Consider the following 57,671-nt stretch of genomic DNA (forward strand, 5'->3'; position numbering starts at 1 on the left):
GTCACCGAAACCGGGTAGCATCGACGTGTACGACTGGCCTGGGCGCTTTGTGGAGACCGGGCATGCGGAGTTCTACGCCCGCATTCGCCAGGAGCGCTGGCAGGTGGAACATCAGCAGATTCAGGCCACCGCCACGGCAGCGGGTATTGCGCCGGGTCACACCTTCACCCTGACCAACGCACCGTTCTTCAGCGATAACGGTGACTATCTGGTGACGGCGGCCGGGTATCATCTGGAAGAGAACCGCTATGCCAGCGGCGAAGGTGAAACCATCCACCGCATCGATTTCACGGTTATCCCGGCGTCGGTGTCGTTCCGTCCGGCGCAGAGCACGGCATGGCCGCGCACCTACGGCCCGCAGACGGCGAAGGTTGTCGGGCCGCAGGGAGAGAGCATCTGGACGGACAAATATGGCCGCGTGAAGGTGAAATTCCACTGGGACCGTCTGGCAAAAGGGGACGACACCAGCTCCTGCTGGGTGCGTGTGTCGAGCGCATGGGCGGGCCAGGGCTACGGCGGGGTGCAGATCCCGCGCGTGGGCGATGAGGTGGTGGTGGACTTTATCAACGGTGACCCGGACCGTCCGATTATTACCGGGCGCGTGTACAACGATGCCAGCATGCCACCGTGGGCGCTGCCGGCAGCGGCGACGCAGATGGGCTTTATGAGCCGCACGAAAGACGGTTCCGTGGATAACGCCAACGCCCTGCGGTTTGAGGACAAGGCGGGTGCGGAGCAGGTGTGGATCCAGGCCGAGCGAAATATGGATACCAGCATCAAGAATGACGAAACGCACAGCGTCGGCGGCGAGCGTAGCCATTACGTAAAGAAAAACGAACTGCATCGCGTGGAAGCGAATCAGATCCAGGCGGTAAAAGGCGGAACCGAGATCCTGACCGGCAAAGGAAAACTGGATGCGGCGGTGGAGCAGTATGTCCTTGCCTCCGGCACCAAACTGCGGCTGGTGTCTGGTGAAAGTGCGATTGAACTTAACGCTAACGGCAAAATTAGCCTGATCGGTAAAGAGTTTAACTTCTACGTTGAAGGGGATGGTCATATCACCACGGGCGGTAAGCTGCATCTCAATACGTCAGGCGCTAAACCAGGCACAACGGCGCCGGGCGCGGGGCACAAAGGAGACATTGATGCGGCGGTTCAGGCGAAATTCACTACCAAGGGTGATTAAGGCTGGAGCAGTGCTTGTCGCGTTATTAGCGATGGGCATGCCATAAGGACACGCAACGAAAAAAGATTTCTGGATGTTCATTGCAGAGATGAGTGCTTCACTTAGAACGCTATCCAACACCAGTGTCAATCATCTGCCGTTGCAGTTTACGCTGATGAAAGATAATGAATACATTCACTTCTATCATGCCGATGATGTCAGGCTGGCGGACGATATGCGCATTACCGGGATTGATTTACGGGTAAGCAAAGAGCGCGACGGCATGGCACCGTTACTGAGTTTTTCCCCGTCAGGTCAGTGCATCACACTCGTTGCCGTTAAAACGCATTATCCGGAGCTGGTGTTAACGGATTACCCCCGGGGCCGCTCCGGGAATGAAGTGACCAGCTATACCGCGCCAGAAGATATGAATGGACAAAAGGTTAGTTTCAGTTTCTCCGTAAATAAACCTGATTGTCTGGACTCGGTTGTCATTAGCGCAGGCAATGATTAACGTGAAAAATCACATTTTAACATTTCTCCGTTTTACCGCGATATTTTCCTCTCTGAACTGCTATGTGGTGTATGCACATGATATGCCGCCGGTTTTAGTAAACCAGGATTTTACTGTGCAGATGGAAGATGAGACTGTCACATTGGGCGAAAGATGGACAGATGACGTTGCGCGTAAAATCGAGGTGCCGATAGAAGGTTATTTTGTCGGTGAGGTTCCTTTTGACGGAACCCACTATAGATTCTACCAGCATCAAAAGGCGGGGTTTGACATTTATGTTTCCAATCTCTGGTGGGATAAGGTCGAACGCAATGTTGACGATTATATCGTATCGCAAATTATCCTTACCGCCGGGGAGGGCAAAACACCGCGCGGTATTCATGTAGGGTCAACAGCCAGGGAACTCAGTAATGCATATGGCAAGGGTCAGATGGAAAATGATGCCGGGGAACAATGGTGTTTTTATCAATTGGGTAACAAGCTTCTCTCGTTCAGGATTAAAGACAGCAAGATTGTGACAATAACAATGAATTACGATAATGGCGCCCAAGAGTAATTTATGATCAGGAAAAATTTGGCATGCGCATTGTTCACCGTGCTATTACTGGGCTCAGTTGAAACTTCAGCCGCGCTTGAGCTATCGCAATACAATAGGCTCGATACCGTAGGCCACATCGTAAACGACAGCGAAGTGAATGAGATACTCAGGAAGACGCTGGGCCGCGATTACGAGACGTTTATTAGCAATTTTGATGTCTTTGGCGAACCCCATTCAACCTCAGGCGGAGGCCTGTTTGTTGAAGGCTGGCTTAACGATCTTTATCTGGAGAATGCGTCAGCTTTGGTCATCGAACCTGACGGCACAATCTATACGGCCTGGGTCGTTCCTGAGTCAGACGTTATTCATTATCAGTCATCTGATCATAGTCAGGTGGTGAATGCTGATATTCAGCAATGGGCTGCCAGATTCAAAGCGATGCATTTTGCAACGAACAGCCAGGCAAAATTAACGTTTGACGGGGTGTGGGCAGGCACGTTCGGCACTGATTCGACGCTAACCCTGCGTTTAACGGAATCAGGCGACCGTATCTCCGGGTCATATTGCTATATCTCTCAGAGAGGAAACCGCATCGATTGTCCCGCAGAGGATGAACACAATCTAAGCGGTGCTATCACGGGCAATCGTGCGAACGTTAAGTTCGACTCTTCGTTTGGCGGTGTGGATGGACGAGCAGTTCTGGAAATTAACGGAAGCAAAATGGCGTGGCGTTTAGTCACGCCTCCTCAAAAAGGCCGTTATTATGCTCCGCTGCGTTATACGTTAAATAAAGCGGCTCCCGTTCATCACGTTGAAACCAGAAAGCTGGATACCGATAAGTTCACTCTTTCTCTGGTAAATAACTGCGGGCGTTTCGAGAGTGAGTGTGGCCAGATGTATTATCTTGGCGTTCGCAAAAGTGATAACAGTACGATCTCCTTAAAGGGGAAAACGCTTCAGGATCCCACAGGTAAAATAACCGGCTCAACCTATAAGAATGGGGACGTTACCTATACCGTGACCTATGCACCACTGAAACTGGTTGTCAGCAAAGGCAGCCATATTTTAGTTGAGCAGTCGGGCCACTGGCTTGAATAACGAAACAGCCGGTCAAAAGGCCAAATCAAACCGGTCACTTTATTTCTTTCAATATTAATCATTCCGAGTCCACCTATGAAATACACCCTCCAGGAAGGTTCGTTTTCCCTTTTTCCTGCTGCCTGGCAGGATAACACGATGAACATCATTCGCGATGACGAAAGCGGGCTGTCCGTGGTTGTCAGTCGCGGGGTTATCCCGGATGGCAGCGATCATGAGAAAGAGTTTCACCGCCAGTGGGAGCTGCTGCGCCCACAGATGGGTGAGATCGTCCAGAGTGAATTTCAGCGCGTAAAAGCCGGTCCTGACGGCAAAATCAACGGTCTGGAAGTTGAAACCTCGTTTGACCGTAACGGCCAGCGCTTGTGGCAAAAACAGCTGGCTGTGCAGACCCCGTGTAAACCGGTCCTGATGATTTTTACCCTCTCGGCACTCAGAACATTCAATGAAGAAGACGAGGCGCGCTGGAGCGCGCTTAAGCAAAGTTTGACGCTTAACGACAACCGGAATGTGTAAGGCATGAGCGATAACAACGCGGCCCGCAAGGGTGACGAGATTATTCACTCCAGCATTTTCGCGGATATCACCAGCATTGTGGCGGAAGGTGCCGCCTATGCGGTGATCGGCGCGGCGGTAGGGCTGGCAGCAACTGCCGCCGCACCTCTGCTGGGGGCGGGGGCAGCCGCTGCGGGCGTGGCGGCGATTGGCTCCAGCTGCCTGTTAAGCGGGATCGTCGGTGGCGTACTGGCTAACCTGGCGGGTGTTACTGACGATATCAGTAATATCGCGGAGGGGCTGGGGGATGCGCTGTTCCCGCCGTCACCCGCAGGTAAAATCACCACCGGCTCCAGCAATGTGCTCACCAACAGCCTTCCCGCTGCACGCGCGGCCGGAACGCTGACCCCCGCAGATACTCCACCCCCGGAGCCACAGTCACCGGGTAGTTTTGCCGATTACGCGGGCATGTTGCTCTCCGCTGCCGGACAGTTCGGCAGTGAAATGTGGCAGCCGAGCGTGGCCTCCGCTGCGGCGGGTACATCGCCGCTGGAAGAGGATAAGGTCGCGTGTGAAAAACACTCCGGACCGCAGTATCTGGCGGAAGGCTCTAAAAGCGTCTTTATCAATGGACAACCGGCAGTACGTGCCAAAGATCGCACCACCTGCGAAGGGACCGTTTCCGACGACGTTTCCCCGAATGTGATCATCGGCGGCGAGACGCTGACGGTTCGCGATATCAAGAGCGGCAAAACGCCGGGGCTGGCACTGGGGATGATTGCGCTCTCCCTGCTGCGCGGCCGTCCGGGCAAGATTTTGAAGAACATGCCCTGCGCGCTGGCGGCCGCGGGTGGCGGGATGCTGGCCGATATGGCCGTCAATGCCGTATTTGGCTCCTCGCACCCGGTTCATGCCGCCACCGGCGTGAAGGTGCTGAATGACGATGATGAGCTCGATTTCTCGCTGCCCGGGCGTTTTCCGCTTCGCTGGCAGCGCAGCTATAACAGCCTGACCTCCCGCGAAGGGTTGTTTGGCCTGGGCTGGGCAACAACCTTTGACAGTTATCTGACGCTTGAAGAGAGCAATGCCACCTGGTTCGACGAAACCGGGCGTGAGCTGAGCTTTGAACTGCCACCCGTCGACCGCGCGTTCTACAGCATCAGCGAGGGTATCATCATCCGCCGCAACGAGAGCGGTGATGTGGCGATTGCCGACGATGACGGCGCGGTGTGGCGCCTGTATAAACCGACACGCGTGAATCCATCCGTTCTGCGTCTGGCCTCCCTTAGCGACGAATACGGCAACGCACTGCTGACGGAGTGGGATGAGCACGGCAGGCTGGTCGGTCTGCACGATGAGCCGCGGGCAATAGACGTCACCCTGCGCTATGAGGACGAACGGTTCCCGCAGCGCGTAACCGCTGCCAGCCATTTTGACGGCAGCCGTAGCTGGCCGCTGATGCAATGGGGTTACGATGCGCGTGGCCAGCTGGCGAGCGCGACGGATGCCTCTGGCGTCGTCACCCGCGAATACCGTTATAACGACCATGGTCTGATGGTCTGGCATCGTCTGCCGGGCGGGCTGGAAAGTGAATACCGCTGGAAAAAATTAGACCACTGGCGCGTGGTTGAAAACCGCACCAGCACCGGGGATGGCTGTCGTTTCACCTACGATCTGGACGCCGGGTTGACCACCGTCGAACACTACGATGGTCAGAAACGTCAGCACTACTGGAACGCGCAAAATCTGATCGTCCGCTACGTTGACGAGCGCGGCGAGAACTGGCGCTACGCGTGGGATGACAACGAGCTCCTCACGCAACGCATCGATCCGCTCGGGAACGCCGTCACCTTCGTTTACGACGAGATGGGCAACCGGGTGCAGGAGATCGACCCTGACGGCAATGCCCGCACCACGACCTGGCTTGAACACCGCGGGCTACCGACGGCCATCATTGAAGCCGACGGCAGCGCTACCCGGTTCTGGTACGACGAACATCACGGCCTGAAGCGCGTGGTGGACCCAATGGGGCAGACCACGCTGCTGCGCCGGGACGAGTTTGGTCTGGTCGTTGAAGAGGTGGATGCCGCCGGAAACAGCCGCCATCAGGAGTACAACGAAGCGGGACAAGTGGTGCGTGCGACAGACTGCTCTGGCCGCACCACCCGCTATCACTATCATCCGCTGGGCTGGTTGATGATCGAGACGGGCGCCGACGGCGAAGAGACGCGTTATCGCTACGACGCTGCCGGGCGGCCGGTGCAGCTCGATCGCCCGGAAGGCTGGACAGAGTCGCTTACATGGAACAAACGTGGCCTGCCAGTGAAGCATGCTGGCGCTGACGGTAAAGAAAGTGAGTTCAGATACGATGAGGCCGGACGCTTAACCGCCACGCGTAATACGCAGGGTGAGGAAGTTCGTCGCCGCTGGGACAGCAGAGGGCGTCTGATTGCCCTTGAAAATGAAAACGGCGAAGCGTATCAGTTCCGCTGGGGGCCTGACTCGCACTTGCTGGAGGAGGTGGGGCTTGATGGTGTGGCCTCGCAGTATCGCTACGACGCCTGTGGGCGCACGATAGCGCGCACCTTTGCTGCCGGTCATCCGGAGGCCATCACCCACGCCTTTGCCTGGAGCGCGAGCGGGCAACTGGTCGCCCGCACTACGCCGGAAGGGCAGACCCGCTACCACTATACCCCGTCAGGGCTGCTGACCCGGATTGGGCTGCACCCGGCGCTTTCAGCCGACGCGTGGAGTACCGAGGCCGAGCAGGAGCTTTCCTTTGAGTATGACGCACTTGGTCGCGTGACCCGCGAAGCGGGCGAGCACGGTGAGCTGGCGTGGCAGTATGATGCCCTTGGCAACCGCACCTCCGTTACGCTGCCGGATGGCCGCGAACTCAAACAGTTCTACTACGGCAGCGGGCATCTGCTCAGCATTGCCCTTGATAAGCTGTCGGTATCCGACTTTACCCGCGACGAACTCCACCGGGAGACCAGCCGCACGCAGGGCCTGCTCACCACCCGCAGCGAATACGACCGTTTAGGTCGCCTTCATCGCCGGGATGTCTTCACCGGCAACGCACAGCGCCCGTCACCACGCCGCTGGACCCGCCGCTGGGATTATGACTACCGCAATAATCTGGTGCGGGAAGAACGGGACGATAACCCGTTCAGCTGGTACCGCTGGCAGTACGACAGCGCCGGGCGCCTGCTGGTTCAGGACGGCACGCTGCCCGGGCAGGAGCAGTGGCGCTGGGATGCGGCCGGTAACCCGCTCGACGGCTCTGCTGAGAAGGTCACGCACAACCGCCTGACGCAGCTGAATGGCATTCGCTGGCGTTATGACATCCACGGCCGCACCGTGGAGAAGGATAACGGCCAGACCCGCTGGCACTACCGGTACGACGGTGAACACCGCCTGACGGAAGTGATCAGCCAGCCGCGGGATCGCAACAGGCCACAGACGCAGGTCAGCTTCCGCTACGATCCGCTCGGGCGACGCATCAGCAAAACGCGCCAGCAGATGCTGGGCGGACAGCCAACCGGTAAGCCCGTCACCACCCGGTTTGTCTGGGAAGGGTTCCGCCTGCTGCAGGAGCTGCACGGAGATGTACCGCTGACCTATGTCTACAGCAATCAGGACAGCTATGATCCGCTGGCACGTATTGACGGCGTTGATGCTCCGGAGATTTTCTGGTTCCACTGCCAGCCGAACGGCACGCCGGAACGGATGACGGATATTGAAGGGCAGGTGCGCTGGGAAGGCGTTAACAGCGCCTGGGGCAAGCTGCTACGGGAAAGCGAGACGCAGCTATCAGGATATTCCCAGAACCTGCGGATGCAGGGGCAATACCTGGATCGTGAGACAGGGCTGCACTACAATCTGTTCCGGTATTACGACCCGGACTGCGGGCGGTTTACGCAGCAGGACCCGATAGGGTTGGCGGGAGGGATAAATCTTTACCAGTATGCACCGAATGCGCTGGGGTGGGTGGATCCATTTGGTTTAAGTAACTTAGCATTACCTGCTCCCACCTCCCTTGATCCATGGGGAAGCGATGCTATTTTACACTCTATGCCAGTTCCTAAAGGTGGAATTACTGTTGAAATGGCAATGTCTCCAGGCCAAACTCAACCTGGAGGATGGGCTACCGTTGATCACATCCCAGATGTCGACTATGTCAGAATGAAATTAGCTGTTATACCTGAGTTTAAATCAGATATATCTCATGTCCAAAGATTCCATATACCTGAGGGCGTGCAAATTCAGGTCGGCCCGGTTGGGCCGCAGACTTCTGGAGGAAAAATATATCCAGGAGGGGGATCTCAAATTCAAATCCTTAACTATTTGGATCGAGCTAAACTTGTGCCAGTCGGCCCACCCAGAAAAATCTCATCAAGAACATGTGGTAAATAATATGGATTCTATTTATAATTTTAAACTATTAACTAATCTTGACGGTTATGATGCTATAATGAACCCTAAAGGGTTGAGTGTTTATGAATTACTTCCTTATGGAGTTGAGTGGGAATGCAACGGTGTTGCTTATAGAATTAAAAATGAAAATAAAATAATCCCGTTGCTTTTAAAGAGTAATGATAAAATTGCTCTAATAAAGTCGCCCTTTGATAAAAAAGAAAATCAGGCGTTAATCATAACTTCTTTTAATGAGGTGAATTGGAATGTGAGCGCGATGATAAGGGAAAAAAATAAAAACGCTATCTTTACAGATGTATATTATGTTTTTGATGAACTGTTCTTCTTTGTGAATATAAATAATTGCGACTATCGATTTTCATTTGACACTAAAAATGGTCGTGCCGGAGATTTGATTGTTTCATACTAGGGGTTATTAAAAAATAAAATAATCCCAAGATCAAGCAAGGCCTTATAATATTTACAGAAAGCAGGGTTAGTTAATATATTTACCAAGATTGGAGCTATTTTCTGGCCCTTTAGTTTTTTGGATGTGAGTGATGGCGTTTTTATTTTGTTGCAGCTAGTGATAATTCGCCTATTATATAATGCTCTTAGACAATCTGGGCATCGGATGGTGATTTTCATTGTGCCCATTATTAAATTAACACTTTCTTTTATTATGCAATGACAAAAATTTTAAACATACAAACAAATACTGCAGCATTAGTTATTTATGATTTGATATCATTAAAACATAGAATTAATGATGATGCAGATTGGTGGAGTCTTCCAGAAGATGAAGTTGAAGAAATAAATAAAGGGAATGTATTATTTCTCAATCTTGGAGATGATGGTGTCTATAAAATACTTATTAAGCATGATGTTGATGAATATACCGGGTCGCTATTTTTAAAAGCACCTTCTGGAAAGGTTTTCGTTGGGGCTGGAGAGGATGTCACGGGCGGAGATCTTGAGCCTGATGATTCAGATGTTATATCAGGTGAGTTTATAACTTTAGAACCTGGTAGTTACGAAGTTAAATATAAAAAGCAAGGTTCAGATGTTATAATTTCCTTTACAAAAGCAACGTTTACTGAAAACTCATTAGAAGAAGGAGTTTATCTCTGAGTTACATCCACGCCCTGGCGTGGATTTTTTCATTCAAAACAAATCAAACGTAAAACAAGAAGTTCATCACATCGCCATCATTAACGATGTAATCTTTACCTTCAGTACACATTCTGGCTGCCTCTTACGCTCCTTGCTGAATCTTACCCTCAATAAGCTGTCCTTATACCCGCGACTAACTCCACCGTGAAACAAGCAGCACGCAGGGGCTGCTTACCACACGAAGCAAATATGATATTGCAGGTTATGGTAGTGATTGGGGTGGGGAAGTATTGAAAGATGCGTTATCAATTCGGAAAGGGAATGGCTTATGAAAGTAAAATATAAAGAGGGTGACATCTTTGTCATTCCAATGAGTAATGGGAAGTATGCGCTTTGCCAGGTTGTTTTTGCTCCAAAGCAAAAGTTTAAGCAAGCAATAGGTTTCTGCATTTTATCAATACAGGATACGGAGGAGTTTGAAGAGAAAAGTTCACTAACATCTCTATCTTTTGAAAAATTTGGCATAGTGATGAAGGTTATTTTCACTGGCAACCAAAATATTAGCAAAGGCATTTGGAAAATTATTGGTCATACTAATCTCACAGAAGAAAAAAAACAATTAAAAATATTTAATTATGCTGGTGGTTTATATGATGGGGAGGAGGAAATCAGGCGTTTGTCTGTTGCTGAATATCCTAATTACACAACTATGGGGGTTTCAGGCTTTGAGCTTGTCGACAATGTTCTGATAAATATTTGATCATCAGGGGAAGGGAGTTTCCCCAGCTAGTTTTCATACAACAGCAACTCATTAACACCTTTAAAAATTCACAAGTTTTTATGATCGTCTGGCCAAATAGTGTTGCAACAATGCATGCTGGAGAAGAATAGCCACAAGTTTGTCGCCACAGATCTGGATATCAATACTCATACCTTCACCCCGAGCGGGAGATAACAGTCGGTCGTCTGCACTACGGTGGAATGGCTGACCAGCTACCACGACATCCCGTCAGGTCTGCACTACAACTTTTTCCGGTATTATGACCCGACAGCGGGCGGTTTACGCAGCAGGATCCGATAGGGCTGGCGGGCAGGGATAAATTTTTACCAGTATGCGCCGAATGCGCTAGGGTGGGTGGATCCGTGGGGGTTGAGCCGTAAATGTAAGGATCCATCTAAAGAAGCTACGAGATGGCAAGGTCAAGGTGATTACAAAGGTATAGATGTCTACAAAAACAGGAAACTGAAAAAAGGCACGATTCTGCATGCATTATATCCAAACGGTGATACTCCTCCATCATATGCAGTGACTTATCCAACCGTTAGGCAAAATAAAGGAAATGCTATAGGCTACCATGAAGCACTTCAGGTTAAAATAGATCCTCATCGTACCTTAAGAACGCAAGTAAGAGCTTATTATGTCAGCGAGGATATTGATGTCGCATATGGAAGAGCATTGGCTAATAACATTTATGGCCGAGGGGGAGGGATGTAGTTCTTTATCCCGGAGGAATTTAGAAATCTACTGATACCGGGGAAGGTTATATGCATATGATTGATTTTGAAATTAACATTGCAGATGGCAAAGTTAAGTTAGATAATAAAGATCTTTTGATACAAAGGGAGGATGAATTTATAGTTTCAGAACCATACAAATATCTTGAGTCAATAAACAAAGTGCAAAGACTAATTCCTTATCATTATACCGTTAATGCCGTTCTTTGGTTTAGTAAAGAATTTGAGCTTATAGTACGCCCATTATGCTTTAGTAACTTACCATTTATGATGCAATTAATTTATAAAGAAGGTGAATATTATAAATCAATAAATGATTGGAATAAAGTTTCTAACATTGATATGTTAAACAAAGAAGTAGATTTCCTATATCGCTGGGTATCGGAGGTATATGATCTTGGCAAACCAGATGAAAAAGAAAAACATAGTGTAACATGGCGTATGGAATGGGGTGATATAACTATTTGCTATGATATTGAATCCTTTAATTGCGGTGTGTATTTAACATGGAGTTAACAATCTAAAATATCCCTCTTGACTAGAAATATAGGTTGCGAAAAGTTTGCGAGTTCCTGATGAATAGATTAAATAATTTAGCATATGCACTTCAACAAATGATTTTAGAACTATCCGTAAATGGAAATAATGAATCTGCCGCATTTTTTCAAACTCACTATGATATGATAATAAAGCCAGGATATACAATTTCTGTTGAAGTGCTTGAAAAACTATCAAATTGCATGTCAATGTCTCAATACGCTAACTTCTCCCTCAGGGAAACCCAACTATTAGGTAATATTGTAAATAATGCAATTGCAGTTAAAAGTAGAATGCACAATAATAGCTAAATTCTTTCATAAGAACCGACTTAATTTAAAAATGGAATCGGGCATGATTTTTCAGCCAATTAAAATATCTTTTCTTTATCTAGTGTATTAGTCTTTAATATTGGGAGAAAATTGGAGATGTCAATGTATGTGGATAATATTACTGGCGATTTTTTCTTTCACAAAAATCTGGCGCTTACACCCTTTATAACAAAAAAAGAAATAATGGAGAGTAATTGTTTAAATTGGGAGCCTTGGCCAGACAAGGGGGATAAAACTGTCTCTTATAGGACTATCTTTGACATAAAAGGAAACAAACAGGGTGATATCTATTTAATTGTTAATTTTGTTCAATGTAATGATATAAATGCTATTATTGGTAGTTGGAGTTTTGCTCCTGCAAAGTTAATCGATGGGGAGCAAAAGAAACCAGAGGGAAAGGTTACAAAAAGGCTAAGGGATTGGTTTAAAGAAAAAACTAATATCAACCTTCCGATTTATGGTTCATGGGGGCATATTGATGCGTCATATGACTATTGGAATTGTTCAGGCACTATTTTTTGCAATTATCGTTCCAGTTTCAGAGATGATAAATCCTGGAAGGCTTACTGTAAATGGAATAGCATTAAACTTTGATTTGGGGATGGGGGCCGTATTGGGGGGCGTTGAACTTAGTGGAGAAAAACTGTAGACAGATTATGAGCCCAAAAAGAACTAAATATTATTCTATCTGGTTTGTTGGTATATAACACCTTAAATAAATTCGCAAGTTTTTTGAACGTCTGGCCAAATAATATATGAATCATTTCAGTAACTGTGAAAAAAAGATTGGACGTGCAGATATTGCTAAAAATGAAGAGGAATTATCTATTATTCTTCCGGATGATTTCATTTCACATTATCTGCAATTTAATGGTGGCACTCCTGAGAAAAGTTGGTGGGCCGATGATGAAGATTTTGAACCAGTAGAGGTGGCTGGGTTTAAACCGTTTATTTATAATAGTCATACAAATGATGACCCAAGATCTTTAATTGATGGTTGCTATATCAGCATGTTGGATAGGCAAGTGATCCCTGAAAACCTTTTTCCCTTCGCAAATGATTGGGGAGGAAATTTCTTCTGTCTGGATTTAGATAATTACTCAATTGTATACTTTGCTACAGATTCTTTTGATGAGTATTTGACTATGCAAGAGAATCACATAAAACTTCAAAGATATCTGACAAACTCATTTTCCAACTTTGTTAATGGATTAGTAACAGAAGAAGATCTTTCTTAAGAAACCATTAAATGTAAGAAATCTATTCACTGCAATTTATAAGGGTAAATGTAAATTGAATAAGATGCCAGATAATTCGATTATTGTTATTGATGTGGCTGGGACTAGTATAAAAATACGTGTTTTGGGAAGTGGTTTAATTATGAAAATGCAGATGATAGGTTTTTCATTAAAAGATGAATTAATGGTTATACCTGTAATCGACGAACAGGATAAGCAAAGAATAATAAGACTGTTAGTTGACGAAGGTGCTCTTTTTTTATTTGGATATGGTTGGTATCCATCAGAATTAATAGAGTATTATCAAGAACAAAACATCAAATTTGGTAAATATAAAATTATATACTGGAGTGATAGAGATACATACCATATAGAGGAAAGATAACCCTCATAAAATAAATCCTGGAGAGCACTTATCAACCATTTTGATAATCTTCAAAGTACAGGATGAAAAAATACTTTTGTTTTACTGGCTCAAGGTTTTTTTACCTAAAATTCAATAAGTCAAAGGAAGTAAATGTTGTCTGTAGTTTCACAGTTCAACAACATGGCTTGTATGATTGGTTTTAGTCCTATGATATGGAGCATAACGTGTTGTCTTGATGAGAACCTGCGCACTGCGAATTCCGAGATTGTTCGGCGATAGACCTGGAACGCTACTTGAACCGTTTACTAAAGCATACCCTGAAAAAGACCAGGGTAATGTTCAACAGCTGCATGCTGAAAAAAGAGTTATTAATTACGACAAAATTGATATTTTCCCAGAGGAGCCATGATAAATTTGCAATCTTATAATGAAGTGTTGGGCTTTCTGGAGTTATTTTTTCAAAAATATATTCTTGATTATAATTGCCTCCTGGATATGCAATCTATTTTAGAGGGTTGTCGAAAAGAAAAAACGGTGGCTATTCGAGCTATAGACTCATGCTTTATGGTATATAGACGGAAGACTCAAGATTATAGAGTCCTTACTCATGAGGAACAGGAGATATGGCGGCAGTTGTTCAATGTATGGCAATAAACTTTTATAAGCAAAACTGGCAAGATTGTTATTTCAATTAATATCCTGTATTGTTTTACTAAGGTTATGCTATTACCATCGACATCAGGAGGTAATCTCTTTTTTTGTATGATAGTATAAATCCGGAGTAAAAGCGATGACAGAAAAAGAGTTACGAGAGAATCTTGTTTATTTAATGAAAAAATATGTTCGGGAAAGCCAGCAGGAAGCTTTTTATGAAGACATATCAATGCATGAAGTGCCAGTAAAAGGTATTTTAGCTGAATTTAATAAAGTCAAAACAAGAACTGTTGATGAAGTGGATGGAGATTTGATACGTGATATTTATTTTTATTTTTGCTGACTAACATTTAAATGGAAAATTACTTTACTTAGGTGGTTTGTGACATTTTTTTGGACGATGAACAGGTTGATGCCTCTGACAGGATAAATGACTCTTGACTCGTCCCAATCCTTATCTGTGAAAAATAGTAAAAAGATTAATTACAGCTTTTAATTTATATATCACGCATTACGCTTGATGTCTTTCTTTTAATTTTATTCACTAACTGTTCGCCGCTGATGATAATCCACTCTAAGGGGCGATTGAGAAAATAACCCATTACCGTCTGCTGCACGGATGCACGGGAACGTGCCGATGGTTTGAGTCTACAGCGACCAGGACAGCTACGATCCGCTGGCGCGTATTGACGGCGATGATGCATCGGCGATCTTCTGGTTCCATTGCCAGCCCAACGGCATGCCGGAGCGGATAGTGGATATCGAAGGGCAGGTGCGCTGGGAAGGGGGGAACAGTACCTGGGGCAAGCTACTGCGCGAGAGCGAGACGCAGGGATCAAGATATTCCCAGAACATGCGGATGCAGGGGGAACTCCTGTATCGTGAGACAGGGTTGCACGACAATCAGTTTCGGTATTTTTTGACCTGGCCGATTACTCTGAGGTACAGAAATAAAGAGAGATGACAGCGCGGTTGCATGGATCGGATATAGACACTGCACTTTCAATAGACTCCTTCACAAGGTGATTCGTGGTGGTTTGATGCATGAAGGAACGTGAAATCTTTCTGAAAGGACTTTTAAGAGGCTACATTGAGGTGATGTTACCATGATAAATGATAATAAGCTTATTGATTATGCGCGAGAAAAAATACCGAATGAATATAGTTCTTCTTTAAATAAAAATAATAATCTTCAATGTGCATCATTTATAAACAATACTCAAGATGAGTTGCGAATAATGAAAGCGCATAAAAATAATACAAAACTTACAGGGTTGGAGGTAGAAGGTCTTGATGAATTAATTATTGCTCTTGAAAATTTTGATGAAGAAACTGTCTTAGTAATTAATATCCGAACTAAGTTATTTTCCTTTAAAATTTATTCAGATAAAAATAATGCTCTACTGGGTGTTGTAATCCTTAAGTTAAAAAAGAAAACCGACGAAGATATTCGATTTGGGCGAGATGTTCTTGGCATTACGACTCCTCTTCCTGACATAGAAAATGATTAGTCTTTATTGCTTAAACTGGTGTACAGACCAACCAGAATCTCCATGCGTAGCGTTCCGGTATGAATTTACGCCTTGCATACATGGCTCCTTTGGAAAATGGAAACACAGTTTTAGGCGCATACCAGAAATTGGATATGCTAAAATAAATCGGAATAAGAAATCAGAGAAGCCGGTCATGAATTACGATTCATATAATGAAGTACTAGATTACCTCAATGTTTTTTTCAACGAAAGAGTGAATTCATCAATTTATTTAGAAAAACTAATGACGTTGATTGAAGGATCTCGCTCTGAAAAAACGGTGATGATAAGAGCTATTTATGAAACATACATGCAGTATGTAAAACAAAATAGAGATGGCATAAAAGTTTGCGCAGGGGAAAAAGAAATGTGGATTGACTTATTGCACCATTGGCAATAAGACTTTATTGTTATGCGCATGTAATTGTAAATGTTATAACAAATGTAATTTGTACACGGAAAATACTCGTCATATGGTTGTTATCATGTTAAGTAGAATATATCATAAGATCTTGTTAGACAGTCAAAAGTAAAGCAGGGGAACATGATTGCATTAAATTTAAATCCGATTACCGGTGATCTGAAATTTGATGATCTGCCTTTGGGAATGGATACTGAAGAAGGCTTTTGTAAGAGTGGTTTATACCACGAATTAATCAAGCGAAAAGCTGTAAATAAAACCATGCCGAATCACTACCTTGTTGACTCAGTAGCGTTTTTCGACAAAGAATTTCAAGTTACTATACGTCCAGTGTGCTATGGATTTCCTTTTATGCTTCATCTTGTTGATAAAAATAGTCAATACTATAACGCATTAAATGACTGGAATGCGCGAACTAATATTCATATGCTTAATGACTCAGTGAAAAGCTTGTCTGATTGGCTGAAAGAATCATTAAACCTGGAAACGCCTGATACCACGGAAACAGACATGATGAGATGGCGCTTTGAATGGGGACGGGTTTCCGTCTCATATGAGATAAAATCATTTAATCATGGGGTATATATAGTTTGGAATATAACATAGTCACTTTCAGATAAGGTGGTTTAGATATGTTAGAAATGCATTTTGATGTTAATAGTGGCTTAGTGGCCATTGATAACCACCCCCTTGAATTAAAGAATTTAGAGACGTTTAAAAATTCGGAGTTTTACAAGTTATTCTCGCCATTTACGACAATAGGCCATTATTACTTCTCTATTGATAATATAGACTGGAAAGATCAAACTTTCATTTTGGAACTGAGGCCTTCAGTGTTTTCTTTTTCCCCTTCAATATTCCTTACAAGTAAGAATGGAAATTTTTATAAAACTTTAGGAGATTGGAATAAAAGAGCCAATTTGAGTAATTTATCTGAAGAAGAACAACGCTTGACAGCATGGATTGAGAGTGAAATAACCTCACATCCCAAACTTAAAATTATCACTCCCCCATATGGAATTCAATGGGATCATGAATGGGGAAGAATTATTGTACAGTCAAATGAAAAAAGCTTCGATTGTGGTATTTATATCGAATGGAATGTTTGATTAAATAATGTTAGTGATTAATAAATCGCCCCGTCTTCTTCTCACTTTACTTGTCTATTAATAAATTCAAAACTTTAAAAGAAATGAAAATAACTAATCGACTGAAGAAGAAAATATTAGTCCTGGATGGCATAGATAATGACTTTATAGATTATGGCACAGAAATAGCATGCCCTGAATGCGAGGGTGTAATAATCTATTCCATCGTGAACTCATATGAGTTCGACTTGCTTTCTGAAGAGGTAAAATACTTCCTGGTTAAGAAAATGAGAGGTGTGAAGTTCGTCAGTGATAATAATATATATATTTACGATGACAGCCAACTAAATGTTTCGCAAAACACATGTTCAAAGTGTTTAAAAGAGTTTTCTACTGTATTAACGTATAAAGAAGTGCAGCCAGCCCGATACCGGGTTTATCTTGTGGGGCTTTTTGAAGGTGATTTGAAACAGCTCAAACTTTAAAATTTGAGGTTTGCCAATGATTGAAAATCTCATTTGTAGTAAAGAGAATGACCTGCTTCAATGGGCATGTGGTGAAAGTAACATACTGGTTAATATGCCATTTTTAGACTATGCAATGGTCGACTCAACACGCCAGTTAGTCTTTGCGTTAAGCGAGCCAAAGCCATTATAAACCGTTTTGACCATCTTCAATGCTCAGGGCGACAAACTATTTTGGTCTGCACCTCCTGAAGGCGCGACTTTCTATTACTTAACATTCAACCTGTCAAAGGAAGTGGTCGTTGTCTGTAGCTATCCAGCAAAAAAAAACGGCTGGCATGATTGGTTTTACTCCTGGGATATGACGCGTAACGCGTTGTCTTGCTCAGGCCCTGCATATTAAGATCAAATGCGCCCAAAATGATAACAATAACCGGGTGGCAAAAGAGGGACTGCATAATCAATTCCAACAAGCGGCTTAAAACACAGCTGAGAGGCAAAGCATGAGCACAGTTTATATTGTCATTTTAACCTATATCAAACCACTCGAAGAGATTGATGCAGCGATACCAGCGCATGTTGAGTGGCTAAAAAAAGGGTATGCAGAGGGGATTTTCCTCGCATCCGGAAGACGGGTCCCGAGAAACGGTGGTGTCATTCTCGCTAAATGTGAGAGTCTTGCCTCACTTGAAGAGCGACTACGCGAGGATCCGTTTCAGAGGTTAAAGCTTGCGACTGCTGACATTATTCCTTTTGAACCCAGCATGAAAACAGAACGCCTAGCCAATGTGTTCTGACCCCGCAATAAAAAAATCCACGCCGAAGCGTGGATTTTTTTCATTCATACCGACTCAGACGTTAAACAGGAAGTTCATCACATCGCCATCTTTAACGATGTAGTCTTTCCCTTCAGCACGCATCTTGCCGGCTTCTTTCGCGCCTTGCTCACCCTTGTAGGTAATGAAGTCTTCGAACGCGATAGTCTGCGCACGGATAAAGCCTTTCTCGAAATCGGTGTGGATCTTGCCCGCAGCCTGTGGAGCCGTTGCGCCAACAGGGATAGTCCATGCACGCACTTCTTTCACGCCAGCGGTGAAGTAGGTCTGCAGGTTGAGCAGGGCATAACCTGCACGGATAACGCGGTTCAGACCTGGCTCTTCCAGACCCAGCTCGGCCATGAACTCGTCACGCTCTTCGTCATCCAGCTCGGCGATATCGGCTTCTACAGCGGCACAAACCGGAACAACGACAGAACCTTCTTTCTCGGCGATAGCACGCACCTGATCGAGGTACGGGTTATTTTCAAAACCGTCTTCGTTCACGTTGGCAATGTACATGGTTGGCTTCAGCGTCAGGAAGCTCAGGTAGCGGATAAGCTCTTTCTCGTCTTTGCTCAGGTCCAGTGAGCGCAGCATACCTGCGTTTTCCAGCTGTGGCAGACATTTTTCCAGCACCGCTAATTCGGCTTTGGCGTCTTTATCGCCACCTTTGGCTTTTTTGGAGATACGGTGGATCGCACGTTCGCAGGTATCCAGATCCGACAGCGCCAGCTCGGTGTTGATGACATCAATATCTTCCGCCGGGTTTACTTTGCCCGCTACGTGGATAATGTTGTCGTTCTCGAAGCAACGCACCACGTGACCGATCGCTTCGGTTTCACGGATGTTGGTCAGGAACTGGTTACCCAGACCTTCACCTTTGGATGCACCCTTCACCAGGCCCGCGATGTCCACGAACTCCATGGTGGTTGGCAGAATGCGCTGCGGCTTCACGATTTCCGCGAGCTGGTCCAGACGCGGGTCAGGCATTGGCACAACGCCAGTGTTAGGTTCGATGGTACAGAACGGGAAGTTCGCCGCTTCGATACCCGCTTTGGTAAGCGCGTTAAACAGGGTGGATTTGCCCACGTTTGGCAGACCGACGATACCGCATTTGAATCCCATTTCTAAATCACCTTAATATCTTGATAATCAATCCGTTAACGATAACCGACTGATGAAAAGTAAATAACTACGCCTATTATACACGTAACCCGCCTACCGCGCGGTAAAAATGCCGTATCGGGCAGATTATTGCGCTTTGAAAGCGTGCAGGCGGTTTGTCGCTTTGGTTAACCCATCTTTGAGCCAGATTTCAGTGCAGCGCGCCGCTTCGTCTACCGCCTCATCAATCAGTTTCTGCTCAGAAACCGGGGGTTTACCCAGCACAAAACCAACAACTTTGTTTTTATCGCCCGGATGGCCGATTCCTACGCGCAAACGGTGAAAATTCGGGTTATTACCCAGCTTGCTGATGATATCTTTCAGACCGTTGTGTCCGCCATGGCCGCCGCCCAGTTTAAACTTTGCCACGCCTGGCGGCAGGTCCAGCTCATCGTGAGCAACCAGAATCTCATCCGGATTGATGCGATAAAACGTCGCCATTGCCGCCACGGCCTTGCCGCTCAGATTCATAAAGGTGGTAGGCACCAGCAGGCGCACATCCGCACCGGCGAGATTGATACGTGAGGTATACCCGTAGAATTTTGGTTCTTCACGCAGGGGAGCACGTAACCGTTCGGCCAGCAGATCAACGTACCAGGCCCCGGCATTGTGGCGGGTTGCAGCGTACTCTGCGCCTGGGTTGGCGAGGCCGACAATCAGTTTAATCGTCACGATTCAATTCCTAATGGGTTCCAGATCTGGCGCGTAGTTTACTGTCTGGCGCGCCGCTTGACAAAATTCTGCGACCTTAACAGCGAAATACGAATAATTACTTATTTGAACAATTAGAATTTCAAGCTGTTCAATGCGTTATTTGTAAATTTTTGTTTGGGAGTAATCTGTAATTGTGATCATTCACGCAACTCATAAAAGTGGCGTTGTCTATACTTTACACACAAGGAATAGGGATTTATTCCCTACAACCCAAGGTTCCGGAGGTGACATATGAAACGCAAAAACGCTTCGTTACTCGGTAACGTGCTGATGGGGTTGGGGCTGTTTGTGATGGTAGCCGGTGTGGGTTATTCAATTTTAAACCAATTGCCGCAGCTTGATCTCCCACAATACTTCGCGCATGGCGCGGTATTAAGCATCTTCCTGGGGGCGGTACTGTGGCTCGCCGGGGCGCGTGTGAGCGGTCATGAAGAGGTGTGTGATAAATACTGGTGGGTGCGCCATTACGACAAACGCTGCCGCCGCGACCAGCATAAGCACAGCTAGTGCGCAGACAATAAAGAACACTGAAACGACTCCTGATGGAGTCGTTTTTTTTTGCCTCAGGGGTTGACCCTCACGTAACGTAAGGCACCAGAGTGGCGGCACTGGCAAAGTAAAAGGAGCAGTTATGTTGATTCAGGTGGGTGAACTGGCGAAACGGGCCGGGATCACCGTGCGAACATTGCATCACTATGAGCAAACAGGGTTATTGCTGCCTTCTGCCAGAAGCGCGGCAGGTTACCGGCTTTATAATCTGGCGGATGTACAGCGCTTGCATATGATTCAGGCACTGGCAAAAGCGGGGCTGGAGCTTGCTGAAATCAGGGATTTTCTGGAGCAGGAGTCGCTTTCGTTAACGGAACTCCTCGATGCGCAAATCACTCTTCTGGATAAACAGCTGCGCAGCATTAACACGCTGCGCGACAGGCTGGTGGACTTGCGCACCGGGCTTACCGGCGATGAAACGCCCGATCTGGAATCCTGGCTACAGACTCTGGAGTTAATGAATATGTACGATCGCTGGTTTAGCAAAGAAGAGTTACAGCAACTGCCGTTTGCGGTGCAGAAAGATGCGCTTGCGGCTGTCTGGTCAGGGCTGGTTACCGAGGCCAACACGCTGCTGGAACAGCACATACCCGTTTCTGACCCGCGGGCGATGGATCTCGCGACGCGCTGGATGGAGCGCCTGGAGCAGGACACTGCCGGCAAGCCGGAGTTTCTCACCCGGCTGAACGAGATGCACAGCGTCGAGCCGCAAATGCGTGAGCAAACGGGCATCACCGCAGAGATGACCGACTACATCACGCGGGCGTTTGCCGAATCGAAGCTGGTCATCTGGGAGAAATATCTCTCTGCCGATGAGATGGCTTTTACCCGGAAACATTACTTTGACCGCATGATGGAGTGGCCGCCGCTGGTGGCGAAGCTGCACCAGGCGCAGCGGGAAAATCTCGACCCCGCCTCTGACGAGGCGCAAAAGCTGGCTGAAACCTGGCTGGCGTTGTTTCAGTCATACGCAGGAACAAACCCTGAGACGCAGCAAAAGTTTCGTGCTGCTATGCAGCAGGAGCCGCATCTGATGAAAGGGACGTGGATGACGCCTGCTGTGCTTGAATGGCTCCAGCAGGCGATAGGGATAATGATGCAGAGACGTTTCTCCGCATCAGATGAATCACAGATCCGCTAACGCGGCGTCGCGGTTGGGATAGAAGGCAAGGCGGCCAGGGATCGGCTGCACGCCAGCGCGCGCCATGGTGCGCAGCGGCTGAAATTCCAGATTACTCACCCGCAGCTCACAGCCTTCCGGCAGACGTTTTACAAAGCGCTGGAAGGCGTCCAGTCCACCGGCATCCAGCACCGGTACGGCATCCCATTTCAGCACCACAATCCGTTTGCCCGCAATGCGGGATTCCAGATCGCTGAACAGGCCTTCCGCCGCAGCGAAGAACAGCGGACCGATCACCCGCAGCACCAGCACATCATCAGGCACCTCCACGTTTACCGGGGAAAGGCGCGTCATCTGCGCGATCCGGCGCATAAACAGCAGGGAGGCCAGCACGATGCCGACGCTGATGGCGATCACCATATCGAACAGCACGGTCAGCGACATACAGATCAGCATGACGATGATGTCGTCTTTCGGTGCGCGACGCAGCAGGTTCACCACCTTATGCGCTTCGCTCATGTTCCAGGCCACCATCAGCAGCAGGGCGGCCATGGCGGAGAGCGGCAGCCAGGAGAGCAGCGGCGCGAGGATCAGCAATGCGAGGATCACCAGCACGGAGTGGATAACCGCTGAAACCGGTGAGGTTGCGCCCGCGCGCACGTTGGCTGCAGAACGGGCGATAGCCGCGGTGGCCGTAATACCGCCAAAGAACGGGGCAATGAGGTTACCTAAGCCCTGGCCGACCAGCTCGCTGTTGGCTTTGTGCTTGGTACCGGTCATGCCATCGAGCACCACGGCGCAGAGCAGAGATTCAATCGCCCCCAGCATCGCCATGGAAAAGGCGGCGGGCAGCAGTGCACGCAGCGAATCCCAGCTTAAGGTAAAGCTGGAGCCGGGCAGTTCCCACGGCAGCACCAGCTGCGGTAACAGCTGCGGAATGCCGCTGCCCTGTGAACCATCCGCCAGAACATAGTGGAACTGCGAGCCGATGGTGGCAACGTGTCCGCCGAGCATATTCACGATAGCCATCACCGCGCAGCCCAGCAGCAGGGCGGGCAGATGGCCCGGGAGACGGATCCCCAGACGAGGCCAGACGATCAGCGTGCCCAGCGTCACAATCCCGATGGCGGCGTCGCCCAGATTCGCAGTCGGCAGCGCCATAAACAGCGCGCCCACTTTTTGCAGGTAGTGTTCAGGAACGTGAGCCATTTGCAGGCCGAGGAAATCCTTGATTTGCATCGTCCCGATGGTGATGCCGATCCCGGAGGTGAACCCCAGCGTGACGGAAAGGGGAATATATTCAATCAACCGGCCAAAGCGGGCCAGGCCAAAGAGAATCAAAAAGAGGCCAGACATGAGCGTGGCAACCAGCAGGCCTGCCAGACCAAACTGCTGTGATACCGGATAGAGGATCACCACAAAAGCAGCGGTTGGGCCGGACACGCTGAAACGCGAACCGCCCGTGAGAGCAATCACGATCCCGGCGACGGCCGAGGTATACAGGCCATACTGTGGAGCCACGCCGCTGCCAATCGCCAGCGCCATGGCCAGCGGAATGGCAATAATACCAACGGTGATCCCGGCAATCAGGTCACGGATAAAGCGTGACGAGGTGTATTTCTCTTTCCAGCATGCGTCGATGAGGGCGCGAAAGGGCAGAACATGTGAGGAAGTGATGTTTTTCACAATTATCTATCATCCGTATGCGCATCATCTGTCATATCAATGGCAGGTGAAGGAGGCATTAATCATACAAATAAAACCCAGAGACAAAAAAACCCGCCGCAGCGGGTTTTTCGGCCGTGTTCGATTAGTGTTCGAACATTGCAGAGATGGATTCTTCGTTGCTGATACGACGAATCGCTTCGGCCAGCATCCCGGACAGGGTCAGGGTACGCACGTTTGGCAGTGCCTTGATCTCGTCACTCAGTGGGATGGTATCGCATACCACAACTTCGTCAATGACGGAGTTACGGAGGTTGTTTACCGCGTTACCGGAGAAGATCGGGTGAGTCGCGTACGCGAACACGCGCTTGGCACCACGCTCTTTCAGCGCTTCAGCGGCTTTACACAGCGTACCGCCGGTATCGATCATGTCGTCAACCAGCACGCAGTCACGGCCAGCGACGTCACCGATGATGTGCATCACCTGAGAAACGTTAGCGCGCGGACGGCGTTTGTCGATGATTGCCATGTCGGTATCGTTCAGCAGCTTAGCGATAGCACGGGCACGGACCACACCGCCGATGTCCGGAGACACCACAATCGGGTTGTCCAGGTTCAGCTGCAGCATATCTTCCAGCAGGATTGGGCTGCCGAATACGTTATCAACCGGGACGTCGAAGAAGCCCTGGATCTGCTCTGCGTGGAGATCAACGGTCAGTACGCGGTCAACGCCAACGCTGGACAGGAAGTCCGCGACAACTTTAGCGGTGATTGGCACACGCGCGGAACGGACGCGACGGTCCTGGCGGGCATAGCCAAAGTAAGGGATTACAGCAGTGATACGGCCTGCAGAAGCGCGGCGCAGGGCATCGACCATAACAACCAATTCCATCAGGTTGTCGTTCGTTGGAGCACAGGTGGACTGGATGATGAAAATATCACCACCGCGTACATTTTCGTTAATTTGTACGCTGACTTCGCCGTCGCTAAAGCGACCTACAGCGGCGTCGCCGAGGGAAGTGTACAGGCGGTTGGCAATACGTTGTGCTAGTTCCGGGGTGGCGTTACCAGCAAAAAGCTTCATATCAGGCACGAGAAGAACCTCAGGCATGCGTCCAGTGGTGGATAGCACTCGCCGCAAACTGTGCGGGGCCAGGCGAAATGCTATCCAGGCGGTGTATTAAAGAGCGCGATGCAACGTCTGGAACAGGGTGACGTTGTCACCGAAACTCAGTCTGCGCCAGAATGGTCTGCTGTAGAGGGGAGATGTTCATCCCGCGGGCTACAAAACCATGCAGCCAAACCGGCGCTTGCTCAAGCACCTGACGAGCGGCGGATTCGGTGTCAAATTCAGCAAAGACACAGGCCCCTGTACCAGTCAGGCGCGACGGCGCGTATTCTAACAGCCAGGAAAGCGCCGCATCAACCTCGCGAAAACGTTTTCTTGCGATAACCTCGCAATCGTTGCTGAATTCACAATTTAATAACGTTTCTATTGACCGCACCGGGGTATTGCGTGGCAGGTCAGGATCCTTAAAGATAACCGGGGTCGGAATGCTGACGCCCGGATGGGCTACGAGGTACCATTTTTCCGGCGGTTCAACCGGGGAGAGGATTTCACCCACCCCTTCAGCAAATGCAGCATGACCGCGAACAAACACCGGAACATCCGCCCCGAGGGTTAACCCTAACGCGGCCAGTTCATCCGTCGACAACCCGCAGCCCCAGAGATGATTCAGGGCGACCAGGACGGTCGCGGCATTGGATGAACCGCCACCCAGCCCACCGCCCATCGGCAGACGCTTCTCAACGCGAATATCCGCACCGCTCCCGACGGGCAAGCGCCCGGCGTCAGCCGCTGCGCTCATCAGCAGACGCGCGGCGCGCACGATCAGGTTATCCTCATGCTCCACGCCTTCCACCGGCGTCAACAGACAAATCTGCCCGTCCTGACGCAGCTCAATAGAGAGCGTGTCGCCATAATCGATAAACTGAAACAGCGTCTGCAGGGTGTGATACCCGTCAGCACGTTGGCCGGTGATGTACAAAAAAAGGTTAAGTTTTGCCGGAGAGGGCCAGTGGGTCATCATTTAACGATCCAGTTGTCCATTTTCAGCTTGATGCGCTGGCTACCCTGCGTCAGCTCCATATTCGATGGCAGCGATGGTTTACTGTTGCTGTCATAGGCGCTGTACACCACTTTCCAGGTTTTACCGTTCTGCGTGTAGTTCACCTGGCTCAGACGGTACTGATCGTCCAGGGTGTAGTCGGTGGCGTCACCCGGCAGGCCCAGGATCCACTGGCGCAGGCTGTTCAGCGGGATAGGCATTCCGGTCAGTTTGCCAATCATCTCTTCCGCGTCGGTGGCGGTGTAGTGCTGGCCTTTGTTATCGGTGATCTGCGCTTCACCCGGCTTAGCGTTGAGTTCCAGCTCGGTGCTGCCCAACGGGTTCAGCAGCAGCAGGCGGTAGTTATCCTGCCCCGTTTGTTGCCAGAAGAAGCGGGCATACACTTTTTGTTCATCGGAGAGATAAGCAAACGCGCCGCGGGTCTGGTACTGGCTTAAATTACGTACGTCCTGCTGGTGCTGACGCCACTGTGGTGAGTCAGGGCTTTTGCCCGGGCCTTTTGGTTGAGTGACGGAACATGCGGTCAGAACCAGTGCTGCCAGCGGCAGCAGGCGAATCAGTCGGGTCATAATGAGGACAAATCCTTGAGATACGTTGCAGTTATAACTGTTAATGCTAGCGTCGAAGGGTGTCACCGTCTACGTTCAAATTATCTCAAAGCGTTGAGTAACCTATTACTCCGAAAGGGGGCAGTCTCTTTTATTGATCTCGCGCATCCTGTATGATGCGTCTTGCTAACCTTATTAACGCTGGTACTACTCCCGCTCAACATGACCCTATTAGCACTCGGCATTAACCACAAAACCGCCCCGGTTTCGCTGCGAGAACGCGTCACGTTTTCGCCGGATACGCTCGACCTGGCGCTGGATAGTCTGCTTGCACAACCGATGGTGCAGGGCGGCGTGGTGCTCTCGACGTGCAACCGTACCGAGCTTTACTTAAGCGTGGAAGAGCAGGATAACCTGCATGAAGCGCTGATCCGCTGGTTATGCGACTACCACAATCTCAACGAAGACGAGCTGCGTAAGAGTCTTTACTGGCATCAGGATAACGATGCGGTGAGCCATCTTATGCGCGTGGCCAGCGGTCTGGATTCGCTGGTACTGGGAGAGCCGCAAATTCTCGGTCAGGTTAAAAAAGCGTTTGCCGATTCGCAAAAAGGGCATCTGAAAGCCAGCGAGCTGGAGCGTATGTTCCAGAAGTCTTTCTCCGTGGCGAAGCGTGTGCGAACCGAAACCGACATTGGTGCCAGTGCGGTTTCTGTTGCGTTCGCGGCCTGTACCCTTGCACGTCAAATCTTCGAATCCCTGTCGACCGTCACCGTGATGCTGGTCGGCGCGGGCGAAACCATTGAGCTTGTGGCGCGCCATCTGCGCGAGCATAAAGTGAAAAAGATGGTTATCGCCAACCGTACCCGCGAACGTGCGCAGGTACTGGCAGACGAAGTCGGGGCCGAGGTGATTGCGCTGAGCGAGATCGACGAACGCCTGAAAGAGGCGGACATCATCATTAGTTCGACGGCCAGCCCGCTGCCGATTATCGGTAAAGGGATGGTAGAGCGCGCGCTGAAATCCCGTCGTAATCAGCCAATGCTGCTGGTGGATATCGCCGTTCCGCGTGATGTCGAGCCGGAGGTTGGCAAACTGGCTAACGCCTATCTCTACAGCGTGGATGACCTGCAAAGCATCATTTCGCACAACCTTGCCCAGCGTAAAGCGGCAGCGGTGCAGGCGGAAACCATCGTCGAGCAGGAAACCAGTGAGTTTATGGCCTGGCTGCGCGCGCAAAGCGTCAGCGAGACCATCCGCGAATATCGCGGTCAGGCGGAGCAGGTGCGTGATGACCTGACTGCCAAAGCGTTAGCGGCTCTGGATCAGGGCGGCGACGCGCACGCTATTATGCAGGATCTGGCCTGGAAACTGACCAATCGCCTGATCCATGCACCAACCAAATCACTTCAGCAGGCTGCCCGTGACGGGGACGATGAACGCCTGACTATTCTGCGCAACAGCCTCGGGCTGGAATAGCGCCCTATACCCATTTTCTATTACAAGGTGCACTTACGCCTATGAAGCCTTCTATCGTCGCTAAACTGGAAGCTCTGCACGAGCGCCATGAAGAAGTTCAGGCGCTGCTCGGCGATGCCGGGACCATTGCGGACCAGGAACGTTTTCGCGCACTGTCGCGTGAATATGCGCAGTTAAGTGATGTTTCAAAATGCTTTACCGACTGGCAACAGGTTCAGGAAGATATCGAAACCGCGCAGATGATGCTCGACGACCCTGAAATGCGTGAAATGGCGCAGGAAGAGCTGCAGGATGCCAAAGCGCGTTCAGAAGAGATGGAGCAACAGCTGCAGGTGCTCCTGCTGCCGAAAGATCCGGATGATGAGCGTAACGCGTTTGTGGAAGTCCGCGCCGGAACGGGCGGTGATGAGGCGGCACTGTTCGCCGGAGACCTGTTCCGCATGTACAGCCGTTACGCCGAATCGCGTCGCTGGCGCGTGGAGATCATGAGCGCCAACGAAGGCGAGCACGGTGGTTTTAAAGAGGTGATCGCCAAAATCAGCGGTGACGGCGTGTACGGCCGTCTCAAGTTTGAGTCCGGCGGCCATCGCGTGCAGCGTGTACCGGCGACCGAGTCGCAGGGCCGTATTCACACTTCAGCCTGTACGGTTGCGGTGATGCCAGAGCTGCCGGAGGCGGAACTGCCGGACATTAACCCGGCGGATCTGCGTATCGATACCTTCCGTTCTTCCGGGGCGGGTGGTCAGCACGTTAACACCACCGACTCCGCCATCCGTATTACCCACCTGCCAACCGGCATTGTGGTGGAGTGTCAGGACGAACGTTCTCAGCACAAAAACAAAGCCAAAGCGCTGTCCGTGCTGGGCGCGCGTATCCACGCGGCGGAAATGGCCAAACGCCAGCAGGCAGAAGCGTCAACCCGTCGTAACCTGCTGGGCAGCGGCGATCGTAGCGATCGTAACCGCACCTACAACTTCCCGCAGGGCCGCGTGACCGACCACCGCATCAACCTGACGTTATACCGTCTGGATGAGGTGATGGAAGGCAAGCTCGATATGCTGATTGAGCCTATCGTGCAGGAATACCAGGCCGACCAGCTGGCGGCGCTGTCCGAGCAGGAATAATGGATTTTCAGAGCTGGTTACGCCAGGCCACCGGCGCGCTCTCTGACAGTGAAAGCCCGAAGCGCGACGCCGAAATTTTGCTGGAATATGTGACGGGTAAAGCCCGCACGTATCTGCTGGCCTTCGGTGAAACCGAACTGACCGCAGAGCAGGAGGCGCAGCTGGCCGCGCTGCTTGCCCGACGTCAAGCCGGCGAGCCGGTGGCGCATCTGGTCGGGGAGCGTGAATTCTGGTCATTACCGCTTTACGTCTCCGCGGCCACTCTGATCCCGCGTCCGGACACCGAATGTCTGGTCGAACAGGCGCTGGAACGGTTACCGGCGGAACCCTGCGAGATCCTCGATCTTGGTACCGGCACTGGCGCGATTGCGCTTGCGCTAGCCAGCGAACGTCCGGACTGTGACGTCACGGCCGTTGATGTGATGCCCGATGCCGTGGCGCTGGCGAAGCGTAACGTGGCACGTCTCGAACGTCATAACGTGACGGTGCTGCAGAGCAGCTGGTTTAGCGCGCTGGCAGGCCGCTCCTTCGGGATGATTGTCAGTAATCCTCCTTATATCGACGAACACGACCCGCACCTGGCGCAGGGCGATGTTCGCTTTGAACCGTTGACGGCGCTGGTCGCGGGCAATGCTGGACTGGCCGATCTGGAACACATTGTGACAACGTCACGACAACACCTCCTGCCCGGCGGATGGCTGCTGGTGGAGCATGGCTGGACGCAAGGGGAAGCCGTGCGTGCGTTATTCACTGACGCGGGCTTCCACGCCGTCGAAACCTGTCGCGACTACGGCGGCAACGACCGTCTGACGCTGGGACAGTGGTCATGAATTCGGGCTATCTGCCATTTACGGATAAAGGCACATGGCTGACTGAGAGGCCGTTTGGCGTTATCATCTACATCGTTTTGGGTTTTATCGCGTCTGGACGTCGTTGTACGCGCAGTCGTTACTGGGGTAAGTCATGAGGTCCTTAGCCGATTTCGAATTTAATAAAGTGCCGCTCTGCGATGGCATGATCCTGATTTCGGAGATGATTCGCGACGATTTTACGTCGCAGTATGTCTACGATGAGCTGGAGAATCTGGTCAGCCTGGCGCGCGAAGAGATCAATCAGGCGCGTCCGCAGGACTGGCAACTGGAGAAGCTGCTTGAGCTTTTCTACGGCGAGTGGGGTTTCTGCGACACGCGTGGCGTGTATCGCCTGTCTGACGCATTATGGCTGGACCAGGTCTTAAAAAATCGTCAGGGCAGCGCCGTTGCGCTGGGCTCTATTTTGCTGTGGATCGCGCACCGTCTGGATATTCCACTGGTGCCGGTCATTTTCCCGACGCAGATGATCCTGCGTGCCGAGTGGCTGGACGGGGAGATGTGGTTAATCAATCCGTTTAACGGCGATACGCTGGATGAACATACGCTGGATGTCTGGCTGAAAGGTAATATCAGCCCGGTGGCCGAGCTCTTTAACGAAGATCTCGACGAGGCCGATAACGCCGAGGTTATTCGCAAGCTGCTGGATACGCTGAAATCTGCGCTGATGGAAGAGCGGCAGATGGAGCTGGCCTTGCGCGCCAGCGAAGTGCTGCTGCAGTTTAATCCGGAAGATCCGTACGAAATTCGCGACCGCGGGCTGATTTATGCCCAGCTCGACTGTGAGCATGTGGCGCTGAACGATTTAAGCTATTTCGTCGAGCAGTGTCCGGAAGATCCGATCAGCGAAATGATCCGCGCGCAGATCAACGCGATCTCGCACAAACAAATTACACTGCATTAATCTTAATTCCGATTCACACCTGAATAAGGCGATCCTATGAAACAAAAAGTGGTTAGCATTGGTGATATCAACGTGGCAAACGACCTGCCGTTCGTGCTGTTTGGCGGTATGAACGTGCTGGAATCCCGCGATCTCGCCATGCGTATCTGCGAGCACTACGTGACCGTGACCCAGAAGCTGGGCATCCCGTACGTGTTTAAGGCCTCTTTTGACAAAGCCAACCGCTCCTCTATTCACTCTTACCGTGGCCCGGGCCTGGAAGAGGGGATGAAAATTTTCCAGGAGCTGAAGCAGACCTTTGGCGTGAAAGTGATCACCGACGTTCACGAGGCGTCTCAGGCGCAGCCTGTGGCTGACGTGGTTGACGTTATTCAGCTGCCAGCGTTCCTGGCTCGTCAGACTGACCTGGTGGAAGCGATGGCGAAAACGGGTGCCGTCATCAACGTGAAGAAGCCGCAGTTCGTGAGCCCAGGCCAGATGGGGAACATCGTCGATAAGTTTATCGAAGGCGGCAACGACAAGGTTATCCTGTGCGACCGTGGTTCCAACTTCGGTTACGACAACCTGGTTGTCGATATGCTGGGCTTCACCGTGATGAAAAACGTCTCTAACCAGTCTCCGGTGATCTTCGACGTGACCCACTCTCTGCAGTGCCGCGACCCGTTTGGCGCCGCGTCTGGCGGCCGTCGTGCGCAGGTGACCGAACTGGCGCGCGCCGGTATGGCGACCGGCCTGGCGGGTCTGTTCATTGAAGCACACCCGGATCCGGCGAATGCGAAATGCGACGGTCCATCCGCGCTGCCGCTGGACAAACTGGAGCCGTTCCTGAAACAGATCAAAGCGATTGACGATCTGGTGAAGAGCTTCGACGAGCTGGATACCAGCAACTAATAAAAAACCCGCTTCGGCGGGTTTTTTGTTTTATCCCTCAAGGAAGAGGGTTGGGGTGAGGGCATCAGCCCGCACCAGATAAAATTACGCAAATATCGTCATCAGATACGCCACAAACAGCGCCATATGCGCCGCGCCGTTGAGTACATTGGTGCGCCCGGTTGAGAACGAAATCTGACACAGCAGCAGTGATGCAACCATCACAATCATCTCCGGCGCGCCCAGCGCAAACTGCAGTTCGTTACCGGTCATAAAGGCAATCAGCGTCACCACCGGAACGGTAAGCGAAATGGTCGCCAGTACCGAGCCGAAGAACAGGTTCATGGCACGCTGTACCTGATTGTTCAGCACCGCTTTCAACGCGCCCAGCCCTTCAGGCGACAGGATCAGCAGCGCTACCAGGAAGCCGGTAAATGCCACCGGGGCATTCAGCTCGGTTAACAGCGTCTCCAGCGGATTGGCGTTCATCTTGGTGACGGCGATAACCGCAATCAGATGTACGATCAGCCAAACCGTGTGCCAGGCGCTGCTGTGGGCGGACGGTTTGCCGTGGTGCGGGTCATCGTCGTCGCTGTCATCTTCATGCTCGTACACAAACAGGCTTTGGTGCGTTTTGGTCTGAATCAACAGGAACACGCCGTACATGGCGGCGGAAATCAATGCGACCAGCAGCGCCTGACCGGTGGAGAAGTTCGCGCCCGGCAGTGCCATCGGGAAGACCAGCACAATAATCGCCAGCGGGAACAGGGCGATCAGATACTGTTTGATGCCAAACAGATTCATATACTGTGTGGCGAATTTACGGCCGCCCAGCAACAATGAGAAGCCCACCAGACCGCCCGTCACAATCATAATGATGGAATAGAGCGTATCGCGCATCAGCGTGGGTGCGGCATCGCCGGTCGCCATGAGCGCGGAAATGAGGCTGACCTCAAGAATCACAACGGAAAGGCTGAGAATTAATGAGCCGTATGGCTCGCCAAGGCGGTGGGCTAAAACGTCTGCATGGCGAACCACACTAAAGGCGCTGGTTAAAATCCCCACCAGCGCAAGAATATTGATACCAACCACCACTGGCAGTGACTGACTGCTTCCCCAGAAGAGCAGCACAGCCAGTGCCAGAACCGGGAAAATGAGTGACGTCTCCTTGTGGCGGGTCTTTACCGCCTCGTGTGCTGCTGTCATGTGCTTCTCCATCAATGCAGGTGCTTGTAATTATAGATAGAATTTTGAGGTCATTACATTAACAGATCTCTGTTAAATACCCCTTATCTTTTACTTAATTTTACCCTAATTATGTTTTTATTCTCCTGATGCTCATAATGTCACGTTTGTGGTAATTACATGTTAAATAACATGCAATTAACTTTTATCGCTATTCAGAATTTATCATTGACTGGCAGCCTGCGGCATCGTCGTCCACACTTATCTCTTTAAGCAAAAGAGAGGTTAGTGATGCCATATAAAACGAAACGCGAATTACCCGATAACGTGCAAAACGTACTGCCTGCGCATGCGCAGGATATCTATAAAGAGGCGTTTAACAGCGCCTGGGATCAATACAAAGATAAAGACGATCGCCGGGACGATGCCAGCCGGGAAGAGACGGCGCATAAAGTGGCCTGGGCGGCAGTAAAACATGACTACGAGAAAGGAGACGATGATAAATGGCATAAAAAGAAATAGCCGTAAAATAATAAGCTGCCTTCATTTTGACTTTTCAGGCGGTTGAACTGCCGTTGTATTGCAACTGGCCCGCGAATTGCTTATCGTTATTCAACTGCTGGCAAAATGACCAGTAGATAATGCCGGGAAGGTGAACTACAGATGTCGCAAGGAAGCATGCAGTGGCGGAGGTGTAAAGTGTTAACGCGTGATTTCTTAATGAAGGCAGATTGTAAGACGGCATTTGGTGCTATTGAGGAATCGCTTCTCTGGTCAGCTGAACAACGTGCGGCGTCGCTCGCTGCCACGCTTGCCTGCCGCCCGGATGATGGCCCGGTATGGATTTTTGGCTACGGTTCGCTGATGTGGAACCCGGCTCTGGAATTTGTCGAATCGGCGACAGGTACGCTCCCGGGGTGGCATCGCGCGTTTTGCTTGCGATTAACCGCCGGACGCGGAAGTGCCTGTCAGCCGGGACGTATGCTTGCACTGAAAGAGGGCGGACGCACCACGGGGGTGGCGTATCGCCTGCCGGATGCCACGCTCGAAGAGGAGCTGACGCTGCTCTGGAAGCGCGAGATGATCACCGGCTGCTATATGCCAAGCTGGTGCAAGCTGGAACTTGATGACGGACGCACCGTCAACGCGCTGGTGTTTATTATGGATCCGCGCCATCCGCTGTATGAAGCGGATACCCGTACGCAGGTGATCGCGCCGTTGATTGCGGCAGCCAGCGGACCGCTCGGCACAAATGCGCAGTATCTGTTTTCTCTCGATCAGGAACTGACGCGCCTCGGCATGCAGGACGAGTGTCTGAATGAGCTGGTGGCGAAGGTAAAAGCGTTGCTGGAAGGAAATCCGCTGAATAACCCGCTGCGTCCGGGTTTTGCCTGATAATACGCCCGGCTGCGAGAGTGCAGACCGGGCGTTTGTTTTTAAGCGGCCACGTAGCTGACAGAGTGTTCGAGTGACTGACTATGGCTGTCAATCAGGACATCCCAGGTGCCGGTATAAGGGACGGTAAGCCATGCTTTGTCGTCCTGCACGGTCAGGATATCCGCCTGCGATTGTTTTTGTGCTTTCGCACTCATCAGATGAATACGGCATTGCTCAGAGCAACGCACCACAACCGTATCCCCGCCAAACAGTTTCAAACTTGTTTTTACCAGTGCCATTTTTTACCCCGTAGTCTTAAACAACGCTCTCCCTGCTGCCATTTCCGAGCGTGATGTTGTTCACAATTCACTCATTGCATAACACCAAAGGGGGAGAGTCGGGATGCTGATTTTGATCAAAAAATGGCATAACGTTTAAACAAAAATGACAAAATCCCTGAAAGCATTCAGCTGGCGCGCATTTACACGGTGAAGGCGCGCCAGAATAACATTAAATGCGGAAATGTCCGGCTGTTTCAGCAAGGTCGCCCGCCTGGCTCTGCAGGGCACTGGCGGCTGCGGCGGATTGCACCACCAGTTCAGCGTTCTGCTGCACCATTCTGTCGAGGTGCGTGACAGCATGGTTGATCTCATGGATGCCTTTCATCTGCTCGCTGGTGGCGATGGAGATTTCACGCATGATACCCGAGACGCTGCCGATGCTGGCGCGGATCTCATCCATGCTTTCCCCGGCCAGGTGTACATAGCGGGAGCCGGTTGCCACGCTGTCGGTGGTGGAGTCGATAAGTGATTTGATCTCCTTCGCCGCCTGGGCGCTGCGGCTCGCCAGGTTACGCACTTCGCCTGCCACCACGGCAAATCCGCGGCCCTGCTCACCGGCGCGCGCCGCTTCCACCGAGGCGTTCAGCGCCAGGATATTGGTCTGGAAGGCGATGCCGTCAATCACGCTGGTGATATCGCCAATTTTTGCCGAAGCCACTTCAATGGACTGCATGGTGCTGATGGCCTGAGAGACGACCTCACCGCCGCGTGAGGCCGCAGCGGAGGCTTTACTCGCCTGTTCATTCGCTTCTGCCGCGGACTCATTTGACTGGGTCACCGACGCGGTGATCTCCTCTACGGCACTGGCGGTTTCACGCAGGCTGGAGGCCGCCTGCTCGGTACGCCCGGAGAGATCCTGGTTGCCAGCCGCAATCTCCTGAGCCGCATTTTTCACCGAGGCACTGGCATCGCGCAGCTGGACCATCACCACCGAGAGCTTATCGCTGAAGGCGTTAAACGCCTGGGCGATTTGCGCCACTTCATCGTTACCGCTGTCCGGCAGGCGCTGGGAGAGATCGTTGGTGCCGTTGGCAATGTTATGCATCGCGTCGCGGATATCGGATAACCGCTTGAGCAGGCGGGCAATCAGGATATGGACAATCGCACCGCTCAGCAGGGCGAGGATCACCAGCGATAACGCCGAGGCTTTCAGCAGAGAGCGCATGCCGGAGGTGGCGTCGTTATTGTCGAGCGCGACTACCAGCATCCAGTTTGTCCCCGGAACGGCAGTGGCGACGAAGGTTTTTTCGCCACCGTCAAATGCACCCTCAACCAGGTTACCGCTTTTCAGCGTCGCTAAATCGGTCCCGGTAATGATCTCAGCAAACGGTTTAAGCGTCAGGGCTGGATCGCTGGCGGCGATAACGCTGCCGTCGCTGTTCAGAAGCAAACCGCTGCTCGCCGGTGTCGGATGGATGCCGCGTACGTTAGCCACCACGCTATCCATAGCCACGTCACCTGCCACCACCGCTTGCAGGGTGCCGTTTTCTTTTACCGGCACCGCAAATGTCACTACCAGTTTCCCGGTCCCGGCGTCCACGTAAGGGGCGGTCACCACCGGACCGTCCTGACTGATCACCTGCTGATACCACGGGCGAATGGTCGGATCATAATCCGCAGGCACGCCCGCCGGGTCGGAGAATTTCGCCGTTTTGCTGGCATAGCCGACATAAACGTTGGTGAATCCACCCGCCTGGGCGAGTTGTTTAAAGACCGGAACTGGATCGTCACTCAGCGCCACGCTCTGAGCGGAGGCAATCACCGTCATTTTGCTTTTCACCCAGTCAGCAATCGCCATGTTATGACTGGCACTGGTGCTGGTCAGAATGTCACGCTGCGACTGCTGGTTATCCTGGCGCGTGACCTGGAAATTAATGACGGTATTGAGAACAAGGGCGACGACCAGGCAACCTGTCGTCACGGCAATGATGCGAGCACGAATCGATCTGAACATAAGTGAAATACCTGCTGTGTTGTTTCCATGCCTATCGGCAACCCAGCAGGTAAACTTGATGCTGAAACCGCGTCCATAAGAAAATAATATTTTTGCGGGTTAATTATTAAAAAGTTAATACTTTATCGGCGGTCAATGTCCATTCGGCCAGTTCGACAAGCGTGCCGATTTCCACGCCATCAATCAGCGGCAGCCCGGTGATACCACGCCCGTCGGTGCAGGTTTTGCACAGTTTTACCGGCACGTTTTGCGCCGTCAGGATCTCCAGCATCTGCTGAATGTTGTAGCCCTCCGCCGGTTTTTGGCCTTTCAGGCCAGCGGTGACCGCGTCAGACATCAAAAAGATCCGCAGCTCCAGTTCGCTCGCGTTATCGCGCAGCGCTATGGCCAGACGCAGGCTGTTAAAAAGGGATTCGCTGCCGTAGGCCGCCCCGTTGGCGACGATCACTATCTTCTGCATGTTGACTCCTGTTTATATTAAGGCACGAATATTGCTTCATTCTCCCAGGTATGGTTATCCGGGAGAGTAAGCATGACATTAATGGCTGGCAATTCGTCGGGTGCCACCGAATGGCTCCAGCGCGCAAAGGCGTTGCGCCAGGAGCAGCTCAGCAAGCTGGCACAGCTGGGTGTACTGGTGAATGGCATTAGCCAGCTGGTGCATATGCTACAGTGCGAGCGCGGTGCCTCAAACGTCTGGCTCTGCTCACAGGGTAAGCTCTATGCCCCCGAATGCAAAGCCAGCCGGGCGCTGGTGGATGAAAACCTCGCCATCCTGTATGGCATTCTGGATAAACACTCCCCAGTGCCGGGCAGCGCCGTGTGTGAGCGCATCGCCGCTGCGTTGCAGAGCCTTGAATCACTCCCCGCCCTGCGAGAAGGGGTTAATCAACAAACCGTTACCGCCCCGCAGGCGATGGAGCATTACTGTCGCATGCTTCGCCATCTGCTCAGTATCGTGCCGCAGCTCAACGACAGCATTGACGATCCGCAACTTGCGGGACGTTTTGTCGCCCTGTATAGCCTGATGCAGGGCAAAGAGCTGGCGGGACAAGAGCGGGCGCTGGGGGCTGTAGGCTTCACGCAGGGCTTTTTTGATGATGTTACCCGTCAGAGGCTGGTTGACCGTATCGATGGCCAGCAGGCCTGTTTTGAGATCTTTTTAAGCCACAGCCCGGCGGATGTGCAGAATACGTTTTCCCTCAATTGTCAGCCCGACCGTGAGACGGAGCAGCTCAGGCGCGTGGCCTGCACGCGCCAGCCCGCTGCGGATAATGGCGACACGGCGCTGAACTGGTTTGCCCTGCAAACGTCACGCCTTGAGCACCTGCGCACCCTGGAGGAGATGGTTATCGCCGACCTGATGCTGGCGGTTGATGAGCGTATCCATCATGACCATCAACATCCGGTAAGTGCCGATGAGAATGACGATCCGCTCGCGCTTTATCCGGACAAACCCCTGCTGCCGCTGGTTCGCCAGCAGGCTCGTGAAATAGAACAGCTCTCACGTCAGCTCGCGACGCTGCGCGATACGCTGGAAGAGCGCAAGACCATCGATAAAGCCAAAAGTGTACTGATGACCCACCACAATATGAGCGAAGAACAGGCGTGGACGGCGCTGCGCAAAATGGCGATGGACAAGAATCAGCGCATGGTGGATATCGCCCGTGCGCTGCTCACCGTGAAGCGGTTATGGCAGCTAACTCCTAAGGAGTAGCTGCACAATCAGTGGGCACGTTGTGCCTGATTGAGGTGCGTTTTTGCAGAGCCAGTGGGGCAAGAGCCACAAAAACAAGGCATTAAAACCTGGCATTACCTTTGCATTATTTCAGTAACCAATTTTGACGGTGCGCCAACGGCGGTGCATCAGTCTTCGGGATAAAGGCGTCCAGCGGTGCTTCGGTACTGTCGGGCGCTTTTTTTTGTCTTTTTTTCAGGAGTGGTCATGGCGGATTTGTCGAGACGGCGGTTTTTGCAGGCCAGCGTGCTGGCGAGCAGTGCAATGTTGTTACCGGGTGTCATGCAGGCCGCGTGGGCGGCAGGCTCGGATAAACCCGAGCAGGAGACGGTGCGCATCGGGTTTATCCCGCTGACCGACTGCGCTCCGGTGGTCATCGCGGCGCTGAAAGGGTTCGATAAAAAGCATGGCATTACCATCGTGCCCACCAAAGAGGCGAGCTGGGCGGCCGTACGCGACAAGTTAGTCGCGGGAGAGCTGGACGCGGCGCACATTCTTTACGGTCTGCTGTACGGACTGGAACTGGGGATCGCCGGTAAGCCACAGCAGATGGCGAACCTGATGACCCTCAACCAGAACGGCCAGGCGATTACGCTCTCTGCCGATCTGGCAGAGAAGGGCGTTCGCGATCTCGACGGTCTGCAGAAACTGATTGGTCAGCAGGCACCGGGCACGTACACCTTCGCGAATACCTTCCCGACGGGCACGCACGCCATGTGGCTCTATTACTGGCTGGCCAGTGCGGGCATTAACCCGTTCGACGATGTTCGCACCGTGGTGGTACCGCCGCCGCAGATGGTGATGAACATGCGCATTGGCAATATGGTCGGCTTTTGCGTCGGCGAGCCGTGGAATGCGCGGGCCATTAACGACCGTATCGGTTTTACCGCCGCTACGTCACAGTCCATTTGGGCTGACCACCCGGAAAAAATCCTCGGTACCCGTCGAGACTGGGTGGAGAAAAATCCGCACACCGCGCGGGCGCTGGTGAGTGCTGTACTGGAAGCCGCGCGCTGGATCGACGCGTCCCCGGAAAACAAACGTGAAACGGCGCAGATCCTCGCGCGTCGCGCATGGCTGAACACCAAAGAGCAATACCTCACCGGACGGATGCTGGGTGAGTACGACAACGGGGTGGGCACGCGCTGGCAGGACGCGCATCCCATTCGGTTCTTCAATGACGGCGCCGTCAGCTACCCCTGGCTCTCTGACGGCATGTGGTTCTTAACCCAGTTCCGCCGCTGGGGCTTGCTTAAATCTGCACCGGACTATGTCGACATTGCCCGGCGCATCAACCAGACGGCGGTCTGGCAGGATGCCGCCACCGCGGTGGGGGGCATTACCACACCGACGTCACCACTACGCAGTAGCACCCTGATGGACGGCACCGTCTGGAACGGCACCGATCCTGAAGGCTATGCCAACCGCTTCGCTATTCACCGTAAAGGGGCCTGATTATGCAGCATCTGCACAGCACGAAATCAAAACACGAGACGCCGGTGAGTGGCGAGGTGATTACCCTGCCACCGGTTCAGGTTCGCCGTCGTCCTCCGGCGATTGCCCGCCGGATTAACGATGTGCTCCAGCGTATCATTCCGGCGCTGCTGGGGCTGGGGCTGCTGGTGGTGCTCTGGCAACTGGCGGCAATCAACAGCAAAGGCTTTCCGACGCCTCTGAGCACGCTGGATTCTGCCATCACCCTGTTCGCCGATCCGTTTTATCGCGACGGGCCAAACGACATGGGGATCGGCTGGAACGTGCTCGCCTCCCTGCAGCGCGTGGCGGTGGGCTTTGGCCTGGCCGCGTTAGTCGGTATCCCGCTCGGTTTTCTGATTGGCCGCTTCACCTTTTTCTCTCGCATGTTCAGCCCGCTGATTGCGCTGCTGCGTCCGGTCAGCCCATTGGCCTGGCTGCCTATTGGTTTATTGCTGTTCCAGAAAGCAGAGCCCGCGTCGAGCTGGACCATTTTTATCTGCTCCATCTGGCCGATGGTGATCAACACCGCCGAGGGCGTGCGCCGCATTCCGCAGGATTACCTCAACGTGGCCCGCGTGCTGCAGCTCTCCGAGTGGACGATCATGCGCCGCATCCTCTTCCCGGCCGTGCTGCCTGCGGTACTGACCGGGGTGCGTCTCTCGATCGGCATCGCCTGGCTGGTGATTGTCGCCGCCGAGATGCTGACAGGCGGCTTAGGGATTGGTTTCTGGATCTGGAATGAGTGGAACAACCTCAACGTCGAAAACATTCTCATCGCCATCGTCATCATTGGCGTGGTCGGGTTACTGCTGGAGCAGGGGCTGATGCTGATCGCCCGTCGCTTCAGCTGGCAGGAAAAATAAGGAGCGAACATGAAACCGATCATTCAGGTCCAGGCCGTAAGCCAGCGTTTTTCTACCGCCAGCGGTGAATTTCTGGCGCTGCAGAACGTCTCGTTTGATATCCACGAAGGGGAAACCGTGAGCCTGATTGGCCACTCCGGTTGCGGCAAATCAACGCTGCTGAACTTAATCGCCGGGATCACGCTGCCAACGGAAGGGGGATTGATTTGCGACAACCGTGAAATTGCGGGTCCGGGACCGGAGCGTGCGGTGGTCTTTCAGAACCACTCCCTGCTGCCGTGGCTGACCTGTTTCGACAACGTTGCGCTGGCGGTCGATCAGGTGTTCCGCCACACCATGAGCAAGGCGGAGCGTCGGGAGTGGATTGAACACAACCTCGATCGCGTGCAGATGGGGCACGCCCTGCATAAACGCCCGGGGGAGATCTCAGGCGGCATGAAGCAGCGCGTGGGCATTGCCCGTGCGCTGGCGATGAAGCCGAAAGTGTTGCTGATGGATGAACCGTTTGGCGCGCTGGATGCGCTGACGCGCGCCCATCTTCAGGACTCGGTGATGCAAATTCAGCAGGCGCTCAACACCACCATTGTGCTCATCACCCACGACGTGGACGAAGCGGTGCTGCTCTCTGACCGCGTGCTGATGATGACCAACGGCCCGGCGGCGACTGTCGGCGAAATTCTGGAGGTTGACCTGCCGCGTCCGCGTAACCGGGTGCAGCTGGCGGACGACAGCCGCTACCACCACATGCGCCAGCAGATCCTCCATTTCCTCTATGAAAAACAGCCCAAAGCGGCGTAGTGGGGGCACCACGATGCGACTGGTCATTATCGGCAATGGAATGGCAGCGACACGGCTGATTGCCTCGCTGACCGGGCGTGCGCCTGGCCGCTTCGCGATCACCGTGTTGGGTGAGGAGCCTGAGCATGCGTACAACCGCATCCAGCTTTCGCCGGTGCTGGGTGGGGAAAAACGCCCGGAACAGATCCGCCTGCAGGACGATGCCTGGTACCGCGAGCGCGGCGTCACGGTTCTCAGGGGGCGAAAGGTGCTCGCCGTGGACGTGGTGAAACGGGAAATCCGTACCGCGCAGACCACGCTGGCGTGGGATGAACTGGTCTTCGCCACCGGGTCGATACCGTTCGTGCCACCGATCCCCGGGTGCGATGCGCCACACGTCTTTACCTTCCGCCGCCTTGAGGATACGCGAGCCATTGCGCAGATCCCGGGGCCAGCGGTGGTGTTGGGTGGTGGCGTGCTGGGTGTTGAGACGGCAGCGGCGCTGGCACAGACTTGTGACAACGTCACGCTGGTGCATCGCGGACCGTGGTTGATGGAACAACAGCTGGATCGGCAGGCGGGGCTGTTGCTGGAGGCGGCGCTGGCGGAGCGCGGTGTGCGCTGCGAACTGTCGTCCGGGATCGCGGCAATCGCGCCAGATTCAGTAACGCTGCTCAACGGACGCCAGGTTAGCGCCGCGCGCGTGGTGCTGGCTACCGGCGTACAGCCCAACATCGCCCTGGCAAGCGCCAGCGGTATTCACTGCGCCCGCGGCATTGTGGTCAACCCGCAGATGCAGACCTCCGTTCCGGCTATCAGCGCCATCGGGGAGTGCTGCGAAATCGACGGTCAGACGTTTGGCCTGGTTGCCCCCTGTCTGGCACAGGCGGACATTCTCGCCGCCCGACTGGCAGGGGACGCCCCCGCGCCATTTGCCCTTACCGACGGTGGGATGCGCCTTAAGGTCACCGGCGTGGAGCTCTTCAGCGTCGGGCGCGTAACGGCGCAACCGGAGGATACGGTCTGGGACGCGTGGGATCCGCTGACCCGTCACTACCGTCGCTTACTGATCCATCGCGGTGCGCTGGCGGGCGTACTGCTGATGGGCGATTGCCGCAGCGCGGCAACATTTACCGATTTACTGGCAACGGCTGCGCCCGCACACGTGGACTGGCTGTTCGATCGATTCTCTACGACGCAACCGCAGGTTGCAGGACAGAACGCTATGACAAAACCTACTCTGGTGGTGGTTGGGCACGGTATGGTCGGCCACCATTTTCTTGAAGACTGCGTAAACCGCAATCTGCATCAGCAATACCAGATTGTCGTCTTTGGCGAAGAGCGTTATGCCGCTTACGACCGCGTACATCTCTCAGAGTATTTTGGCGGCCGCAGCGCGGAGTCCCTCTCGCTGGTGGAGGGCGATTTCTTTGCCAGACACGGCATAGAGTTGCGTCTGTCGCAGCAGATCGTCGCCATCGATCGCGATGCGCACGTGGTGCGTACCGCCAGCGGCCACGAAACTCACTGGGACAAACTGGTGCTGGCGACCGGCTCGTATCCGTTTGTTCCGCCAGTGCCGGGTAACACGCTGCCGGGCTGCTTTGTCTACCGCACGCTGGACGATCTCGATAACATTGCCGCGCATGCGAAGGGATCCCGCCGCGGCGTGGTGATCGGTGGTGGGTTGCTCGGACTGGAAGCGGCCAACGCTCTGAAACAGCTGGGCCTGGAAACTCACGTGGTGGAATTCGCACCCAATCTGATGGCGGTACAGCTCGACAACGACGGCGCGGCAATGCTGCGTAAAAAAATTGAAGCGCTCAGCGTCGGGGTTCACACCAGCAAGGCCACCACCGAAATCGCGGCCACCGACGACGGTCTGGTCCTGCGCTTTGCCGACGGTGAACAGCTGGACACCGATATGGTGGTCTTCTCTGCCGGGATCCGCCCGCAGGATGCGCTGGCGCGCAGCAGCGGCCTGGCGATCGGCGAGCGCGGCGGGATCTGCATTGATACCGCCTGCCAGACCTCAGATAAGGACATCTTCGCCATCGGGGAATGTGCGCTGTGGGAAGGTAAAATCTTCGGTCTGGTGGCGCCAGGTTACCAGATGGCACGCGTGGCGGCGGCCACGCTGGCGGGTGAGGAGAAATCCTTCACCGGCGCGGATATGAGCACCAAACTTAAGCTGCTGGGCGTGGACGTGGCCTCGTTTGGGGATGCCCATGGCCGTACGCCGGGGGCATTGAGCTACCAGTGGACCCACGGCCCGCAGCAAATCTATAAAAAAATTGTCGTCAGCCATGACAACAAAACGCTGCTCGGCGGCGTGCTGGTGGGGGATGCCAGCGAATACGCCACGCTGGTGCAGATGATGCTTAACGGAATCAGCCTGCCGAAAGAGCCTGAAACGCTCATCTTGCCAGCCTTCTCCGGTAGCGTGCCAAAAGCGCTGGGGGTGGCGGCGCTGCCGGAAAGCGCGCAGATCTGCTCCTGTCATAACGTCAGCAAAGGCGATATCTGCCAGGCAGTGAGCGCCGGTGCGACGGACATCGGCACCATCAAGCAGTGCACCAAAGCGGCGACCGGCTGCGGTGGGTGCAGCGCGCTGGTGAAACAGGTGATGGAGTTCCAGCTGGCTGAGCAGGGCGTGGAGGTGAAAAAAGATATCTGTGAGCACTTCCCGTACTCACGTCAGGAGATATATCACCTGGTGCGGGTCAACCATATTCGTACCTTCGACCAGCTGATTAGCCGCTACGGCCAGGGGCACGGCTGTGAGATCTGTAAACCGCTGGTGGGGTCAGTGCTGGCCTCCTGCTGGAACGAATACCTGCTGAAACCGGCGCATCTGCCGCTGCAGGACACCAACGACCGCTACTTTGCCAATATTCAGAAGGACGGCACGTACTCCATCGTGCCGCGCATGCCCGCCGGGGAAGTAACGGCCGACGGGCTGATTGCTATCGGGCAGATCGCAAAGCGCTACGGGCTGTACAGCAAGATCACCGGCGGGCAGCGTATTGACCTGTTTGGAGCCACGCTCGACCAGTTGCCGGAGATCTGGCAGGCGCTGGTGGAGGCCGGATTTGAAACCGGGCATGCGTACGGTAAATCCCTGCGTACCGTGAAATCCTGCGTCGGGTCAACCTGGTGCCGCTATGGCGTGCAGGACTCCACCGGCCTTGCGGTCAAACTGGAGCACCGTTACAAGGGGCTGCGCGCGCCGCACAAAATCAAAATGGCGGTGTCCGGCTGTACCCGCGAGTGTGCCGAGGCGCAAAGCAAAGATGTCGGCGTGATCGCCACAGACAAGGGCTGGAATCTCTATCTGTGCGGCAACGGCGGCATGAAGCCGCGACATGCGGATCTCTTCGCCAGCGATCTGGATGAAGAGACGCTGATCCGTACCGTCGACCGTTTTCTGATGTTCTACATTCGCACGGCGGATCGCCTGCAGCGGACCAGCACCTGGATGGACAACCTTGAAGGCGGTCTCGACTATCTGCGGGAGGTGATCCTCGATGACAGTCTCGGCATTGCGCAGGAGCTGGAGCAGGAGATGGCCCGTGTGGTGGAAACGTATCAGTGTGAATGGCAGACCACGCTTAACGATCCGAACCGTCTGGCGCTGTTCCGCACGGCGGTGAACGGTCAGGCGACGGAAGAGAGTAAACGCTGGCAGGAAATTTGCGGTCTGGATGAGATCCCGGAGCAGGCGGGGATCGGCGCCCGGCTGGGGCGTAAGCCGATCGCGCTGTTCCGCTTTGGCAAAGCGGTCTATGCCCTTGACGATCGGGAGCCGGGCAGCGATGCGAACGTGCTGTCACGCGGTATTCTTGGCGATGCGGCGGGTGAGCCGGTGGTTATCTCGCCGCTCTATAAACAGCGTATTCGCCTGCGCGACGGCTGCCAGGTGGATAACGGTGAGCCTGCGGTGCGCGCCTGGCCGGTGAAAATCGAAAACGGCAAGGTGTGGGTGGGGAACGACGCGTTGCTGGTCCGTGCGGAGGCATCATGAATGAAACCCGAACAACGTGCCCGTACTGCGGCGTCGGTTGCGGGGTAGTGGCCCGGGTTGAGGGCGACAAGGTCACAGTGCGCGGCGATGAACGCCATCCCGCCAGTTTTGGACGGCTGTGTGTCAAAGGCGCGGCGTTAGGTGAAACCACGGGCCTGCAGGGGCGGCTGTTGCACCCGGTGGTGGACGGGCTGGAAGTGGAGTGGTCACAGGCGTTAAGCGCGGCCGGCGAGCGGTTACGGGCGATTATCGACACCTGGGGGCCGCAGGCGGTGGCGTTTTACGCCTCCGGCCAGCTACTCACCGAGGATTACTACGCTGCCAATAAGCTGATGAAAGGGTTTATCGGCGCGGCGAACATCGATACCAACTCGCGGCTCTGCATGTCGTCGGCAGTAGCAGGCTATAAGCGCGCATTTGGCGAAGATGTGGTGCCGTGCAGCTATGAGGACGTGGAGAACAGCGATCTGGTGGTGCTGGTGGGTTCAAACGCGGCATGGACGCATCCGGTGCTTTATCAGCGGCTGGTTCAGGCGCGGCAAAACAATCCGCAGATGAAAGTGGTGGTGATCGATCCGCGTAAAACCGCCACCTGTGATATTGCCGACCTGCATCTGGCGCTCGCGCCCGGCAGTGACGCCGGGCTGTTTGTCGGTTTGCTCAACCTGATTCAGGGTGCCGACGACTGGCCGATTGCCCGCGTGGCCGGGTTTTGCGGTCTCGATGCACAGGAGATTGCCACGTTTTACGACTGGTTCCTTACGGCGCCGCGTGCCATTACGCTCTACACCATGGGGATCAACCAGTCTTCCAGTGGCAGCGACAAGTGCAACGCCATCATTAACGTTCATCTTGCCAGCGGGAAATTTGCCCGTCAGGGCTGCGGGCCGTTTTCGCTGACCGGCCAGCCAAACGCGATGGGGGGACGGGAAGTGGGGGGACTCGCGAATCAGCTGGCGGCGCATATGAACTTCGAGCCGGACGATCTCTCGCGGGTGGCGCGCTTCTGGGGGACAGAACGGCTGGCGCAAACCCCAGGCCTGATGGCCGTAGAGCTGTTTGACGCCATTGCCCGTGGTGAGGTAAAGGCGGTATGGATAATGGGCACCAATCCGGCTGTCTCGCTGCCGGACAGTCACGCGGTATGCCAGGCGCTGGCGAACTGTCCGCTGGTCATTGTTTCTGAGGTGATGCAGGAGACTGACACCAGCCGCTACGCCCATATTCGTTTCCCGGCGCTGGGCTGGGGAGAGAAAAACGGCACGGTCACCAACTCCGAACGGCGGATCTCGCGCCAGCGCGCCTTTCTGGCTGCCCCGGGCCAGGCAAAACCGGACTGGTGGATAGTTGCGCAGGTGGCGAAACAGCTGGGCTATGGTGAGGCCTTTGCCTGGGAACATCCGCAGGAAATTTTTTGTGAACATGCGGCGCTGTCGGCGTTTGAGAATGACGGGGCACGGGCGTTTAATCTGCATGAGCTGGCCGGGCTTACCCGTGAGGCGTGGGATCAGCTTGAGCCTTACCAGTGGGCGGCGGGCGATTTTCCCCAGCGGAATATGGTGCCCGTTGACCCGCGTCCGCACGGCGCGGTGTCAGATGCGTTATATCCGTTGCTGCTGAATACCGGACGCATCCGCGATCAATGGCATACCATGACCCGTACGGGATATGTTCCCGGGCTGATGCAGCATATCTCTGAGCCCTGCGTTGAGATCTGCGCCGCAGATGCCGCGCGTTTCGCCCTTTGCGACGGGCAACTGGCGCGGATCAGCTCTCCGCGTGGAGTGATGGTGGCCAGAGTACATATCAACGAGGGACAAAGGGAGGGGGAAGTATTCGCGCCCATGCACTGGAATGCGCAGTTTGCCCGTCAGGGAAAGGTCAATACGCTGGTGGAAGGGCGCTGCGATCCGCGGTCCGGCCAGCCGGAAAGTAAACAGACCGCCGTCAGGATCATGCCATGGCAGCCTGAATGGCAGGGAGAGCTGTATGCCCGTGTGCTGCCGGAACTGCCGCCTTCGGTACACTGGTGGCGCAAAGCCTCACGCCTGACGGTGGCGGGTGATGAACCGTTGATGCCGTGGGTGAGGGAGTATGCCGAACAGCAGGGCTGGCAGCTGCAACTTGCCCGGACAAATACGCGCAGCAGCGTGCTGGCGTGGCATCACGGCGAACTGATGCTCGGCTTCTGGGAAGGGACTACGTTGCCAGCGCTGGCGCATGCGACTATTGAAGAGGCTTTTCGTCGGGCTCCTGAGACGCTTGCGGAGCGACATGCGCTCCTGAACGGCGCGAGTGCGGGGGAGAGTGTCGATCCGGGACGCATTATCTGCAGCTGTTACTGCGTCGGGGAAAATGCGATACGGGAGGCGATTGTCGGCGGGTGCGGCTCCGTCGCAGAGTTGGGGGCGAAACTACGGTGTGGCACCAACTGCGGCTCCTGCGTGCCGGAGCTGAAAGGGCTGTTTGGATAATGGTCTAAGAGTGTCGGGTAAGGCGACAATCATGTTCAGGATATTCCTGAAATTTGCGCTAAGACTGCATTTCACAGCTTATCGCGTTAACATTAAAAGCGTTGCCTCATAAACACAGGTTCTTATTTACGACGTTGATGGCTGTATCGTCCCGCATTCGCTTTCTGTTATTACTCCCCCTTCTTACGGCGGGTGCCGTTCACGGTGCCCCGAATTCCTTTATGCATCAGGCAGAAAACCCCTTTGATAACAACGGGGACAGTTTGCCCGATCTCGGCATGGCGACGCCAACAGACGAGGGGGAAAAGCACCTGGCCGAAATGGCAAAAGCCTTTGGCGAAGCCAGTATGACCGATAACGGCCTTACCACCGGCGAGCAGGCGCGTCAGTTCGCGTTTGGTCAGGTGCGTGACGCAGTGAGCGGCGAGGTGAATCAGCAGATTGAGTCCTTGCTCTCGCCCTGGGGCAACGCCAGCGTCAATTTACTGGTGGATGACGACGGGAACTTTAACGGCAGCAGCGGGAGCTGGTTCATCCCCTGGAATGATAACAACCGTTACCTGAGCTGGAGCCAGCTGGGGCTGACGCAGCAGAGTGACGGCCTGGTGAGCAATGCCGGCATCGGTCAACGCTGGGTCGCCGGAAAATGGCTGCTCGGCTATAACACCTTTTACGACAACCTGCTGGATGAAAACCTGCAGCGTGCCGGGCTTGGCGCAGAAGCGTGGGGCGAGAATCTGCGTCTGTCGGCCAATTACTACCAGCCTTTTGCCAGCTGGCGCGACAGTTCCGACGTGCAGGAGCAGCGCATGGCGCGCGGCTATGACGTGACCGCGAAAGCCTGGCTTCCCTGGTTTCACCACTTCAACACCAGCGTTAGCTTCGAGCAATATTTTGGTGACAACGTCGACCTGTTCAACAGCGGAACCGGCTATCACAACCCGGTCGCGGTCAACCTGGGACTCAACTATACCCCGGTGCCACTGGTCACCCTGACCGCGGCGCATAAGCAAGGCGAGAGTGGGGTGAGTCAGAACAACCTTGGGCTTAAGCTCAACTATCGCTTTGGCGTGCCGCTTTCAAAGCAACTTTCCGCCAGCGAAGTCGCCGCCACCCGTTCTCTGCGCGGCAGTCGCTATGACTCGCCGGAGCGGGATAATCTGCCGGTGATGGAGTTCCGCCAGCGCAAAACGCTCTCTGTCTGGCTGGCGACCCCGCCGTGGGATCTGAAAGGGGGCGAGACCGTGATGCTCAAGCTTCAGGTGCGCAGCACGCACGGTATCCGCCAGATCCACTGGCAGGGCGATACCCAGGCATTGAGCCTGACCTCGCCGGCCAACAGTCACAGCAGCGAGGGCTGGAGCGTGATTATGCCGGCCTGGGATGACAGTGAAGGGGCGAAAAACCGCTGGCACCTGTCGGCGGTGGTTGAAGATGAAAAAGGGCAGCGCGTCTCATCCAATGAGATCACGCTGACGGTGGTGCAGCCGCTTGTCGCGTTGCCTGACGATGACCCGCGGTGGAAGTTGCTGCCGGATGAGTAATCCTCAGAAAATACGCTCCTGATGCACCCATACGGCGGCTTCAACGCGGGATTTTAACTTCATCTTCTTCAGCATATGTTTCACATGCACCTTGACCGTGCTTTCGGTGATATCCAGACGACGGGCGATCATTTTGTTCGGCAGACCCTGGGCAATCAGCTTCAGAATATCGCGCTCGCGCGGGGTTAACTGGCTGACATCGCGATCGGAGGTGGCGCGGTTTGCCCGCAGGCTGGCGGCCAGCACCGGGGTTAATGCCTCGCTCAGTACCATCTCACCTGCGGCAGCCTGTTGCAGGGCCTTGAGCAGATCTTCCGGCTCCATGTCTTTCAGCAGGTAGCCGTCTGCGCCTCGTTTTAGCGCTGTGACCACGTCCTCTTCATGGTTTGAGACGCTGAACACCACCACGCGTCCGGACAGCGATTTTTCGCGCAGCTTATCGAGCGTTTCCAGTCCGTTCATGCCTGGCATGTTCAGATCGAGCAGGATCAAATCAGGATCAAGCGATTCGGCAAGCTCAATGCCCTGTTCACCGTTGCTGGCTTCACCAACGACGGTGATATCAGGTGCCATGCTGACCAGCTGTTTTACGCCAGTACGCAGCATCGGATGGTCGTCAATCAACAGGATGGATGCCGGTTCCTGATTAGTCATGGGTTTCTCCGTGGATAGTTGTGAGCGGTTTTTCGGGGATAAAGGTGACGACCACTTCTGTGCCACCTGTTTCTCGCCGGCGAACCTGGCAGTCACCGCGCAGGCTTTGGGCGCGGTCTCGCATGATAATTAAACCGTAATGGTTTGTCCGTTCGGCATTTTCCGGCACGCCGCAGCCGTTGTCATGAACCGTGAGCTTCACCTGATTATCGTGCTGGCTAACGGTAACCGTCACCGCCGTCGCGTCAGCGTGTTTCAGCACGTTGCTCAGCGCTTCGCGGGCGATCTGCAGTAAATGAATGGCCTGATGCGATGGCACAAAGCGGGGCGGTAACTGGTAATCGAGCTTCACCGGGAAGCCCAGTCTTGCGCTAAATTCCTGGCAGCTTGCTTCCAGCGCCGGGCGCAGACCCGGCTCGGTGAGTTGCAGGCGGAAGGTGGTCAGCAGCTCGCGAAGCTGTACCCAGGAAGTATTCAGCTCGTTGCGGATCTGGCTCAGCAGCTGTTTGTTGCTTTCCGGCATTTCTGCGGCCTGCATTTGCAGACAGCTTACCTGCATTTTCATACAGGAGAGCGACTGGGCAATGGAGTCATGGAGTTCGCGGGCGATGGTGGCGCGCTCTTCCATCACGATCAGCTGCTGCTGCTTCTCCTGATGGCGGTCGAGGGCCAGCGTGGCCGTCAGCTGTTCAACCAGCGTATCCACCAGTTGCTGCTGGTCGTGGCTCAGATGACGCCCGGCGGGCAGGGTTGCCAGCAGAATACCGTACTGGGTATGACTGTCCGTCAGCCGCCATTTCAGCGTCGTGCCGCTGGTGGTTAGCGGCGGTAAACCCCGTGGGCACAGGTGACAGCCTTTGTCATCACAGGTGACGTCAGACTGACAGGTAAACTCCTGGTGATTTTCTTCATCTTCCATGTCGTACACCCGTAGTTCCAGGTCGTGCAACAGGGTGAGCTTTTGCAGACCATTCAGAACCGGCGAAAGACGTTCACACAGCGGCACCTGCATATGCAGACGGCGGTTAGCCTGCCAGAGGAAGGAGAGGATCTCGTTTTTCTGCTCAAGCCCGGCGGTCTTCTCCTGCACGCGTTTTTCCAGCACCGCGTAACTCTCGGAAAGCTCGGCCGACATGGTGTTCAGCGCCTGGCCCAGCATCGCCATTTCGTTACGTCCGCTGATGTGGGTACGCTGGGTAAAATCTCGTGCGGTCACCGCGCGGGCCATCGCCAGCAATTGCTTCCAGGGGTTCAGCAGCCGCGCGCGCAGCCAGACAATGGTGAAAATCAGCAGCAGGCCCATAAACAGCGCCATCGCACGGTGGATCATGACCACCCGGTCGATACGTAATTCGGTGGTTTGATCGAAAGAGGAGACCAGGGTATCAATGCGTGAAACGAACCCGGCGACGTCACGGGCAACGGTATCAGGGGTTTTCGCCTGTTTTAAACCCGGCTCCAGCTGGGTATGCCAGTAGCCCTGAAGGGCTTTAAGCTGGGGTTCCTGACCGGCACGTATCGCAGCGCTTTCCAGTTCAGGACTGAACGCCGTATGCTCCATATCGTCGATCAGCTTCTGATCGTCCTGGGTTAATGGCACCGAGGCCAGCAGACGATAACTCTGCATGCGTAGGGAGCCTGCCTCGTTGATGGCATGCGCGTTACCCTGTACGCCCTGTACCAGCCAGCCGGAAATCGCCATGCCGGTCACACCGATGGCGGTGGACAGCAAAACGATCAGTGCCAACTGGTTAACGAGTGTCAGCGGAGATAAACATCTTTTTAACATAGAGTTGCCGGGCTCCTGACGTGGCCTGCTTGCAGGAATGGCGCTATTCTGGTGCATACCCTGGAGTATACCCATACCAATAAAGGATTACCTCTAAATTGCCAGAGGGGTAAGACTCAGGGGGAGGGAATGACCGGGAGTCGTCAGTCCTGTGAAAAACCACGTCTTTTTTACCACATTGTCCTACTCACTAAGGATGATGGCTTTTTTTTCGCCGCAAATCCTCCCACTTTTCCTTTGATTTATATCAACTTACCGCCGGCCTAAAACCCTAATGTTTGCAGCATCATTCGAGAATCAGAGGTGTCTATGAGTCACACATCCGCTCCCGAAAGGGAAAATGGTGCCGTTATAACTGACTGGCGTCCGGAAGATCCGACGTTCTGGCAGCAGCGCGGCCACCGTGTCGCAAGCCGAAATCTGTGGATTTCCGTTCCATGTTTATTGTTAGCGTTTTGCGTATGGATGTTATTCAGCGCGGTAGCAGTGAACCTGCCTAAGGTCGGTTTTACCTTTACCACCGATCAGCTGTTTATGCTGACCGCGCTGCCGTCGCTGTCGGGAGCCTTGCTGCGCGTGCCTTACGCGTTCATGGTGCCGGTTTTTGGCGGGCGTCGCTGGACGGCGTTCAGTACCGGTATCATGATCGTGCCTTGCGTGTGGCTCGGTTTTGCGGTGCAGGACACCTCCACGCCGTTTAGCGTGTTCGTGATCATCTCTCTGCTCTGTGGCTTTGCGGGCGCAAACTTCGCCTCCAGCATGGCAAACATCAGCTTCTTCTTCCCGAAAGCGAAGCAGGGTGGTGCGCTGGGGATCAACGGCGGCCTGGGTAACATGGGCGTCAGCGTAATGCAGCTGATTGCACCGCTGGCAATCTCCGTCTCTATCTTCGCGGCGTTTGGCGGCGGTGGTGTGACGCAGGCAGATGACTCTTCCCTGTATCTGCAAAACGCGGCCTGGATCTGGGTACCGTTCCTGGTGATCTTTACCCTCGCGGCCTGGTTCTTTATGAATGACCTGTCTGCGTCGAAGGCATCCCTGAGCGAGCAGTTGCCGGTGCTGAAGCGCGGCCACCTGTGGGTGATGGCGCTGCTGTATCTGGCGACCTTCGGCTCGTTCATTGGTTTCTCCGCGGGCTTTGCCATGCTGTCGAAAACCCAGTTCCCGGATGTACAGATCCTGCAGTTCGCCTTCTTTGGGCCGTTTATTGGTGCGCTGGCGCGTTCGCTGGGCGGTATGATCTCTGACCGTCTGGGCGGGACCCGCGTGACGCTGATTAACTTCGTTGTGATGGCGGTATTCTGTGCGCTGCTGTTCCTGACGCTGCCAGCCGACGGCCAGGGGGGTAACTTCATCGCCTTCTTCGGCGTGTTTATGGTGCTGTTCCTGACGGCCGGGCTGGGAAGTGCCTCCACCTTCCAGATGATTTCCGTGATTTTCCGTAAGCTGACCATGGACCGCGTGAAAGCGCAGGGCGGTAGCGAAGAGCAGGCCATGCGTGAAGCGGCAACGGATACGGCGGCAGCGCTGGGCTTTATCTCCGCGATTGGCGCTATCGGTGGCTTCTTTATTCCAAAAGCGTTCGGGATTTCGCTGGACCTGACCGGCTCCCCGGCTGGCGCCATGAAAGTTTTCCTCGTGTTCTATATTGCCTGCGTCGCGATCACGTGGCTGGTATATGGCCGTAATTCCAATAAAAATAAGTAAGTTTGATTATCCGTTTACGCGACCTTCGGGTCGCGTTTTTTTTATTCTCTCAATAGTTACAACATACTCATTGCTTTTAAACATTCCGCCTGCAGGTAACGCTGTGATCGCCATCGCTTTTCAGCCGGGCCTACCCCTTAATACCCGAGATGTTAAAAACAGGCGGGCTTATTGTACGATAAATAAAAAATACCTTTAAAAATCATCATGATATAAAAATAAAAATGCTACCGCTTTGGTGGTATTCGTTATAACACCTCACTTCATAGTCCCCCTCCGTCTTGATCGTTATCAATTCTCCCTCTCTTACAGGACGTTACTTTCGCTGCAAATCAGCAATGTCGATTTAGAGAGCCACAGGCTCCACACAGGAGATACCCGATGAGCAAATTTTTGGACCGGTTTCGCTACTTCAAACAGAAGGGTGAAACTTTTGCCGATGGGCACGGCCAGGTTCTGGATACCAACCGGGACTGGGAAGACGGTTACCGCCAGCGCTGGCAGCATGACAAAGTCGTCCGTTCGACCCACGGCGTGAACTGCACTGGCTCGTGTAGCTGGAAGATTTTCGTTAAAAACGGTCTGGTGACCTGGGAAATGCAGCAGACCGACTATCCGCGCACCCGCCCGGATATGCCGAACCATGAACCACGTGGCTGCCCGCGTGGTGCCAGCTACTCCTGGTATCTCTACAGTGCGAACCGTCTTAAATATCCTCTGATGCGCAAGCGCCTGATGAAAATGTGGCGTGAAGCGAAGGTGCAGCACAGCGATCCGGTAGAGGCGTGGGCATCCATCATCGAAGACGCCGACAAAGCGAAAAGCTTCAAGCAGGCGCGTGGCCGCGGTGGTTTTGTTCGCTCCTCCTGGAAAGAGGTGAATGAGCTGATTGCCGCCTCTAACGTCTATACCGTCAAAACCTACGGTCCTGACCGTGTGGCAGGCTTCTCGCCGATCCCGGCGATGTCGATGGTCTCTTACGCTTCCGGTGCGCGCTATCTTTCCCTGATTGGGGGAACCTGTCTGAGCTTCTACGACTGGTACTGCGACCTGCCGCCAGCGTCTCCACAGACCTGGGGTGAGCAGACCGACGTGCCGGAGTCCGCAGACTGGTATAACTCCAGCTACATTATCGCCTGGGGCTCAAACGTACCGCAGACCCGTACCCCGGACGCGCACTTCTTTACTGAAGTCCGTTACAAAGGCACCAAAACCGTTGCGGTGACCCCGGACTACGCCGAAATTGCCAAGCTGTGTGATCTGTGGCTGGCGCCTAAACAGGGTACTGACTCGGCGATGGCGCTGGCGATGGGCCACGTCATGCTGCGTGAATTCCACCTCGATAAACCAAGCCAGTACTTCACCGATTACGTGCGTCGTTATACCGACATGCCAATGCTGGTGATGCTGGAAGAGCGCGACGGTTATTATGCCGCGGGCCGTACGCTGCGTGCTGCCGATCTGGTGGACGCGCTGGGCCAGGAAAACAACCCTGAGTGGAAAACCGTCGCGTATAACAGCAACGGCGAACTGGTGGTGCCAAACGGTTCAATCGGCTTCCGCTGGGGTGAGAAGGGCAAATGGAACCTTGAACAACGTAACGGTACAACTGGCGAAGAGACCGAGCTGCGTCTGAGCATGCTGGGCAGCCAGGATGAGATCGCCGAAGTGGGCTTCCCGTACTTCGGCGGCGAAGGTTCTGAACATTTCAACAAGGTTGAGCTACAGAACGTCCTGATGCACAAACTGCCGGTGAAACGCCTGCAGCTGGCCGACGGCTCCAGCGCCCTGGTGACCACCGTGTATGACCTGACGCTGGCCAACTACGGTCTGGAGCGCGGTCTGAACGATGAAAACTGCGCGACCAACTATGACGATGTGAAGGCGTACACCCCAGCATGGGCGGAGCAGATCACCGGCGTACCGCGTGCGCAGATCACCCGTATCGCCCGTGAATTCGCAGAAAACGCCGATAAGACCCATGGTCGCTCGATGATTATCGTCGGTGCCGGTCTGAACCACTGGTATCACCTCGATATGAACTACCGTGGCCTGATCAATATGCTGATCTTCTGCGGCTGTGTCGGTCAGAGCGGTGGCGGCTGGGCGCACTACGTGGGCCAGGAAAAACTGCGTCCGCAGACCGGCTGGCAGCCGCTGGCGTTTGCCCTCGACTGGCAGCGTCCGGCGCGTCATATGAACAGCACCTCTTACTTCTATAACCACTCCAGCCAGTGGCGCTACGAGACGGTTACCGCGCAGGAGCTGCTGTCGCCGATGGCGGATAAATCCCGCTACAGCGGCCACCTGATCGACTTCAACGTCCGCGCTGAACGCATGGGCTGGCTGCCGTCCGCGCCTCAGCTGGGTACAAACCCGCTGCGCATTGCAGAAGAGGCGAAGAAAGCGGGGATGTCGCCGGTGGATTACACCGTTAAATCCCTGAAAGACGGTTCAATCCGTTTTGCGGCAGAGCAGCCGGAAAACGGTAAAAACCATCCGCGTAACCTGTTTATCTGGCGCTCCAACCTCCTGGGCTCGTCCGGTAAAGGCCACGAGTACATGCTGAAATACCTGCTCGGTACCGAAAACGGTATCCAGGGTAAAGATCTTGGCAAGCAGGGTGGCGTGAAGCCGGAAGAAGTAGAGTGGAAAGACAACGGCCTCGACGGCAAGCTGGATCTGGTGGTGACCCTCGACTTCCGTCTCTCCAGTACCTGCCTGTACTCCGATATCGTGCTGCCTACCGCCACCTGGTACGAAAAAGACGACATGAATACCTCGGATATGCATCCGTTTATTCATCCGCTGTCTGCGGCCGTTGACCCGGCGTGGGAATCAAAAAGCGACTGGGATATCTACAAAGACATCGCGAAGAAATTCTCTGAAGTCTGCGTAGGGCACCTGGGCAAAGAGACCGACGTGGTGACGCTGCCTATCCAGCACGACTCCGCCGCCGAACTGGCGCAGCCGCTGGATGTGAAGGACTGGAAAAAAGGCGAGTGTGACCTGATCCCGGGCGTAACGGCACCGCACATTTTACCGGTGGAACGTGACTACCCGGCGACCTACGAGCGCTTTACCTCTGTCGGCCCGCTGATGGAAAAAATCGGTAACGGCGGGAAAGGGATTGCCTGGAACACCCAGAGCGAAATGGATCTGCTGCGCAAGCTCAATTACACCAAAGCGGACGGCCCGGCCAAAGGCCAGCCAATGCTGAACACGGCGATTGATGCGGCAGAGATGATCCTGACCCTGGCGCCGGAAACCAACGGCCAGGTTGCCGTGAAGGCCTGGAAAGCGCTGAGCGAATTTACCGGTCGCGACCACACGCATCTGGCGCTCAACAAAGAAGACGAAAAAATCCGCTTCCGCGATATTCAGGCGCAGCCGCGCAAAATTATCTCCAGCCCGACCTGGTCTGGCCTGGAAGATGAACATGTCTCTTATAACGCCGGGTATACCAACGTTCACGAGCTGATCCCATGGCGTACTCTGTCCGGTCGTCAGTCGCTGTATCAGGATCACCAGTGGATGCGTGACTTCGGTGAAAGCCTGCTGGTTTACCGTCCGCCAATCGACACCCGCTCCGTGAAAGCGGTAATGGGCGCGAAATCGAACGGTAACCCGGAGAAGGCGCTGAACTTCCTGACGCCACACCAGAAATGGGGTATCCACTCCACTTACAGCGACAACCTGCTGATGCTGACCCTGTCGCGCGGTGGCCCGATTGTCTGGATGAGTGAAGCGGACGCCAAAGATCTGGGTATTGAAGATAACGACTGGATCGAAGTGTTCAACAGCAACGGCGCCCTGACGGCGCGTGCGGTGGTGAGCCAGCGCGTACCGGCCGGGATGACCATGATGTACCACGCGCAGGAACGTATCGTGAACCTGCCGGGTTCAGAGATCACCGAGCAGCGCGGCGGTATTCACAACTCCGTGACCCGTATTACGCCGAAGCCGACGCACATGATCGGTGGCTATGCACAGCTGGCCTACGGCTTTAACTACTACGGCACGGTAGGGTCTAACCGCGATGAGTTCGTGGTGGTACGTAAGATGAAAAATATTAACTGGTTAGACGGCGAAGGTAATGACCAGGTACAGGAGAGCGTAAAATGAAAATTCGTTCACAAGTCGGCATGGTACTGAATCTGGATAAATGCATCGGCTGTCATACCTGCTCAGTCACCTGTAAGAACGTCTGGACCAGCCGCGAAGGGATGGAATACGCCTGGTTCAACAACGTGGAAAGCAAGCCGGGTACCGGCTTCCCGACCGACTGGGAAAACCAGGAGAAGTGGAAGGGTGGCTGGATCCGTAAA

Annotated in this window: 51 protein-coding genes and 4 pseudogenes (1 of these 55 running past the window's edge); 42 read left to right on the plus strand and 13 right to left on the minus strand. The window is 53.5% G+C overall.

All coding sequences use genetic code 11. The features are described 5' to 3' along the window. From EKN38_RS23285 to EKN38_RS23320, 8 genes are all read left to right on the plus strand, one after another. Nucleotides 1-1,186 (plus strand): type VI secretion system Vgr family protein (locus tag EKN38_RS23285; RefSeq protein ID WP_126522907.1); only part of this gene is annotated, 1,186 nt, incomplete at its 5' end. An 88-nt stretch (nucleotides 1,187-1,274) separates the two neighbouring features. Next, nucleotides 1,275-1,679 (plus strand): hypothetical protein, encoded by a 405-nt coding sequence (locus EKN38_RS23290; RefSeq protein ID WP_238540741.1) that lies wholly within the window; start codon nucleotides 1,275-1,277, stop codon nucleotides 1,677-1,679. After that, entirely contained in the window at nucleotides 1,672-2,235 is a 564-nt protein-coding gene (locus EKN38_RS23295; protein WP_126522909.1) for a hypothetical protein, read from the plus strand. Before EKN38_RS23290 ends, EKN38_RS23295 begins: the two co-directional genes overlap by 8 nt. 3 nt (nucleotides 2,236-2,238) lie before the next feature. After that, a complete protein-coding gene (locus tag EKN38_RS23300; protein WP_014832302.1) occupies nucleotides 2,239-3,315 on the plus strand; it encodes a hypothetical protein in 1,077 nt (358 codons plus the stop codon). 75 nt (nucleotides 3,316-3,390) lie between these two features. After that, entirely contained in the window at nucleotides 3,391-3,831 is a 441-nt protein-coding gene (locus tag EKN38_RS23305) for a DcrB-related protein (RefSeq protein WP_043951653.1), read from the plus strand. Nucleotides 3,832-3,834: 3 nt separating this feature from the next. Continuing rightward, on the plus strand, nucleotides 3,835-8,226 hold the full coding sequence (locus EKN38_RS23310) for an RHS repeat-associated core domain-containing protein (RefSeq protein ID WP_014832300.1): 4,392 nt from the start codon (nucleotides 3,835-3,837) through the stop codon (nucleotides 8,224-8,226). 1 nt (nucleotide 8,227) lies between these two features. Further along, a complete protein-coding gene (locus EKN38_RS23315) occupies nucleotides 8,228-8,656 on the plus strand; it encodes a hypothetical protein (RefSeq protein WP_014832299.1) in 429 nt (142 codons plus the stop codon). Nucleotides 8,657-8,913: 257 nt separating this feature from the next. Next, nucleotides 8,914-9,357, plus strand: coding sequence for a DUF6386 family protein (locus EKN38_RS23320; protein ID WP_014832298.1), 444 nt, complete (start codon nucleotides 8,914-8,916; stop codon nucleotides 9,355-9,357). A gap of 43 nt (nucleotides 9,358-9,400) precedes the next feature. Here the strand turns inward: EKN38_RS23320 and EKN38_RS26280 are convergent. Then, nucleotides 9,401-9,481 (minus strand): annotated as a pseudogene (locus EKN38_RS26280) (hypothetical protein); the annotation flags it as partial. 186 nt (nucleotides 9,482-9,667) lie between these two features. Here EKN38_RS26280 and EKN38_RS23330 point away from each other — a divergent pair. From EKN38_RS23330 to EKN38_RS23410, 14 genes and pseudogenes are all read left to right on the plus strand, one after another. Then, nucleotides 9,668-10,099: an immunity 26/phosphotriesterase HocA family protein gene (locus EKN38_RS23330; RefSeq protein ID WP_014832296.1), complete on the plus strand. Its 432-nt coding sequence runs from the start codon at nucleotides 9,668-9,670 to the stop codon at nucleotides 10,097-10,099. 234 nt (nucleotides 10,100-10,333) lie between these two features. After that, nucleotides 10,334-10,834 (plus strand): annotated as a pseudogene (locus EKN38_RS23335) (RHS repeat-associated core domain-containing protein); the annotation flags it as partial. Between the two features lie 50 nt (nucleotides 10,835-10,884). After that, complete coding sequence (locus EKN38_RS23340; RefSeq protein ID WP_014832295.1) at nucleotides 10,885-11,370, plus strand: hypothetical protein; 486 nt, start codon at nucleotides 10,885-10,887, stop codon at nucleotides 11,368-11,370. A 59-nt stretch (nucleotides 11,371-11,429) separates the two neighbouring features. Then, nucleotides 11,430-11,702 carry a hypothetical protein gene (locus EKN38_RS23345; RefSeq protein ID WP_126522911.1) on the plus strand — a complete coding sequence of 91 codons (273 nt, stop codon included), beginning with the start codon at nucleotides 11,430-11,432 and terminating at the stop codon, nucleotides 11,700-11,702. Nucleotides 11,703-11,819: 117 nt separating this feature from the next. After that, nucleotides 11,820-12,317, plus strand: a complete 498-nt coding sequence (locus tag EKN38_RS23350; protein ID WP_014832294.1) for a hypothetical protein — start codon at nucleotides 11,820-11,822, stop codon at nucleotides 12,315-12,317. Nucleotides 12,318-12,478: 161 nt separating this feature from the next. Beyond that, nucleotides 12,479-12,961 carry an SMI1/KNR4 family protein gene (locus EKN38_RS23355; protein ID WP_014832293.1) on the plus strand — a complete coding sequence of 161 codons (483 nt, stop codon included), beginning with the start codon at nucleotides 12,479-12,481 and terminating at the stop codon, nucleotides 12,959-12,961. 64 nt (nucleotides 12,962-13,025) lie between these two features. After that, entirely contained in the window at nucleotides 13,026-13,346 is a 321-nt protein-coding gene (locus EKN38_RS23360; protein ID WP_014832292.1) for a hypothetical protein, read from the plus strand. Nucleotides 13,347-14,118: 772 nt separating this feature from the next. After that, complete coding sequence (locus tag EKN38_RS23370; protein ID WP_014832289.1) at nucleotides 14,119-14,325, plus strand: hypothetical protein; 207 nt, start codon at nucleotides 14,119-14,121, stop codon at nucleotides 14,323-14,325. Nucleotides 14,326-14,601: 276 nt separating this feature from the next. After that, a pseudogene (locus EKN38_RS23375) lies at nucleotides 14,602-14,901 on the plus strand (RHS domain-containing protein); the annotation flags it as partial. Between the two features lie 187 nt (nucleotides 14,902-15,088). Then, nucleotides 15,089-15,493, plus strand: a complete 405-nt coding sequence (locus EKN38_RS23380; RefSeq protein WP_014832287.1) for a hypothetical protein — start codon at nucleotides 15,089-15,091, stop codon at nucleotides 15,491-15,493. Between the two features lie 175 nt (nucleotides 15,494-15,668). Beyond that, nucleotides 15,669-15,914, plus strand: a complete 246-nt coding sequence (locus EKN38_RS23385) for a hypothetical protein (RefSeq protein WP_126522913.1) — start codon at nucleotides 15,669-15,671, stop codon at nucleotides 15,912-15,914. A gap of 144 nt (nucleotides 15,915-16,058) precedes the next feature. Continuing rightward, complete coding sequence (locus tag EKN38_RS23390) at nucleotides 16,059-16,541, plus strand: hypothetical protein (RefSeq protein WP_014832285.1); 483 nt, start codon at nucleotides 16,059-16,061, stop codon at nucleotides 16,539-16,541. Between the two features lie 26 nt (nucleotides 16,542-16,567). Continuing rightward, on the plus strand, nucleotides 16,568-17,044 hold the full coding sequence (locus tag EKN38_RS23395; protein WP_050861335.1) for a hypothetical protein: 477 nt from the start codon (nucleotides 16,568-16,570) through the stop codon (nucleotides 17,042-17,044). 946 nt (nucleotides 17,045-17,990) lie between these two features. After that, complete coding sequence (locus EKN38_RS23410; RefSeq protein WP_014832282.1) at nucleotides 17,991-18,284, plus strand: YciI family protein; 294 nt, start codon at nucleotides 17,991-17,993, stop codon at nucleotides 18,282-18,284. Nucleotides 18,285-18,338: 54 nt separating this feature from the next. On the opposite strand, the gene ychF is transcribed toward EKN38_RS23410, so the two are convergent. Both ychF and pth read right to left on the minus strand, forming a co-directional pair. Then, nucleotides 18,339-19,430, minus strand: a complete 1,092-nt coding sequence (ychF, locus tag EKN38_RS23415; RefSeq protein WP_013096225.1) for a redox-regulated ATPase YchF — start codon at nucleotides 19,428-19,430, stop codon at nucleotides 18,339-18,341. Nucleotides 19,431-19,556: 126 nt separating this feature from the next. After that, complete coding sequence (gene pth / locus EKN38_RS23420; protein ID WP_013096226.1) at nucleotides 19,557-20,141, minus strand: aminoacyl-tRNA hydrolase; 585 nt, start codon at nucleotides 20,139-20,141, stop codon at nucleotides 19,557-19,559. 273 nt (nucleotides 20,142-20,414) lie between these two features. Between pth and ychH the strand changes: the two genes are divergently transcribed. Together ychH and EKN38_RS23430 are read left to right on the plus strand one after the other, a co-directional pair. Continuing rightward, nucleotides 20,415-20,690, plus strand: a complete 276-nt coding sequence (gene ychH, locus EKN38_RS23425) for a stress-induced protein YchH (RefSeq protein WP_013096227.1) — start codon at nucleotides 20,415-20,417, stop codon at nucleotides 20,688-20,690. Between the two features lie 124 nt (nucleotides 20,691-20,814). Then, the gene (locus EKN38_RS23430; protein WP_014832281.1) at nucleotides 20,815-21,873 is read left to right on the plus strand and encodes a MerR family transcriptional regulator; all 1,059 of its coding nucleotides are present in this window, start codon (nucleotides 20,815-20,817) and stop codon (nucleotides 21,871-21,873) included. Here EKN38_RS23430 and dauA read toward each other — a convergent pair. The 4 genes from dauA to lolB form a co-directional block, all read right to left on the minus strand. Then, nucleotides 21,859-23,538 carry a C4-dicarboxylic acid transporter DauA gene (dauA, locus tag EKN38_RS23435; RefSeq protein ID WP_014832280.1) on the minus strand — a complete coding sequence of 560 codons (1,680 nt, stop codon included), beginning with the start codon at nucleotides 23,536-23,538 and terminating at the stop codon, nucleotides 21,859-21,861. The genes EKN38_RS23430 and dauA overlap by 15 nt on opposite strands. Before the next feature lie 124 nt (nucleotides 23,539-23,662). Beyond that, a complete protein-coding gene (gene prs, locus EKN38_RS23440) occupies nucleotides 23,663-24,610 on the minus strand; it encodes a ribose-phosphate diphosphokinase (RefSeq protein ID WP_003856663.1) in 948 nt (315 codons plus the stop codon). 127 nt (nucleotides 24,611-24,737) lie between these two features. Further along, nucleotides 24,738-25,607, minus strand: a complete 870-nt coding sequence (ispE, locus tag EKN38_RS23445) for a 4-(cytidine 5'-diphospho)-2-C-methyl-D-erythritol kinase (RefSeq protein ID WP_014832279.1) — start codon at nucleotides 25,605-25,607, stop codon at nucleotides 24,738-24,740. Then, nucleotides 25,604-26,215, minus strand: a complete 612-nt coding sequence (gene lolB / locus EKN38_RS23450; RefSeq protein ID WP_013096231.1) for a lipoprotein insertase outer membrane protein LolB — start codon at nucleotides 26,213-26,215, stop codon at nucleotides 25,604-25,606. The genes ispE and lolB overlap by 4 nt, the downstream gene beginning before the upstream one ends. Nucleotides 26,216-26,416: 201 nt before the next feature. Here lolB and hemA point away from each other — a divergent pair, with 201 nt between their 5' ends. The 6 genes and pseudogenes from hemA (at nucleotide 26,417) to kdsA (ending at nucleotide 31,461) form a co-directional block, all read left to right on the plus strand. Beyond that, the gene (hemA, locus tag EKN38_RS23455) at nucleotides 26,417-27,673 is read left to right on the plus strand and encodes a glutamyl-tRNA reductase (protein WP_014832278.1); all 1,257 of its coding nucleotides are present in this window, start codon (nucleotides 26,417-26,419) and stop codon (nucleotides 27,671-27,673) included. 41 nt (nucleotides 27,674-27,714) lie between these two features. Continuing rightward, nucleotides 27,715-28,797, plus strand: coding sequence for a peptide chain release factor 1 (gene prfA, locus EKN38_RS23460; RefSeq protein ID WP_013096233.1), 1,083 nt, complete (start codon nucleotides 27,715-27,717; stop codon nucleotides 28,795-28,797). Further along, nucleotides 28,797-29,627: a peptide chain release factor N(5)-glutamine methyltransferase gene (gene prmC / locus EKN38_RS23465; RefSeq protein WP_014832277.1), complete on the plus strand. Its 831-nt coding sequence runs from the start codon at nucleotides 28,797-28,799 to the stop codon at nucleotides 29,625-29,627. The genes prfA and prmC overlap by 1 nt, the downstream gene beginning before the upstream one ends. Before the next feature lie 5 nt (nucleotides 29,628-29,632). Then, a pseudogene (locus EKN38_RS26100) lies at nucleotides 29,633-29,746 on the plus strand (siroheme synthase); the annotation flags it as partial. A gap of 14 nt (nucleotides 29,747-29,760) precedes the next feature. After that, entirely contained in the window at nucleotides 29,761-30,570 is an 810-nt protein-coding gene (gene sirB1 / locus EKN38_RS23475; protein ID WP_014832276.1) for an invasion regulator SirB1, read from the plus strand. 36 nt (nucleotides 30,571-30,606) lie between these two features. Continuing rightward, complete coding sequence (gene kdsA, locus EKN38_RS23480) at nucleotides 30,607-31,461, plus strand: 3-deoxy-8-phosphooctulonate synthase (protein ID WP_013096237.1); 855 nt, start codon at nucleotides 30,607-30,609, stop codon at nucleotides 31,459-31,461. An 84-nt stretch (nucleotides 31,462-31,545) separates the two neighbouring features. Here the strand turns inward: kdsA and chaA are convergent, their stop codons facing one another. After that, nucleotides 31,546-32,646: a sodium-potassium/proton antiporter ChaA gene (gene chaA / locus EKN38_RS23485; RefSeq protein WP_014832275.1), complete on the minus strand. Its 1,101-nt coding sequence runs from the start codon at nucleotides 32,644-32,646 to the stop codon at nucleotides 31,546-31,548. 270 nt (nucleotides 32,647-32,916) lie between these two features. On the opposite strand from chaA, the gene chaB reads away from it, so the two are divergent. Together chaB and EKN38_RS23495 are read left to right on the plus strand one after the other, a co-directional pair. Continuing rightward, nucleotides 32,917-33,147 carry a putative cation transport regulator ChaB gene (chaB, locus tag EKN38_RS23490; RefSeq protein WP_014832274.1) on the plus strand — a complete coding sequence of 77 codons (231 nt, stop codon included), beginning with the start codon at nucleotides 32,917-32,919 and terminating at the stop codon, nucleotides 33,145-33,147. 177 nt (nucleotides 33,148-33,324) lie between these two features. Beyond that, a complete protein-coding gene (locus EKN38_RS23495; RefSeq protein ID WP_013096242.1) occupies nucleotides 33,325-34,020 on the plus strand; it encodes a gamma-glutamylcyclotransferase in 696 nt (231 codons plus the stop codon). Between the two features lie 41 nt (nucleotides 34,021-34,061). On the opposite strand, the gene EKN38_RS23500 is transcribed toward EKN38_RS23495, so the two are convergent. The 3 genes from EKN38_RS23500 to EKN38_RS23510 form a co-directional block, all read right to left on the minus strand. Continuing rightward, entirely contained in the window at nucleotides 34,062-34,301 is a 240-nt protein-coding gene (locus EKN38_RS23500; protein WP_014832272.1) for a DUF1883 domain-containing protein, read from the minus strand. Between the two features lie 211 nt (nucleotides 34,302-34,512). Beyond that, nucleotides 34,513-36,297 (minus strand): methyl-accepting chemotaxis protein, encoded by a 1,785-nt coding sequence (locus EKN38_RS23505; RefSeq protein ID WP_014832271.1) that lies wholly within the window; start codon nucleotides 36,295-36,297, stop codon nucleotides 34,513-34,515. 106 nt (nucleotides 36,298-36,403) lie between these two features. Continuing rightward, a complete protein-coding gene (locus EKN38_RS23510) occupies nucleotides 36,404-36,757 on the minus strand; it encodes a DsrE/DsrF/TusD sulfur relay family protein (RefSeq protein ID WP_014832270.1) in 354 nt (117 codons plus the stop codon). 72 nt (nucleotides 36,758-36,829) lie between these two features. Between EKN38_RS23510 and nasR the strand changes: the two genes are divergently transcribed. The 7 genes from nasR to EKN38_RS23550 all read left to right on the plus strand — a co-directional run bounded on the left by nasR (nucleotide 36,830) and on the right by EKN38_RS23550 (nucleotide 49,193). Continuing rightward, nucleotides 36,830-38,014, plus strand: a complete 1,185-nt coding sequence (gene nasR / locus EKN38_RS23515) for a nitrate regulatory protein NasR (RefSeq protein ID WP_014832269.1) — start codon at nucleotides 36,830-36,832, stop codon at nucleotides 38,012-38,014. Between the two features lie 228 nt (nucleotides 38,015-38,242). Next, nucleotides 38,243-39,490 carry a CmpA/NrtA family ABC transporter substrate-binding protein gene (locus EKN38_RS23525; RefSeq protein WP_014832268.1) on the plus strand — a complete coding sequence of 416 codons (1,248 nt, stop codon included), beginning with the start codon at nucleotides 38,243-38,245 and terminating at the stop codon, nucleotides 39,488-39,490. A gap of 2 nt (nucleotides 39,491-39,492) precedes the next feature. Further along, nucleotides 39,493-40,374, plus strand: a complete 882-nt coding sequence (gene ntrB / locus EKN38_RS23530) for a nitrate ABC transporter permease (protein WP_014832267.1) — start codon at nucleotides 39,493-39,495, stop codon at nucleotides 40,372-40,374. 9 nt (nucleotides 40,375-40,383) lie between these two features. Next, a complete protein-coding gene (locus EKN38_RS23535) occupies nucleotides 40,384-41,172 on the plus strand; it encodes an ABC transporter ATP-binding protein (protein ID WP_013096250.1) in 789 nt (262 codons plus the stop codon). A 13-nt stretch (nucleotides 41,173-41,185) separates the two neighbouring features. Further along, nucleotides 41,186-45,175, plus strand: coding sequence for a nitrite reductase large subunit NirB (nirB, locus tag EKN38_RS23540; RefSeq protein WP_014832266.1), 3,990 nt, complete (start codon nucleotides 41,186-41,188; stop codon nucleotides 45,173-45,175). Further along, entirely contained in the window at nucleotides 45,172-47,649 is a 2,478-nt protein-coding gene (locus EKN38_RS23545; protein ID WP_014832265.1) for a nitrate reductase, read from the plus strand. Before nirB ends, EKN38_RS23545 begins: the two co-directional genes overlap by 4 nt. A 137-nt stretch (nucleotides 47,650-47,786) precedes the next feature. After that, the gene (locus EKN38_RS23550; protein WP_043951652.1) at nucleotides 47,787-49,193 is read left to right on the plus strand and encodes a YchO/YchP family invasin; all 1,407 of its coding nucleotides are present in this window, start codon (nucleotides 47,787-47,789) and stop codon (nucleotides 49,191-49,193) included. A 3-nt stretch (nucleotides 49,194-49,196) separates the two neighbouring features. Here EKN38_RS23550 and narL read toward each other — a convergent pair whose 3' ends face one another. Next, the gene (narL, locus tag EKN38_RS23555) at nucleotides 49,197-49,847 is read right to left on the minus strand and encodes a two-component system response regulator NarL (RefSeq protein WP_003856701.1); all 651 of its coding nucleotides are present in this window, start codon (nucleotides 49,845-49,847) and stop codon (nucleotides 49,197-49,199) included. Then, nucleotides 49,840-51,636, minus strand: coding sequence for a nitrate/nitrite two-component system sensor histidine kinase NarX (narX, locus tag EKN38_RS23560; protein ID WP_014832263.1), 1,797 nt, complete (start codon nucleotides 51,634-51,636; stop codon nucleotides 49,840-49,842). Before narX ends, narL begins: the two co-directional genes overlap by 8 nt. Before the next feature lie 309 nt (nucleotides 51,637-51,945). Here narX and EKN38_RS23565 point away from each other — a divergent pair, with 309 nt between their 5' ends. From EKN38_RS23565 to narH, 3 genes are all read left to right on the plus strand, one after another. Further along, entirely contained in the window at nucleotides 51,946-53,343 is a 1,398-nt protein-coding gene (locus EKN38_RS23565) for a NarK family nitrate/nitrite MFS transporter (RefSeq protein WP_014832262.1), read from the plus strand. A gap of 381 nt (nucleotides 53,344-53,724) precedes the next feature. Next, complete coding sequence (locus EKN38_RS23570) at nucleotides 53,725-57,468, plus strand: nitrate reductase subunit alpha (RefSeq protein ID WP_014832261.1); 3,744 nt, start codon at nucleotides 53,725-53,727, stop codon at nucleotides 57,466-57,468. Continuing rightward, nucleotides 57,465-57,671 carry the 5' portion of a nitrate reductase subunit beta gene (narH, locus tag EKN38_RS23575; RefSeq protein WP_014832260.1) on the plus strand. It continues 1,329 nt past the right edge of the window, so only the first 207 of its 1,536 coding nucleotides appear in the window; it begins with the start codon at nucleotides 57,465-57,467; its stop codon lies off the right edge, out of view. Before EKN38_RS23570 ends, narH begins: the two co-directional genes overlap by 4 nt.

This window comes from Enterobacter sp. WCHEn045836 (genome assembly GCF_003965585.1).
Lineage (GTDB): Bacteria > Pseudomonadota > Gammaproteobacteria > Enterobacterales > Enterobacteriaceae > Enterobacter > Enterobacter dissolvens.

Coding starts and splice junctions, on each gene's coding strand:
- ntrB (WP_014832267.1), top strand. CDS start 39,493: ATGCAGCATCTGCACAGCACGAAATCAAAACACGAGACGCCGGTGAGT.
- ychH (WP_013096227.1), top strand. CDS start 20,415: ATGAAACGCAAAAACGCTTCGTTACTCGGTAACGTGCTGATGGGGTTG.
- EKN38_RS23355 (WP_014832293.1), top strand. CDS start 12,479: ATGAATCATTTCAGTAACTGTGAAAAAAAGATTGGACGTGCAGATATT.
- EKN38_RS23295 (WP_126522909.1), top strand. CDS start 1,672: ATGATTAACGTGAAAAATCACATTTTAACATTTCTCCGTTTTACCGCG.
- EKN38_RS23510 (WP_014832270.1), bottom strand. CDS start 36,757: ATGCAGAAGATAGTGATCGTCGCCAACGGGGCGGCCTACGGCAGCGAA.
- sirB1 (WP_014832276.1), top strand. CDS start 29,761: ATGAGGTCCTTAGCCGATTTCGAATTTAATAAAGTGCCGCTCTGCGAT.
- nirB (WP_014832266.1), top strand. CDS start 41,186: ATGCGACTGGTCATTATCGGCAATGGAATGGCAGCGACACGGCTGATT.
- EKN38_RS23395 (WP_050861335.1), top strand. CDS start 16,568: ATGTTAGAAATGCATTTTGATGTTAATAGTGGCTTAGTGGCCATTGAT.
- EKN38_RS23390 (WP_014832285.1), top strand. CDS start 16,059: ATGATTGCATTAAATTTAAATCCGATTACCGGTGATCTGAAATTTGAT.
- narX (WP_014832263.1), bottom strand. CDS start 51,636: ATGTTAAAAAGATGTTTATCTCCGCTGACACTCGTTAACCAGTTGGCA.
- lolB (WP_013096231.1), bottom strand. CDS start 26,215: ATGACCCGACTGATTCGCCTGCTGCCGCTGGCAGCACTGGTTCTGACC.
- EKN38_RS23430 (WP_014832281.1), top strand. CDS start 20,815: ATGTTGATTCAGGTGGGTGAACTGGCGAAACGGGCCGGGATCACCGTG.
- EKN38_RS23380 (WP_014832287.1), top strand. CDS start 15,089: ATGATAAATGATAATAAGCTTATTGATTATGCGCGAGAAAAAATACCG.
- EKN38_RS23320 (WP_014832298.1), top strand. CDS start 8,914: ATGACAAAAATTTTAAACATACAAACAAATACTGCAGCATTAGTTATT.
- EKN38_RS23290 (WP_238540741.1), top strand. CDS start 1,275: ATGAGTGCTTCACTTAGAACGCTATCCAACACCAGTGTCAATCATCTG.
- narL (WP_003856701.1), bottom strand. CDS start 49,847: ATGACTAATCAGGAACCGGCATCCATCCTGTTGATTGACGACCATCCG.
- EKN38_RS23315 (WP_014832299.1), top strand. CDS start 8,228: ATGGATTCTATTTATAATTTTAAACTATTAACTAATCTTGACGGTTAT.
- chaA (WP_014832275.1), bottom strand. CDS start 32,646: ATGACAGCAGCACACGAGGCGGTAAAGACCCGCCACAAGGAGACGTCA.
- EKN38_RS23525 (WP_014832268.1), top strand. CDS start 38,243: ATGGCGGATTTGTCGAGACGGCGGTTTTTGCAGGCCAGCGTGCTGGCG.
- prfA (WP_013096233.1), top strand. CDS start 27,715: ATGAAGCCTTCTATCGTCGCTAAACTGGAAGCTCTGCACGAGCGCCAT.
- chaB (WP_014832274.1), top strand. CDS start 32,917: ATGCCATATAAAACGAAACGCGAATTACCCGATAACGTGCAAAACGTA.
- EKN38_RS23570 (WP_014832261.1), top strand. CDS start 53,725: ATGAGCAAATTTTTGGACCGGTTTCGCTACTTCAAACAGAAGGGTGAA.
- EKN38_RS23350 (WP_014832294.1), top strand. CDS start 11,820: ATGTCAATGTATGTGGATAATATTACTGGCGATTTTTTCTTTCACAAA.
- EKN38_RS23565 (WP_014832262.1), top strand. CDS start 51,946: ATGAGTCACACATCCGCTCCCGAAAGGGAAAATGGTGCCGTTATAACT.
- EKN38_RS23300 (WP_014832302.1), top strand. CDS start 2,239: ATGATCAGGAAAAATTTGGCATGCGCATTGTTCACCGTGCTATTACTG.
- EKN38_RS23340 (WP_014832295.1), top strand. CDS start 10,885: ATGCATATGATTGATTTTGAAATTAACATTGCAGATGGCAAAGTTAAG.
- EKN38_RS23545 (WP_014832265.1), top strand. CDS start 45,172: ATGAATGAAACCCGAACAACGTGCCCGTACTGCGGCGTCGGTTGCGGG.
- EKN38_RS23385 (WP_126522913.1), top strand. CDS start 15,669: ATGAATTACGATTCATATAATGAAGTACTAGATTACCTCAATGTTTTT.
- EKN38_RS23410 (WP_014832282.1), top strand. CDS start 17,991: ATGAGCACAGTTTATATTGTCATTTTAACCTATATCAAACCACTCGAA.
- hemA (WP_014832278.1), top strand. CDS start 26,417: ATGACCCTATTAGCACTCGGCATTAACCACAAAACCGCCCCGGTTTCG.
- EKN38_RS23330 (WP_014832296.1), top strand. CDS start 9,668: ATGAAAGTAAAATATAAAGAGGGTGACATCTTTGTCATTCCAATGAGT.
- EKN38_RS23500 (WP_014832272.1), bottom strand. CDS start 34,301: ATGGCACTGGTAAAAACAAGTTTGAAACTGTTTGGCGGGGATACGGTT.
- ychF (WP_013096225.1), bottom strand. CDS start 19,430: ATGGGATTCAAATGCGGTATCGTCGGTCTGCCAAACGTGGGCAAATCC.
- EKN38_RS23505 (WP_014832271.1), bottom strand. CDS start 36,297: ATGTTCAGATCGATTCGTGCTCGCATCATTGCCGTGACGACAGGTTGC.
- EKN38_RS23370 (WP_014832289.1), top strand. CDS start 14,119: ATGACAGAAAAAGAGTTACGAGAGAATCTTGTTTATTTAATGAAAAAA.
- kdsA (WP_013096237.1), top strand. CDS start 30,607: ATGAAACAAAAAGTGGTTAGCATTGGTGATATCAACGTGGCAAACGAC.
- prmC (WP_014832277.1), top strand. CDS start 28,797: ATGGATTTTCAGAGCTGGTTACGCCAGGCCACCGGCGCGCTCTCTGAC.
- EKN38_RS23535 (WP_013096250.1), top strand. CDS start 40,384: ATGAAACCGATCATTCAGGTCCAGGCCGTAAGCCAGCGTTTTTCTACC.
- EKN38_RS23360 (WP_014832292.1), top strand. CDS start 13,026: ATGCCAGATAATTCGATTATTGTTATTGATGTGGCTGGGACTAGTATA.
- EKN38_RS23345 (WP_126522911.1), top strand. CDS start 11,430: ATGAATAGATTAAATAATTTAGCATATGCACTTCAACAAATGATTTTA.
- EKN38_RS23310 (WP_014832300.1), top strand. CDS start 3,835: ATGAGCGATAACAACGCGGCCCGCAAGGGTGACGAGATTATTCACTCC.
- EKN38_RS23550 (WP_043951652.1), top strand. CDS start 47,787: ATGGCTGTATCGTCCCGCATTCGCTTTCTGTTATTACTCCCCCTTCTT.
- nasR (WP_014832269.1), top strand. CDS start 36,830: ATGACATTAATGGCTGGCAATTCGTCGGGTGCCACCGAATGGCTCCAG.
- EKN38_RS23305 (WP_043951653.1), top strand. CDS start 3,391: ATGAAATACACCCTCCAGGAAGGTTCGTTTTCCCTTTTTCCTGCTGCC.
- ispE (WP_014832279.1), bottom strand. CDS start 25,607: ATGATGACCCACTGGCCCTCTCCGGCAAAACTTAACCTTTTTTTGTAC.